Origin of the sequence: Bradyrhizobium sp. Leo170 (assembly GCF_004296405.1) — a bacterium.
In the GTDB taxonomy this organism is placed as follows: Bacteria; Pseudomonadota; Alphaproteobacteria; order Rhizobiales; family Xanthobacteraceae; genus Bradyrhizobium.
The window spans coordinates 1-45,627 of the sequence record NZ_PSRR01000023.1 but is presented as its reverse complement, the minus strand read 5'-3'; the positions used below and the strand labels follow the sequence as shown (position 1 = coordinate 45,627).

The 45,627-nt window shown below is 61.5% G+C and carries 43 protein-coding genes and 1 pseudogene; 10 read left to right on the top strand and 34 right to left on the bottom strand.

The genetic code is table 11. From position 1 onward, the window contains the following. Positions 1-173 precede the first annotated feature (173 nt). From CWO89_RS47655 to CWO89_RS06920, 3 genes are all read right to left on the bottom strand, one after another. Positions 174-503 (bottom strand): integrase core domain-containing protein, encoded by a 330-nt coding sequence (locus CWO89_RS47655; protein WP_283813515.1) that lies wholly within the window; start codon positions 501-503, stop codon positions 174-176. A 200-nt stretch (positions 504-703) separates the two neighbouring features. Then, positions 704-2,395: a methyl-accepting chemotaxis protein gene (locus tag CWO89_RS06925; RefSeq protein ID WP_130577890.1), complete on the bottom strand. Its 1,692-nt coding sequence runs from the start codon at positions 2,393-2,395 to the stop codon at positions 704-706. Between the two features lie 283 nt (positions 2,396-2,678). Further along, positions 2,679-3,653 carry a LysR family transcriptional regulator gene (locus CWO89_RS06920; RefSeq protein WP_130577887.1) on the bottom strand — a complete coding sequence of 325 codons (975 nt, stop codon included), beginning with the start codon at positions 3,651-3,653 and terminating at the stop codon, positions 2,679-2,681. A 38-nt stretch (positions 3,654-3,691) separates the two neighbouring features. On the opposite strand from CWO89_RS06920, the gene CWO89_RS06915 reads away from it, so the two are divergent. Further along, entirely contained in the window at positions 3,692-4,984 is a 1,293-nt protein-coding gene (locus CWO89_RS06915; RefSeq protein WP_245475789.1) for an NAD(P)-dependent oxidoreductase, read from the top strand. Positions 4,985-5,261: 277 nt separating this feature from the next. Here CWO89_RS06915 and CWO89_RS06910 read toward each other — a convergent pair whose 3' ends face one another. The 9 genes from CWO89_RS06910 to mdcA all read right to left on the bottom strand — a co-directional run bounded on the left by CWO89_RS06910 (position 5,262) and on the right by mdcA (position 14,123). After that, entirely contained in the window at positions 5,262-6,608 is a 1,347-nt protein-coding gene (locus tag CWO89_RS06910) for an MFS transporter (protein ID WP_130577886.1), read from the bottom strand. Between the two features lie 139 nt (positions 6,609-6,747). Beyond that, the gene (locus tag CWO89_RS06905) at positions 6,748-7,695 is read right to left on the bottom strand and encodes an AEC family transporter (protein WP_130577885.1); all 948 of its coding nucleotides are present in this window, start codon (positions 7,693-7,695) and stop codon (positions 6,748-6,750) included. 147 nt (positions 7,696-7,842) lie between these two features. Then, positions 7,843-8,778, bottom strand: coding sequence for a malonate decarboxylase subunit epsilon (gene mdcH / locus CWO89_RS06900; RefSeq protein WP_130577884.1), 936 nt, complete (start codon positions 8,776-8,778; stop codon positions 7,843-7,845). 11 nt (positions 8,779-8,789) lie between these two features. Next, positions 8,790-9,452 carry a malonate decarboxylase holo-ACP synthase gene (locus CWO89_RS06895; RefSeq protein ID WP_165421034.1) on the bottom strand — a complete coding sequence of 221 codons (663 nt, stop codon included), beginning with the start codon at positions 9,450-9,452 and terminating at the stop codon, positions 8,790-8,792. A 91-nt stretch (positions 9,453-9,543) separates the two neighbouring features. Then, positions 9,544-10,368, bottom strand: a complete 825-nt coding sequence (gene mdcE, locus CWO89_RS06890; protein WP_130577882.1) for a biotin-independent malonate decarboxylase subunit gamma — start codon at positions 10,366-10,368, stop codon at positions 9,544-9,546. After that, positions 10,365-11,237 (bottom strand): biotin-independent malonate decarboxylase subunit beta, encoded by an 873-nt coding sequence (gene mdcD / locus CWO89_RS06885; protein WP_130577881.1) that lies wholly within the window; start codon positions 11,235-11,237, stop codon positions 10,365-10,367. The genes mdcE and mdcD overlap by 4 nt, the downstream gene beginning before the upstream one ends. Next, positions 11,234-11,527 carry a malonate decarboxylase subunit delta gene (locus CWO89_RS06880; protein WP_130577880.1) on the bottom strand — a complete coding sequence of 98 codons (294 nt, stop codon included), beginning with the start codon at positions 11,525-11,527 and terminating at the stop codon, positions 11,234-11,236. The genes mdcD and CWO89_RS06880 overlap by 4 nt, the downstream gene beginning before the upstream one ends. Next, positions 11,515-12,462 carry a triphosphoribosyl-dephospho-CoA synthase gene (locus tag CWO89_RS06875; RefSeq protein WP_130577879.1) on the bottom strand — a complete coding sequence of 316 codons (948 nt, stop codon included), beginning with the start codon at positions 12,460-12,462 and terminating at the stop codon, positions 11,515-11,517. Before CWO89_RS06875 ends, CWO89_RS06880 begins: the two co-directional genes overlap by 13 nt. After that, on the bottom strand, positions 12,462-14,123 hold the full coding sequence (gene mdcA, locus CWO89_RS06870; protein ID WP_130577878.1) for a malonate decarboxylase subunit alpha: 1,662 nt from the start codon (positions 14,121-14,123) through the stop codon (positions 12,462-12,464). The genes CWO89_RS06875 and mdcA overlap by 1 nt, the downstream gene beginning before the upstream one ends. 332 nt (positions 14,124-14,455) lie before the next feature. Here mdcA and CWO89_RS06865 point away from each other — a divergent pair, with 332 nt between their 5' ends. After that, the gene (locus CWO89_RS06865; RefSeq protein ID WP_130577877.1) at positions 14,456-15,442 is read left to right on the top strand and encodes a LysR family transcriptional regulator; all 987 of its coding nucleotides are present in this window, start codon (positions 14,456-14,458) and stop codon (positions 15,440-15,442) included. 37 nt (positions 15,443-15,479) lie between these two features. On the opposite strand, the gene CWO89_RS47650 is transcribed toward CWO89_RS06865, so the two are convergent. Then, positions 15,480-15,656 carry a hypothetical protein gene (locus CWO89_RS47650; RefSeq protein ID WP_245475786.1) on the bottom strand — a complete coding sequence of 59 codons (177 nt, stop codon included), beginning with the start codon at positions 15,654-15,656 and terminating at the stop codon, positions 15,480-15,482. Here CWO89_RS47650 and CWO89_RS06860 point away from each other — a divergent pair. Continuing rightward, positions 15,573-16,391 (top strand): LysR family transcriptional regulator, encoded by an 819-nt coding sequence (locus tag CWO89_RS06860; protein ID WP_502702894.1) that lies wholly within the window; start codon positions 15,573-15,575, stop codon positions 16,389-16,391. The two genes, CWO89_RS47650 and CWO89_RS06860, sit on opposite strands and share 84 nt — an antisense overlap. Before the next feature lie 87 nt (positions 16,392-16,478). Here CWO89_RS06860 and CWO89_RS06855 read toward each other — a convergent pair whose 3' ends face one another. Continuing rightward, positions 16,479-17,177 (bottom strand): Crp/Fnr family transcriptional regulator, encoded by a 699-nt coding sequence (locus CWO89_RS06855; protein WP_130577875.1) that lies wholly within the window; start codon positions 17,175-17,177, stop codon positions 16,479-16,481. Here CWO89_RS06855 and CWO89_RS49425 point away from each other — a divergent pair. Together CWO89_RS49425 and CWO89_RS49420 are read left to right on the top strand one after the other, a co-directional pair. Further along, positions 17,176-17,289, top strand: a complete 114-nt coding sequence (locus CWO89_RS49425; protein ID WP_130577874.1) for a helix-turn-helix domain-containing protein — start codon at positions 17,176-17,178, stop codon at positions 17,287-17,289. The two genes, CWO89_RS06855 and CWO89_RS49425, sit on opposite strands and share 2 nt — an antisense overlap. Positions 17,290-17,410: 121 nt before the next feature. After that, positions 17,411-17,710, top strand: a complete 300-nt coding sequence (locus CWO89_RS49420; protein WP_130577873.1) for a hypothetical protein — start codon at positions 17,411-17,413, stop codon at positions 17,708-17,710. 661 nt (positions 17,711-18,371) lie between these two features. Here CWO89_RS49420 and CWO89_RS06840 read toward each other — a convergent pair. From CWO89_RS06840 to CWO89_RS06820, 5 genes are read right to left on the bottom strand one after another with little or no spacing between them, the layout of a single operon-like run. Further along, on the bottom strand, positions 18,372-19,397 hold the full coding sequence (locus CWO89_RS06840; RefSeq protein ID WP_130577872.1) for an aromatic ring-hydroxylating dioxygenase subunit alpha: 1,026 nt from the start codon (positions 19,395-19,397) through the stop codon (positions 18,372-18,374). Positions 19,398-19,411: 14 nt separating this feature from the next. Further along, on the bottom strand, positions 19,412-20,773 hold the full coding sequence (locus CWO89_RS06835) for an amidohydrolase family protein (RefSeq protein ID WP_130577871.1): 1,362 nt from the start codon (positions 20,771-20,773) through the stop codon (positions 19,412-19,414). Beyond that, complete coding sequence (locus tag CWO89_RS06830; RefSeq protein ID WP_130577870.1) at positions 20,770-21,570, bottom strand: ABC transporter permease; 801 nt, start codon at positions 21,568-21,570, stop codon at positions 20,770-20,772. Before CWO89_RS06830 ends, CWO89_RS06835 begins: the two co-directional genes overlap by 4 nt. After that, on the bottom strand, positions 21,567-22,421 hold the full coding sequence (locus CWO89_RS06825) for an ABC transporter ATP-binding protein (protein WP_130577869.1): 855 nt from the start codon (positions 22,419-22,421) through the stop codon (positions 21,567-21,569). The genes CWO89_RS06830 and CWO89_RS06825 overlap by 4 nt, the downstream gene beginning before the upstream one ends. 7 nt (positions 22,422-22,428) lie before the next feature. Then, positions 22,429-23,424 (bottom strand): ABC transporter substrate-binding protein, encoded by a 996-nt coding sequence (locus tag CWO89_RS06820; RefSeq protein WP_130577868.1) that lies wholly within the window; start codon positions 23,422-23,424, stop codon positions 22,429-22,431. A 257-nt stretch (positions 23,425-23,681) separates the two neighbouring features. Here CWO89_RS06820 and CWO89_RS06815 point away from each other — a divergent pair, with 257 nt between their 5' ends. Continuing rightward, positions 23,682-24,080 (top strand): RidA family protein, encoded by a 399-nt coding sequence (locus CWO89_RS06815; protein ID WP_130577888.1) that lies wholly within the window; start codon positions 23,682-23,684, stop codon positions 24,078-24,080. On the opposite strand, the gene CWO89_RS06810 is transcribed toward CWO89_RS06815, so the two are convergent. The 5 genes from CWO89_RS06810 to CWO89_RS06790 are packed head-to-tail and all read right to left on the bottom strand — an operon-like array spanning position 24,077 to position 28,115. After that, the gene (locus CWO89_RS06810) at positions 24,077-24,661 is read right to left on the bottom strand and encodes an NAD(P)H-dependent oxidoreductase (RefSeq protein ID WP_130577867.1); all 585 of its coding nucleotides are present in this window, start codon (positions 24,659-24,661) and stop codon (positions 24,077-24,079) included. The two genes, CWO89_RS06815 and CWO89_RS06810, sit on opposite strands and share 4 nt — an antisense overlap. Position 24,662: 1 nt before the next feature. Then, positions 24,663-26,018: an FAD-binding oxidoreductase gene (locus CWO89_RS06805; RefSeq protein ID WP_130577866.1), complete on the bottom strand. Its 1,356-nt coding sequence runs from the start codon at positions 26,016-26,018 to the stop codon at positions 24,663-24,665. Beyond that, the gene (locus CWO89_RS06800) at positions 26,015-26,845 is read right to left on the bottom strand and encodes a cysteine hydrolase family protein (RefSeq protein WP_130577865.1); all 831 of its coding nucleotides are present in this window, start codon (positions 26,843-26,845) and stop codon (positions 26,015-26,017) included. The genes CWO89_RS06805 and CWO89_RS06800 overlap by 4 nt, the downstream gene beginning before the upstream one ends. A gap of 3 nt (positions 26,846-26,848) precedes the next feature. Beyond that, positions 26,849-27,268 carry a cupin domain-containing protein gene (locus CWO89_RS06795; RefSeq protein ID WP_245475782.1) on the bottom strand — a complete coding sequence of 140 codons (420 nt, stop codon included), beginning with the start codon at positions 27,266-27,268 and terminating at the stop codon, positions 26,849-26,851. Positions 27,269-27,287: 19 nt separating this feature from the next. Next, complete coding sequence (locus tag CWO89_RS06790) at positions 27,288-28,115, bottom strand: creatininase family protein (protein WP_130577863.1); 828 nt, start codon at positions 28,113-28,115, stop codon at positions 27,288-27,290. Between the two features lie 190 nt (positions 28,116-28,305). Here CWO89_RS06790 and CWO89_RS06785 point away from each other — a divergent pair, with 190 nt between their 5' ends. Then, a complete protein-coding gene (locus CWO89_RS06785; RefSeq protein WP_130577862.1) occupies positions 28,306-29,208 on the top strand; it encodes a LysR family transcriptional regulator in 903 nt (300 codons plus the stop codon). A 130-nt stretch (positions 29,209-29,338) separates the two neighbouring features. Here the strand turns inward: CWO89_RS06785 and CWO89_RS06780 are convergent, their stop codons facing one another. The 4 genes from CWO89_RS06780 to CWO89_RS06765 all read right to left on the bottom strand — a co-directional run bounded on the left by CWO89_RS06780 (position 29,339) and on the right by CWO89_RS06765 (position 34,077). Then, positions 29,339-30,406: a BMP family ABC transporter substrate-binding protein gene (locus CWO89_RS06780; protein ID WP_207234420.1), complete on the bottom strand. Its 1,068-nt coding sequence runs from the start codon at positions 30,404-30,406 to the stop codon at positions 29,339-29,341. Positions 30,407-30,486: 80 nt separating this feature from the next. Beyond that, entirely contained in the window at positions 30,487-31,407 is a 921-nt protein-coding gene (locus CWO89_RS06775; RefSeq protein WP_028161877.1) for an ABC transporter permease, read from the bottom strand. Beyond that, positions 31,404-32,510: an ABC transporter permease gene (locus CWO89_RS06770; protein WP_130577860.1), complete on the bottom strand. Its 1,107-nt coding sequence runs from the start codon at positions 32,508-32,510 to the stop codon at positions 31,404-31,406. The genes CWO89_RS06775 and CWO89_RS06770 overlap by 4 nt, the downstream gene beginning before the upstream one ends. Continuing rightward, positions 32,497-34,077 (bottom strand): ABC transporter ATP-binding protein, encoded by a 1,581-nt coding sequence (locus tag CWO89_RS06765; RefSeq protein WP_130577859.1) that lies wholly within the window; start codon positions 34,075-34,077, stop codon positions 32,497-32,499. Before CWO89_RS06765 ends, CWO89_RS06770 begins: the two co-directional genes overlap by 14 nt. Before the next feature lie 379 nt (positions 34,078-34,456). On the opposite strand from CWO89_RS06765, the pseudogene CWO89_RS06760 reads away from it, so the two are divergent. After that, positions 34,457-35,795 (top strand): annotated as a pseudogene (locus CWO89_RS06760) (8-oxoguanine deaminase). A gap of 150 nt (positions 35,796-35,945) precedes the next feature. After that, a protein-coding gene (locus CWO89_RS06755) for an IS3 family transposase (protein ID WP_130577858.1) occupies positions 35,946-37,297 on the top strand; the annotation gives its coding sequence in 2 pieces (ribosomal slippage) (positions 35,946-36,282 and positions 36,282-37,297; 1,353 coding nt in all). Between the two features lie 441 nt (positions 37,298-37,738). Here the strand turns inward: CWO89_RS06755 and CWO89_RS06750 are convergent. Genes CWO89_RS06750 through CWO89_RS06740 form a run of 3 tightly spaced genes read right to left on the bottom strand, consistent with a single transcriptional unit; the run spans position 37,739 to position 40,994 of the window. Beyond that, positions 37,739-38,179 carry an SRPBCC family protein gene (locus CWO89_RS06750; RefSeq protein WP_130577857.1) on the bottom strand — a complete coding sequence of 147 codons (441 nt, stop codon included), beginning with the start codon at positions 38,177-38,179 and terminating at the stop codon, positions 37,739-37,741. Positions 38,180-38,189: 10 nt separating this feature from the next. After that, a complete protein-coding gene (locus CWO89_RS06745) occupies positions 38,190-39,761 on the bottom strand; it encodes a 4-hydroxyphenylacetate 3-hydroxylase family protein (RefSeq protein ID WP_130577856.1) in 1,572 nt (523 codons plus the stop codon). Positions 39,762-39,767: 6 nt separating this feature from the next. Beyond that, positions 39,768-40,994, bottom strand: a complete 1,227-nt coding sequence (locus CWO89_RS06740) for an ABC transporter substrate-binding protein (protein WP_130577855.1) — start codon at positions 40,992-40,994, stop codon at positions 39,768-39,770. A gap of 182 nt (positions 40,995-41,176) precedes the next feature. Here CWO89_RS06740 and CWO89_RS06735 point away from each other — a divergent pair, with 182 nt between their 5' ends. Then, positions 41,177-42,235: a winged helix-turn-helix transcriptional regulator gene (locus tag CWO89_RS06735; RefSeq protein WP_130577854.1), complete on the top strand. Its 1,059-nt coding sequence runs from the start codon at positions 41,177-41,179 to the stop codon at positions 42,233-42,235. An 8-nt stretch (positions 42,236-42,243) separates the two neighbouring features. Here CWO89_RS06735 and CWO89_RS06730 read toward each other — a convergent pair whose 3' ends face one another. The 3 genes from CWO89_RS06730 to CWO89_RS06720 form a co-directional block, all read right to left on the bottom strand. Beyond that, positions 42,244-43,785 carry a class I adenylate-forming enzyme family protein gene (locus CWO89_RS06730; RefSeq protein WP_130577853.1) on the bottom strand — a complete coding sequence of 514 codons (1,542 nt, stop codon included), beginning with the start codon at positions 43,783-43,785 and terminating at the stop codon, positions 42,244-42,246. Between the two features lie 10 nt (positions 43,786-43,795). After that, entirely contained in the window at positions 43,796-44,545 is a 750-nt protein-coding gene (locus tag CWO89_RS06725; protein ID WP_245475780.1) for an SDR family NAD(P)-dependent oxidoreductase, read from the bottom strand. Beyond that, the coding region (locus CWO89_RS06720; RefSeq protein ID WP_165421033.1) for a molybdopterin cofactor-binding domain-containing protein at positions 44,538-45,627 on the bottom strand (1,090 nt) is incomplete at its 5' end. The genes CWO89_RS06725 and CWO89_RS06720, both read right to left, overlap by 8 nt.

The window sequence follows — 45,627 nt, the reverse complement described above, 5'->3', positions numbered from 1 at the left end:
CTAGGTCGCGCGCGGCAAGACAGTCCAAACTCAGTCAAGAGCCCAATAGTATCGCAGGGCTGCAATCGGTCGATCAAGCGGAAGACGACAAACTAAAGCGCAAGCTTACGATCTGCCGCGGCTGCAAGTAGCAGGTCGCCGACAACCCCCGGCCAAGCTTCGCCTTCGGGTACTCACGCCGCGATTTTCGCAGGCCAACCCGCGCAGGTCATCTGCCGCCTTGGACCCCGCGGCAAGCTGCCAGCATCGACTCGTGGGCGCTTCGACGATCGTCGACGATGCCGGCGCGCTCGGGCGTAGTGGTGATGAAGTCCGCCCAAGATGGCGCGTGAACTGATCACACCAGTCTGCTGAACCGGGCGGAAAACCGGCGCATCCTTGTTAAGGGATCGATGAGTTCTGACGCGGTTGTAGTAGTCCGCATACGATCGCAGGATTCGGCGCAGATGCGCCTCGCCTAAGACTATGATGTGGTCCACACACTCACGCCGGATCGATCCGATCAGCCGTTCAGCCGTTCAGCCGTTCAGCCGTTCAGCCGTTCAGCCGCCAGCTTAGGCGATTCCATCACGTCAGCAACTCGGATAAGGTTTCGGTACACACAGCTACTTCGAATTCGCGGAGACGATTCTCGTTACGCCGGCCTGACGGGCCGGCAGTTTGGAGGATGGCTAACTAACGCACTCTGCATCCGCTCCCTGATTTACGCAGACCGCACGGTATTGAGGAACTTGCCTACTTCGACCTTCAGCCGGTCGCTGTCGCGCGCCAGCGATCGCGCCGCCGAAAGCACCTCCGACGAGGCCGATCCTGTTTCGCTGGCCCCTTGTTGCACGTCGATGATGCTGGAACTGACCTGATGGGTGCCCATCGCCGCCTGTTGCAGGTTTCGCGAGATTTCCTGTGTCGCCGCACTTTGCTCTTCGACTGCGGAGGCGATCGTCGATGAAATCTCTGACATCCGCTCGATTGTTGCACCGATTTCCTTAATCGCGTCCACCGACTCCCTCGTCGCGACTTGGATCCCGGCGATCTGCTGGCCGATCTCGCCGGTGGCTTTCGCCGTTTGCTCCGCCAAAGCCTTCACTTCGGACGCAACAACGGCAAAGCCACGGCCGGCATCACCGGCCCGCGCCGCCTCGATCGTTGCGTTCAACGCCAACAGGTTGGTCTGCCCAGCGATGCTGCTGATCAATTCGACGACGGCACCGATCCGACCGGCCGCTTTGGCCAGTTCGTCAACGTTGGCGTTGGTCATGCGGGCTTGATCGACGGCCGCGCTGGCGATGCGGGCGGACTCCTGGACCTGGCGACCGATCTCGTTCACTGACGAGTTCATTTCTTCAGTCGCAGAGGCCACAGACTGCACATTGGCGGAGGCCTGCTCCGATGCTGTCGCCACCACCGCAGTCAACTGCTGCGCCCGTTCCGCTGTCGAGGTCAGGCTACCCGCGGAGCTCTCCAATTCCGTCGACGCCGACGACACCGTCTCGACGATCTCGCCTACGATCGTCTCGAATTCCCGAGTGATGCTATCGACACGCTGGCTACGTTGAATCTTGGCTTCGGCATCGGCCGCGGCAGCAGTGTCGCTGGCCTTCTTTTCGATCAGCGCTTGTTTGAACATCTGCAAGGTGTTTGCCATCTTGCCCATTTCGGTTTTCGCGCCATGATACGGCACTTCAGCGCTGAGATCGCCATGGGCAAGCGCCTGCATAGGGCCCACGATCGAGGCGATGCCGCTTGATACGCTGCGTACCAGGTAGACCGCGACGCTGATTCCTGCCGCGGCCGACGCAGCAAGAATGGTCGCGAGCAGAAGGAAGGCGAAATTGTAGTTGTCCTCAGCAGCGATACCCGCATCGTCCGCGCCCTTGTTATTCAGATCGACGTCGCGATCGAGGATGACGTCTGCTGCCTTCCCGACCGGATAGGCCTTGGTCTCGTTGAATTCGAACGCATCATGGGGAATTCTGCCAATGCTGTCGCGCGACAGAACCACGACTTGCTGGACCATTGCTTCGTAGCGTTCCCATTGCTGGACCCAGTCATTGTAGATGGCACGTTCTTCCGATGAACTGATAAGTGGCTCATAGCGCTGACGGATTTTCAGCAGGCTCTGCGACGCCTCCACCAGCCGCTTCTCCGCGGCTGTCTTGGCGGCCAGCGTTTCGGCCAGGATATGCAGACGGACGATCCCACGATATCCCGTGGCAATGCTGCGCAACTCGCCGAGCGTGCGCACGCTCGGTAACCAGAGGCGCTGGATCTCCGTCGTGTTGGCATTGATGGAGCGCATGCTTGCGACGGCAAGCAAGCCCATGCCCGTCATGGCAATCAGAAGAAAGAACACCACGATCGTGATCTTGGTACGGATGGATATCTGGGCAAGCATGAGGGCGTCCTTCGGGAGCGTGGTCAGGGCGCGAACGACCTTGTCAAGGAACCGAATCACGGAGCCGAGATAGAAAGTCATCGCTTGCCGACAACCGTTAGAGTGCCGAACTTGCACAAGGGTTAAGTGACGAGTTCGTGCCGGCAAAGGTCTGTTGCGCGTGGCGCAACGGTGATCATTCGCCGGATCGGCACGCTCTCGCGTCGTTGCACTTTCCAGGGCCGGCATTCGGTCGGCGTGGCGCCGATCGGGCTGCGATCGAGGCGGTCAAATCGGCCGCCACTCACCCAGATACTTCCGCGCCCGTTGGTCGCGAGCTATCCTCCATCGAAGGGCGATCCCAATAGGCTGGACTCGCGTAGCGCAGTGCCAGAAACGCGAGGAGAGCCTGAACCTTGGGAGAGACGATTTTCTTCGGCGGGTAGACGCCCCAGATCGCCGGCTCCGGGCCGCGTGCTGCGAACCAGTCCCAATCGCCCAACAGCGGGACAAGGCGCCCTGCCCGCAGATTTTCACCCACCAACCATGACGGCAACAGCGCCACGCCGAGCCCCGCCACGGCTGCGTCGTGCAGGACATCGGAACTGTTCGCGCGAACGTTTCCACTCACGGCAATCTCGTATAGTTCTGTCGATGCGTCACTGTGCCGCCGGAAGTACCAGCAATCGCCGGTTGCCGTCTTGGAAGCCAAACAATTGTGCTTGGCCAGGTCACCCGGCTGGGCGACCGAACCTTGATTCCGAAGATAGGCAGGACTAGCAACGACGACACGTCGATGCGCGGCGAGGCGCCGCGCCACCATGGTCGAATCCCTGAGCGCGCCAATTCGCACTGCGACGTCATCCCCGGACTCGATCATGTCGACCATCACATCGGTCAGCGTGGCATCAATGCGAATATCGGGATATTCGGCGATGAAATCCTTCATGTGCGGCATGACGTGCAACCGCCCGAACGTGGTTGACATGTTGATCCGCAACAGTCCTCGCGGTTTCCCGTTCAGCGACGTCGTCACGGCGCGAGCGTCCCCCACGGCGTTCAGGATATGCGTAGCCCGCTCGTAGAACACGGCACCGGCCTCGGTCAGGTGCAGACGGCGCGTCGACCGATTGAGCAGGGTCGCGGCGAGATCGTATTCTAGAGCCGCAACATGACGGGAAATCGTCGATACCTTCACGCCGAGGTCCATCGCGGCCAGCGAGAAGCTGCCGAGTTCGACTGTACGGGTGAAGGCGCGCATGGCCATGAGGTAGTCCATCGACGACGTATCCCGTTTTCCAGTCACGCAACAATCATTTGCCGCACGGGGGGTTTTCCACCCAGAAATCCAGTGTCATGCTGCGCTTAGATTCAATTTCCAGAGCGATATCCGCCATGGCCCGCGTACGCACAGATCGCAGATCGTCAGCCGCCATCGTCGCTACAGCGTCCCCTTCCACGCCATCGCCGCAACCAGCAAAGCCGGCTCGTCCACGCCTCGTTGGCGTCGTCGGACTCGGTCGAATGGGACGTGCTTTTGCTGAAAACCTCGGCGCCGCGGGCTATCCGATCATCGTGTGGGATGCGTCTCAGGCTCAAATCGATGCCGTGGTGCGACCGGGGATCATCGCGGCCGCGAACCTCGCCGATCTCGCAGATTGCGACGTTGTGATCACTTCGTTGCCCGACGACGACGCGCTGGCAAGCGTTGCGACCGGTCCGCAGGGACTGCTCGATATGCTCGCGACCGGCGCCATCCACATCTCGATGAGCACGGTGAGCCCGCCCCTCTCCCGCCATCTGGCCGCGGCCCATGCGGCACGCAGCCAAAATTATGTTTCTGCTCCGATTCTCGGCAATCCGGACATGGCACATACGGGGGACGTGTTCATTCTCGCAGCGGGTCCCCATGCCGCTATCGATAGTGTTCGCCCACTGCTCGAAGTTCTCGGCCAACGTCTCTTCGTCATCGGCGAAGAGGCTGCCGCCGCCAACCTCATGAAGCTCGCGGCTAATGTCTTGACCGCACTGACCATGCAAGGCGTGGCCGAAGTCCTCGCGCTGCTCCGCAAGGGCGGAATTGATCATCGCATCGGCTTCGACATCCTCACCAATTCGCTGTTCGACTCGCGCGTTCATCGAACCTATGGCGGCAAGATCGCCAATGAGCGGTACTGTCCACCGGGCATGCCCGCACCACTGGCAGTCAAGGACCTCCGGCTGGCGCTTGCCGAAGCCGAAAGACATAGCGCGCCGATGCCAGCGGCCAGCCTGGTCCACGATCGCCTCGTCGCCATGGTCGCTCACGGCTGGACCAATCTCGATTGGTCCGCGCTTGGCCTGCTGGCGGCACAGGACGCCGGCTTGCCCGACATCATCCCGGCAGAAAGCGGCACTGCCGCTCCAACGACGGAGCAGGCGGCGATTCATACCGACAAAACGTCCGCCTTGTCCGTGACGCCGATTGATCATGTCTATCCTCCTTCTACGACCGGCAAACGATCCACAGACGCGGGTAAGGCATCAATGCTGGCCACGCCACTCGCTGAACTCACCCATAACGGAAGCGACCCCTCCCGGCTGATCTCTCCGACAAGTCGATCGCGGTGATCGACAACCGGGAGAGCCGAAACCAGCGGTGACGATGACAACATCGGCACCGGCCAGAGCGGACTGTCAGTGGTGGACCCGCAATGAAACATCGGCACCCACCACCGCAGCCGCGTGGGAACGGTGGAGCGCCTTGCCCACCGGAGATCCTGCGGTCACGTCGAGGAGCAGATGTCCCCAAGCCATTGCAGCATCGCCAGATGGCCGGGGGTTTCTCCAATTCGCCCTGCTCCCGCCAACACAATCTTCGTGCGCGATATATCAATCCATGGAGACGTCAGCCGACGTCGCCCTCTCCAACAATTCGCAGTGTCGCGGTTTTCACGGGTTCAGACGGTTCATCGATGAATTGCCGTTCCGGATGCATCGCCAGGCTTGTCACTGTTCCAGCCAGAAGCAGGCCGATCGAACACAGGAACGGCAGGTACCAACTGCCCGTGAGGTCGAGGATCAGGCCGAATGTCACCGACGACAAGATGCCGGCCAGCGCGAAGCCGATATTCATCATCGCGCTGGCTGTGCCGCCATATTGCGGCGCGATGTCCATGGGGACTGCCCAGGCTGGAGCAATCACAAGCTCGAGGAAGAAGAAGCCTGCGGCCAGCACCATCGTGATGATCATCACGTCATCGAGAAACATCATCGCTGTCAGGCACGCGGCGGAACCAAGCATGCCGACCCACACTACGGCCAGCCGCGCGAGCTTCACGTTTCCCGTGCGTCGCTTGATGGCATCGCTCATCAGGCCGCCCACGGTATCGCCGACCACACCTGCGAAGAACACGCCAGATGCAAACGCTGCAGATTTCTTCAGATCGAACCCATGGCCGTCTAGGAAGAACGACGGCAGCCAGTTGAGATAGACCCACGCGGACCAGCCGTAGCAAAAGTAGGTGAAGGTCACCGGCGCCATGCGCCATGCAAGGCGACGCCAAGGTACTCTGCGCGCCTTGGCGGGCGCCCGCTCCGGCAAATCTATGAGGTCTTCGGGGAGAACCTTGGGATGATCGCGAGGGTCATCGCGATAGTAGTACGCCCAGAAGAAGACCCAGAGCACAGTCAACACACCCATGGCGGCGAACGATCCGCGCCATCCCCAGAGAATGACCAGCGCAGCCACGATCGGTGGCGTCACCGCGTTACCCAACCGGGAGAACGAATGGGTAATGCCCTGAACGAAACCGTAGCGGTCCTGCGGAATCCAGGCCTGCATGCCGCGCGTAGCAGATGGAAACATCACGCTCTCGCCAAAGCCGAGCAGCAAGCGACAAGCGAACAGGCCTACCAGGCCGGTTACCATGCTGGTCGCGAAGGTCGCCACAGCGGCGACGGTCACGCAGGCGATCAGAACACGGCGGGCGCCAAAACGATCTGCGAGCCAGCCGCCGAACACCATGAAAAGCACGTAGGGATAACTGAAGGCGGAAAACACCAAGCCCATTTCGGCGTTCGAGATTCCGAACTCGTGCCGCATCAGGCTCGCCGTCGTACTGATGTTCACGCGATCGACATATGCCGAAAAGTACAGGACGCACAGCAGGAACAGTACAATACTCGGCGCAGAGAACAGCGACCTCGGCCATCGCTGCCGTTGAACAACCTCTTGTTCTTTTTTCACTTTCATTCCCCTGAGAGAGATTACTGAAGAGGCACTCGTCACCGCCGAACCCGGGATGCATTGCCGCACCCCAGGTTCGGAGGACTATTTCACTCTGCCATCGACGTCAGCCTCACCATTTTCATTCCAAACCTGAATCGAGCGATCAGATGATCTTGAATGTGAGAAGGATGAAGTACGTCGGGATGGTGAACAGTGCCAGGACAGTAGTCAGCGCGGTCATGACGGCAACGTAGTTGGCATCTGCCTTGTACGCCCGCGCTGCGATCGAGACCTGGGTCATCACGGGCATGGCCGATTCAATGATCAGGACGCTGCGCATGAAATCGGGGACATCGAAGATGTAGCAGACCCCGATCGTCACCGCAGGCGCTATCAGGAATCGTGCAGCAATCAAGATTCCCATGTCCGGGGTGATGCGAACGCTGCGTAGATTCGCCACATAGATCGCAATGCCGATGAACAACATCGCCAGTGGTGTTGTCATGCTGCCGAGGTAAGTCATCGTGCTGTTGGCAAATGTCGGCAGCTTCACGGAGAACAGTATGAGGAGGATGGCCACCACGGCGCCGATCAAGGGTGGCGACATAATGTTCTTGATCGTCTGCAAGCTGAACACGCGAGGCACAGCTACATCGGAATTCTCGGTGTTCTGGAGGCGAGCGAACTTCGGTCCATCGATGCTGAGGCCGTAGGCCCCGATCGTCCAGAACAGCAGCGACTGCACCAGATAATACATCACCGCGATCGGCAACGCCTTATCGCCGAACAGTGCAATGTTTACCGGAAATCCGATAAAGGCGCTGTTCGAGACGAAGAACATGGCTCGAAATACGCCGCGCCGATGCTCTGGAATGTTGATTATTCTCGAGACGATAATGCCGATGATCCAGAGAGCCAACATCGAGCACAGTGGCACGATGACGGCGACGCCGAGCTGTAGCAGGTCCTCCTTCTTGTAGGACTTCATCATACTGACGATCATGTAGAGTGGGATGGTGACCGTCATTGCGAACTTGGAAAATAGTTGCCCAATATCCTTATTGAACCACTTGATTTGGGTCAGATAGTAACCGAGCGTGATCATCAGCATGCAACTGATTACCCCACTTAGGGATTCAAAAATGGCCACATGAGTCTCCGTTGGGTGTGAGGATATTGAGAAACGGAAGGTCGGATATTTCGTTTTCCGCCGATCGATCTCGTCCAAGTCGATCGAATGGTCGGCGGCAGAAATGGGTCATTCGGCCGCCTCCATCGCTTCCCGGATTTGCCGAGCCGCGTTGTTGAAGGGGACCGCCGCCATCGCGATGGACGGAACTTGCGGGAACGCTTCTGTCGTCAAGCTCGACAGCACCTGACCAGGATTCATCTCGACGAACAGGGTCGTCCCCAGTTCGACAAGAACCTGCGTGGAATCGTGCCAGCGGACCGGATGCGCAATGTTGGTGGCGAAGTCGTCTCGAATACGATCCAGCACGCGCGTCGGACGAGCCCTGCGATTGGTCATGTACTTGGTTTGCACCGTTCCAGGCTCGAGCGTCGGAAGCTGCTCGACCAGTACATCCGCGACTCCCTGCAGAAGCGGACAGTGAGACGGCACCGCGACGGCAAGGCGCTCCGCCTTCTTGCAACCGGCCTGAAGGGCGAGTTCGACGACCCGGTCCACGCCCGGCAGCGCCCCGGCCACTACAATCTGGCGCGGCGCGTTGAGATTTCCGACATAGACAGGAAACGCTTCGGTCGTGGCCTTGGCCACCAGCGCAGACACCTGCTCCTCGTCGAGACCGACGACGGCGGCGAGGCCATAGCCTGTGGTGAACTGCGCCTCCATCAGACTCGCGCGTAGGTGAACGAGGCGAACACCGTCGGCGAAGGATAGCGCGCCGCACGTTGTCGCCGCCGCATAAGCGCCCACCGAAAGGCCGGCGACGGCATCGGGAAATGCGCCCTCGGCCGCCAGCGCACGGGCCACGGCGACGCCCGCAACATAGATCGCCACCTGGGTCGATACCGTCGACGCCAGGGTCTTTGCTTCGTCGAGCTCGCGCACGTCTCTGCCCAGTACGCTGCTCGCCGCATCGAGCGTGGACGTCACGCTTGGATGATCGGGCAGTTCGTGAAGCATACCTGCACGCTGGGATCCCTGGCCGGGAAACAGAAAGGCGATGGTCATGCGACTTCTCCCTATGCGTTTGACCACGGGTCGCGGACAAGCCGCGCGCCGCCGTCGCAAGTCTTCAATCGCCGCCGAAGCGACCGACCGTCGCAATATTCGCGCAGTGAAAAGCCGCCCTGCGGCGTCTCGACTTGAATGTCGGCAACGGCGTCGATGCCTGCGACCGCCTCCAGCAACAGATTGCCGTCTTGCTCCGACAGGTACGACGCAGCGTAGACGACAAGGTCGAGATCACTGGACGCGGTGGCGACCGGCACACCCGTTGCCAATTCAAAGCCAACGCTGCCGACCGGCCCCCAGGGCAGATTGAGATCTGCCCAAGCCGACATGACCGCGTAAAATCCCTCCAATGCCGGCATCGCGTCGCGGCGAGCCTGTGTTGGCTCCTGGCGCTGCGACAACAAATCTTCCGGCCTGACCCGTCTTGTGATAGAGCCGGAAGCCACTGCGCCGGCGAAGCGCTCGTCACGTGCGCTGCCACGAACGCCGACCGGGATCAGACCCGGTGACACGCGGCCACGTCGCACCACCATGACCAGCTCTGCAGCGAGAGTAGTGGCGACCCAAGCCGGCGTTGGCGTCGGCGTCGCCGCAATGAAGCTCCGCGGATCATCGATCCACACCAGATCATGCGGACGGAATTTGTGCGGGGTACCGATCTGTCGGGTCATGGTTCTCGCCGCGCATGGCGGCTTTCCTGTCATCGCTCGCTTGAAGGTAGGTTGCGCTCGCCTCGCCTCTCTGAGGCGAGCGCAGTTCTTGTCAGGAAGGAGCCCACTGCCGGGTCATGAGCTCGCGGACCTTGATAGAGCCCTTGCGGAACGCCTTGGCGCCGTCCGACTCGAGGCGGACATCAAGGGTGCGCGGGGAGTTGCGCGCGTCTGCGATCGCCTCGATCAAGGCGCTCTTGACCTGTTCGACCGTCGCCTTCGCCGGGGTGTCGGGGTTGGCAACTTTGAGCAGCGAGTGAAGTCCGCCGAGCTTGTTGAAAGACCCGATGTCGTAGGCCATCGGAACAATCGTCTCACCGAGCTTGTCGAGTTCGGCGACACTGCGGCGCGTGATGCGGGCCGCCGCGTCCTTGTACATGGCGTGAATCAGAACCTCCGGATCGTCGAACGCGATCATCCGGTTGGCCTGGCCCGCCAGCGCCAGGAACGCGCCCGACACGCAGCGTCCAACGATCAGAGCGATCACCGGATGACCGGCAGTGCGAGCATCGGCATAGGCTGCAATGATGGCGGCTGCAGCAAGGTGGATGCCGAACAACTCCTCACGGCGGCCATAGGCCTGACTCTTGGAGTCGCAAACCGTGATGATCGGACGTTTCGGACCGTTCTTGTCCGCCTCGATGACGGCACGCAGATTCTTCGTGCCGTACCAACCTTCTTCAAGACCGACCTCCGTGTGGCCGGTCCGCGGGAAGCGCGCGTTGGCATCAGGCGCAACGCCGACGAAGACCGCTTTCTCGCCGCCGAGATTGGCCTCGGCAACCATGAGAGAACCGGGGTTGCCGTCGACCTTGCCGGTACTGCCGGTAAGGGCCTCGAACCACTTGCGCCCGCGATTGTTGAGAGGATTGGTCATTTCGCACCTGCCTTCCATGCATTCCGAATGTCTTCGCCCGTCCACTGCTTGGATGGATCCATCGACTTCAGGCGTTTGATGAAGAGGTCGTATTTGTCGGTTCGCAGTTGCGCGGGCTGCCCCTTGCGGAACAGATCCTTGACGGCCTCGGTCACCGCGTTTGCATCGTCCTCAAGAAGGACGTCCGCAAAGTCGGTGGCGAAGCGCTGCGCGCCGCCATTGACGCTCCACACGAACGGCTTGTCGCTGGCCACGAACTCGTCCTTGCCGGCTTCCAGTTCGATCACTTCGGGGCCGTTCATGCTGAGCCGTGCCTGCCTCGTCATCACCACGTAGGAGGCGAGGCCGGCAGCGAGCGACATGCCGCCAAAGCAGCCGGTCGGTCCCGCGATCACGACGATCAGCGGCGTATGTTTGCGCAACGCCACCATCTCGCTGTAGATCTCGGCGATCACCAGTTCGCCCATGTTGGCTTCCTGAAGCCGCACGCCGCCGCTTTCGAGCGACAGCACCGCGCGGGTCGGGATGCCCTTCTCGTTGTCGAGGCGCGCCAGGCGGAAGGCCTCGGCCATTTTCATGCCGCAGACTTCACCGATCGAGCCGCCCTGGAACTTGCCTTCCATGGCGATGACGACGGCCGGCTGCCCATCGATCTTGCCCTTGGCTACGACGCAGCCGTCATCAGACTGCGTGACGATTCCCTGCATCGGGAGCCAGGGCGATTCCACCCGATCGAACGGACCCAGCAATTCGCGGTACGTACCCTGATCGAGCAATTGCTGAGCCCGTGCCCGCGCGTTGAGCTCGATGTAGCTGCGACGAGTGCTCAATGCGACAACCTCGTCGGATAGTATTGGCGTGAAGGTCATGACTGGCTCTCCTCGACAGCCTGCTGAAGACGCAACGCCACCGTGCCGGGAGTGGCGCCAAAATCGTTAATCTCGATACTTGCGGCTTCCGGGTGCTGGCCGAGAAATCGCTCGAGGACGGCTTTCCAGGTGTCACCGAAGCCGGTGACGCTGGTCTGGATGGTGACGTGGGTGGCGTCGTCGATGGAAGGCTCCATCAGGATCTCGAGATCACCCGATCCGACAACGCCGACATGGGCACGTCGCGCTTTCACCTTCGATGAAGGGAATTGAAAGTTCAGGATTTCCATTGCGAAAAAACTCCTTTGTGGTCGATGTTGACAGGCGAGCCCGCCGACGTGTCGTTGAGGGAGTCCAGGAACAGCGTGGCGGCAAGCAGATCTCCGCTACCTCCCGGAGAGGCGTTCAGCTCAAGCAGATCGATGTCTAGTTGACCCAGCGCATCGCTACCTGGCTGGGTCGATGTGCCGCCCAGTCGGAGGATTTCAGCCGCGCCGGTCTTGGCCGTTTCGAGGGCCTTGGGACCGCCGCGATGGAGCAGGCAGGTGTCGTCAAGCGTCGCCATGATCGACAGCAGAGCATCCAGTCTGGCGAAGGTCTCGGCGATACCGCGAGAGCGGGCCCACCGCAGGGCTGGAAGACCGATGCTCACGACGTGCGGGAAGCCGCTCTGAGCTTCGCCGCGGGCACCGGGCACGCCATGGCGCTCGACCACCCGACTGCCGTTGGTCGCGCCGGTCGGCATTCGGCTATCGCTGAAGCGCGCGATGCCGCCAGCGATGGCTGCAATGTCCTCGGCATCGCCGGGCCGGGTGGACATCACCGCTCCCGCCACCAGCAAACCGAGGGACCAGATGGCACCCTTGTGTGTATTGACGCCACCCGTCGCTGCGAACATCGCAACTTCGCCCTCACGGCCGATTGCTGCGAGCTGCTCACGAATCTGCCGGCCGACAACCGCCCCCCTTGCAGCCCGGGACATGTCCCGGAAGCAGGAATGGAGCGAGCGGGCCGACCGATGCATCAGGTCGATGTCGAGATCGGCATGAGCGCCGGGTCCTCGACTGTCGACCAGCCCTGGCTTGGGCGTCAGGCTGGCTTCCGCGATCAGGGAATCGACGGCCAAGGTGGCAAGTTGCGTCGGGAAGACGCTGATCGGGACGGAGAAGGTCGATGCGACCTGGGCGTCTGCCCTCTCCGCGCGTCGGGCGGAAAGCGACCTCATCACCAGCTCCTGAAGCGTGCGGGGGGCTCGTAGAGACTGCCGGACCAGGTCACGAGATCCTTCATGCTGCGCGCTGCCAGCAGCGATCGGTTGGCATCGGAACGCCGCACGCCGAGATCCTCGGGGTAAGCGACCACGCCTTTCTCCCGCAGCCGCTTGACCTGCTTGGCATTCGACTTGAGGCCGACCTTGGTGACACCGGCGACGGCCGCGACAGCCGCGCGACGCTCTTCGAGGCCATCCGCCTTGTAGAGGTAGGCAATGCCCTCTTCGGTCGCGACGTGCGAGACGTCGTTGCCGTAGAGCATCACCGGCGCGATCGGCAGCTTGGCGTCCTTACCAACCTGGACCGCATCGAGCGTCTCAACGAACAGCGGCACGCCGCCGGCCTTGAACGTCTCGACCACCTGCACGCATAGCTTGCGGCCGCGCACGGTGGCGTCATCCGATGTGATCAATGACAACCACGCCGGCGAGGGATGGCGACGGCCGCGCGCATCGCTACCGAGGTTGGGAGCGCCACCAAAGCCGGCGATGCGTCCCTTCGTGACCGTCGAGGAATTGCCCTCGGAGTCGATCTGCAGGGTCGAGCCCGCGAACAGGTCGACAGCGTAATGGCCAGCCAACTGGGCGAACACGCGATTCGACCGAAGGCTGCCATCCTGGCCAGTGAAGTAGATATCGGGGCGCGCCGCGACATACTTCTCCATACCGTCTTCATTGCCGAAGCTATGAACGCTCTCTACCCATCCGCTCTCGATCGCGGGAATCAGGGTCGGCTGCGGATTGAGAATCCAGTTGCGGCAGATTTTTCCCTTCAGGCCGAGCTTGCCACCATAGGTCGGCAGCAGCAGCTCGATCGACGCAGTGTCGAAACCGACGCCATGGTTGAGCGAGAGAACCTGATGGCGCTCATAGACGCCGCGAATCACCATCATCGCCGTGAGGATCTGCAGCTCCTTGATATCCTTGGGATCACGGGTCTGGATCGGCTCCTTGGCAAACGGGCGATCGGATTCGACGATCACGTCGATCCAGCCGCCGGGAATATCGATGCGTGGAAGCTTATCGACGATCTGGTTGACCTGGACGATGACGATGCCGTCGCGGAATGCAGCAGCTTCGACCATCGACGGCGTGTCTTCGGTATTGGCGCCGGTGTAGATATTGCCCTCATGATCGGCCATATCGGCGCAGACCAGCACCGCATTCGGAATCAAATCGACAAACAAGCGCGCTGAAAGCTCGACATAGGTGTTGATCGAATTCACCTTGATCTGCCCGTCTTCGAGCATCTGCGCGAGACGGAGGCTCTGCGGACCCGCAAAGCTGAAGTCGACCTCGCTGGCGATTCCCTGCTCGAATATCTCCATGTGATCGGGGCGTGCGATCGCCCAGATCACCGCCTTCAGATCGTGAACCTTTTTCGGGTTCACCTTGGCGAGCGAGCGCGAGAGGAAGTCGGCCTGCTTTTGCACGCTCTCGATGACAACACGGTCGCCCGGAACCAGCAGGGTCTCCAGCGCCTCGACGATCTTCTTTTGCGGAAGGAATTTCCCGTTCATCCAAGGGCTCACGAGCGCCATTCGACGCTGCTTTCCCTCTCGGCGCGTTGACCAGTTATGGGCGGTATAAGCCGCTTTATATGTTGTGACATCCATCTTCGATCTCTCCAGCGGACGATTTCAATTCGTGAGCCCGACTTCGGAAGATCATCGAGCTACGCAACTGATGACGACGAGAGATTGCTGGATGATCGATCGCAGGTGAAATCGTATGTTTTGAGATCCGTGATAAGTTCTGTCGATCGGAGCGGGTCGCATGGCGACGCCATGCAGCTCATCTACAATCAACAGATGAGACGAATTCGCGGGCTTTGGAACGCTTGTAATGCGCGCTTCCGTTGATCTAGCGCAATGTCGAACCGTCCGCTTATGACAAACGTTGCGCTCAAGTTAATTCGTCAGTTTGATGTTCGTGATAACCTCGACAAATGACGGCTTCGTTTGCGTCGGGTTTCTCGTCGCAGAGTGATCTGGGGCCGCAACTCATGAAAATTCGTCAACTCCAGATGTTTCTGGCAGTCGCGGAACATCTGAACTTCCGCAAGGCCGCGGAGGAGTTCGGCCTTACCCAGGCGGCACTGAGCCTCGCAATTCAGAATCTGGAGGATGAGATCGGCGTGAGCCTGCTGTTGCGCGGCCGCCAGGAGACGCGGCTCACCTACGCAGGAAATATCTTTCGCGCCGAGATCAGCGAGATGCTGGCAACGGCACAGCACGCGGCGGAGCACACCCGTCGCGCCTCTACCGGCATCCTGCAGCAACTCAAAGTTGGCTTTATTTCAACCGCGATCACCGGGCACTTCCTTCCCAAGCTCGTTGCCGAGTTTCGCCAATCTTTCCCACAGGTCGAGCTGAGGCTGCAAAATCACATCAATACCGAGCAGCTCACCCTGGTCGAAGCCGGCGCCCTCGACGTCGGCTTCATTCGTTTGCCACTGCTGTTTCCGCACGATGTCGAGATGCTCACGGTTCATAGCGAAGACCATGCCGTGGTTGTATCCAAGGACAATCCATTGGCACAGCAGACGATGATCCGGCCGCGCGATATCGAAGGAAATTCCTTCATCATGTATTCGCGACGCAACGCGCCGGGGTATCACGACATAATCATGCGAACGCTGAACAATAACGGAATCAATCCAGACGTCGTCCAGGAGGTCGGAGAAATGTATACCCTGGTATCATTGGTTTCGGTCGGCATCGGCATCGCCATCGCCCCGATCTCCGCGCGCAACTACAACTTGCCAGGCCTCGCTTTTCTGAGAGCGGACTGGTTACCGGCGGCCGAGATCGGCGTCATCTTGCGCAAGCACACGACACAGACTGAGACCCGTCTGTTCATCGATATGGCCCTTCGCGCCCGCGAAAGTCTGACGTGTGAGCCGGCTGACCTTCGTCATCGAACCAACGGCTAATGACCGCCGTCTTTCGCACGATTCAAGGTTACAGACCTCACCCCAAGGACGCGTGTAGATGGAAATCGTTCAACTGCGGTGCTTCCTCGCCGTCGCCGAGGCGCTCCATTTCAGCCGAGCGGCCGAGCATATGCATCTGAGCCAGCCGGCTCTCAGCACGCAGATCGACAAGCTCGAGCAGGAGCTCGGTGTTCTGCTCTTCGAGCGTTCGCACCAGAAGACGACATTGACCGATGCTGGAAGGATCTACCTCAAGGAGGCCCGGGATATCCTGGACATCGGAACGCGCGCTGTCGAGCGGGCAAGGCTGGCAGCCGAGGGCAAGATCGGTCGATTGCGGATCGGGTTCATCTCGACCGCCGCAGCCTATGTGATTCCACCCCTGATCGCCGCTTTTCGCAAGGATTACCCGCGCGTTGAACTCGATCTGCGCCATCATCTGACAGCCGAGCAGCTCGGCCTGATCAGGAGTGGGATGCTCGACGTCGGCTTTTTGCGTCTTCCGCTGCTCGAGCCACGAGGATTGCACACCATCCTCATTCACAAGGAGCCATTCAAGCTGTTCCTGCCAGCGTCGCACCGGCTGGCGACGCAACCGGATCTCGAGCTGTGTCATCTCGACGGCGCAGAGTTCGTCACTTATTCAAAGCGTAACGCACCCGGATACGCCGCAGCGCAATCGCTTGTTCTGAGCGATGCCGGCATTCGCCCTGCGGCCATCCACGAAGCCAGCGACATGTATACGCTGAGCCTGCTCGTGGCAGCGGGGGTCGGCATCGCGATTGCACCAGCGTCGCTGAAAAATTATCGCCTGCCTGGCGTGATCATTCGGGCTTTGCCAGGCCTGCAGCCATCCGAGGTGGCGATCGTGCATAGGGAGGGCATCGATCACCCAGCTGCGTTGGCCTTCATACGCTCGGCGCGTTCCATGATTGATTTTTTCAGCTGATGCGAGCGAAAAAGCGTCACGGCGACGCCAATCCTCGGGACCATATGCCGCGAGCCAGGTCAGAGTCGGCGTGAGCGCCCAGGCTTACTATTCTTCTTCGTCTGCGATGGCCGCGAGAGCATGCGGCTTGCACAGGACTACGCGGCGCCGCCCGGAGCTGACGATGCCCCGCTCCTCCCACACGCTGACGATTCTGCTGACGGTATACAGGGTGGTTCCGACCATTTCGGCGAGGTCACGGCGGGACAGTGGAAACGCGATCTCGATGCCGCGCGCCGTCCGGCCCCCCGACTGATGCGCCAGACGAAGAAGGGTATGACCAATCCGACGCTCGACCCGTTCGGTCGAGACTTCTCGCAGACGAATCTGCATCTCGTGGTATCGCCGGCACAGCAGCGCGACGGCATTGATGGCAATAACGGGATAACGCTCCATGATCTGTCTGAGGCTGGCACTCGTCCAGCCAATCAAATGACTGTCGTCCACAGCGGTCACGGTGCCGGGATGGGTATCGTTTTCCACAAACGCCGCGCAGCCCGCGACCTCTCCCGGACCAATATAACGGATGATAATCTGCTGACCGCCCTGGGCCATCTGCGAAGCCCGTAGCCGGCCCGCGATCACCAGAAAAAGAGACGTCGTGCGGTCGCCCTGTTGAAACAGGATGTCGCCAGCGGCAAGACGCCTTCGTCCCGCCCAAGCTTGAAGGACCCGGAGCGCGTCCGGAGGAGTCCCCTGGAGCAGTTCGGTCCGAGCGAAGAGATCGAGGTCCGGATAGTAGTCCATGCCGACGACTTTCAGGATCTACGCCGACGACGCCGAGGAAGAACTGTTTCTGCGGACAATCGGTTGCTGCCGGTGGGGTCTACAATCTCTGCCTGGATCAGAGGATCCTTGAGCACGAGCGCGGCGAGCCGAGGAAGCTCTCTCAATTCGATCCGATCAAGGAACTGATCGGCCTGACGGAGCACTCTGACTTCCTTTACGAAGTTCCGCACCACCCGCTGACGCAGGCGGCGATGGACCCGCACAAGGCGTCCTTCGACTTCTTCAAAGGCCGTGCTAGATTCCCGACCTTCCTCAAGAAGTGTCAGAACGATAGCTTCGGCTATCCGGATCCCAAGCAGATCAACTGCGTTTTGCCTTTTCGCCATTGCGCGCTTTCTGTTAGATTTCGGTCCCGCAGCACGAACGGTCCGAGCCACCAGACTCTCAATGCCCGGCCCGCTGCCCATGATGCCTGCGAAGGCGATCTCGCTGCGACCTCGCCGAGCAACCAGCCTTGGCGGATCCTTTGCACCGTGCAGGCCCTCGCCTGAGAACAGACCCACGTCTGGCACGCTTATCTTTCCCTCTTTCAGGAGCGGCCTGGCCATCACCGAGTGGCTCGAAATTTCGTGCTCCTACATATCTTCCTTCACATCAACGCGCAGATTTTGTTGACGCGCATTGATGCAACGCAAAACGACTGCCCGCGATGTGTGAGAAACGACAATGTTTACTTCACAGACGGAAGTAAGAACACGAAATTCATGCAGCGACATATATCGACTCTGACGATGAATGAACGCTCACCCGATAAGCAAGAGTAGTGTTCTTAGTGGCTACAACGGAGCTGTGTGTACCGAAAACCCTATCCGAGTTGCTGACGTGATAGAATCGCCTAAGCTGGCGGAATGTTCGGGCCCCTGTGTTTCGTCGTGGCGGTCTTGGCCTGTCCATTCAAGTCGAAAATCCGGCTTGTGGCTGAGAACGTAGCGCTTCGACATCAGTTGATTGTCTTGAGGCGCATCGGTCGTTGGATAAGGATGCGCCGGTCTCTCGTCCGGTTCAGCCGACCGGCAGCATCAAATCGACGGCGATCCTTGGCGGACTCCATCACCACTACGTCCGGGTTTAGGTTTTCGGTACACACAGGTCGAGCTATCGTTGAGATAGGCCATCTGCACCTAGCTGCACTCGTATTCTCTGAACCTTGCTTTAAGCCAGTTGGGGCTTAGGCTGCTCCTCCTCATCATGCGCTCGCAGGAGTTCAAGTAGTCGCTTGCGCATGATCATGCCCGGCCGGTCCGATGGCATGTGCATTTCGATCTTCCGGCTCATATCCACTATAGCGTCGGGGTCAGTCGATTCGAGCATGTCGCGGTCCTCAGCGATGATCGCGGCATCCCAGTCGATCAATTCCTGGGTCGAGCAGTCGGCCTCGGTGTCGTTACGGAAGAGGATCTGAACGACCTGTATTTGGCCGTCGGAGATCGGCGTCGCGCAATTGAAGATGATATGCCGGATGCCCGATGGATACTCCATGTCGAGCCGCCTGCAGAACGGCATGAACCATTTGTTACGCTGGTGTCGCTTCGTGACCGGATCAGTCGTGCCGCTGATCCGATGGGCGCTCGGCGGATTGCGAACGGTGATGACGGTCTCGGCGTCGAAGCCTTCGTCGGTCTCGACGATCTCGTATTTCTCTGGCTTGGGCTGATTGATGTTGCCGAAAGTACCCTTGTGCACGAAAGCGAAGTGGGCGTTGTCGAAGGAGTTCTCCATCAGCCGCAGCGCAGCGGTATTCCATTTTTCGTAGAACTGGTGGATGCGGCGATAATCCGGACGACCATCCTCCGGAACTTCGGGAATGTCGCGCAACGGTTCATCCAGCGCGATCCAAACATAGCCGTATCGCGCCCGCGCCCGAAATGACTGCGCTCGCGCCTCAGGAACGGGCTGCTCGAACGGGAACTGCGGGATCATCACGAGCTTGCCGTCACGATCATACTCCCAACCATGGTAGCCGCAGACGATGTTGCCGTTTTTGCACCAGCCCTTCGACAGTTTCGCGGTGCGATGACAGCAGCGGTCTTCGAGCGCCGCCGGCTGCCCCTCTGCATCGAGGAACAGCACGATCGGTTCACCGAGCAGGGTGAATGGCTTTGGACCATCCTTGAGATGCTCGAGCGGCACGGTCGCATACCAGAAGCGGCGAAGTACCGGCTGTTTGGTGCTGAGCATGATTTCCTCCGCTATCAGGCCGCCATCCGCTCGACCACGCGGAAGGCATCGGATCTGAGTTTTGCGATATCGAGGCCTGGAATGGCGCCGTCCTCGACCACGATGCGGCCACCGACCAAAAGGTAACGCACATGCGCGCTGCCGGCGCAGGTGACCGGCGCGATCATCGGATCGTGCATGCCGAAGTGCCGCGGCTGGTTCAGATCGAAGATCGCGATGTCGGCCTGCTGTCCCGGCGCAAGCGTGCCGATCTCCGGGAAACCGAGGACGCGGGCGCCGCCGGCGGTCGCCCAGTGCACGACGTCTTCGGCCGTCACGGCATGCGCGCCCTTTACGGCGCGATGGGTGTGCCAGCAGCTATGCATTTCGCTGATCATGTCAGCCGCCTCGTTGGAGGCCGCGCCGTCGACACCGAGCGACACCGCGCCGCCAAGCCGCGCCATGTGATCGGCCGGCGCGACACCGGAGCCGAGGCGGCAGTTGGATTGCGGGCAATGCGCCATGCCGGTACCGGTGCTTGCGAGCATCTCGACCTCCCCGGGATCGAGATGCACGAGATGCGCAAACCAGATATCGGGCCCCAGCCAGTCGTGGTCGGCGAGCCATTCCACCGGACGCTTGCCGTGGACCGAGAGGCAGAAGTCGACATAGTCAGCGGTCTCGGAGAGATGGCTGTGCAGCCGGAGCTTCATCCGCCGCGCTGCCGCGATCACCTCCTTCAGCTCGCCAGGATCGAGCGACCAGGTCGGCGTGGTCGGCGCCAGCGCAACACGCGTCAGGCTTCTCGACGATGGATCATGGAAGCGCTGCGCGCAGGCCTCGGCCGACTTCAGCATGGAGTCGAGCGTTTCCACAGGCATCGGCGGAAAGTCGTCGGCGTTCATGTGACGGTCCTTGGTGGCACCGCCGCGGCAGAACACCAAGCGGATGCCCAGGTTGCGCGCGACCTCGAAGATCACATGCGCGGGATCGAACCTGAAGGTGTCGCTGAAGAGATAGTGGTGATCGGCGGCCGTTGTCGTTCCCGACAACAGCAGTTCGGACAGCGCGATTCTTGCGGCGACCGCCAGCGCCTCCTCGTCAAGCTTCGACCATAGGCTATAGGGCGCTGCGCGCAGCCAGCCCGCGAGCGGAAGGTTGATGCCGGCTATGACGCCCTTCATCACGCTCTGGAACATGTGATGATGGGTGGAGATCAGGCCTGGATAGATGACGCAACCGCGCGCATCGAGCCGCTGCTCATCCGGCTGCGGCTCGAGCGCGCCGATCTCGGCAATGACGCCGTCGCGGATGCGGATGGCGCCCGTCGCGCGCATCGCGGCGCCCGGCAGGCCGGTGAAGATCCCGACGGCGTTCTCGATCAGCATCGCAGTCATGTCTCGGTCCTTATTTCGCTTTCGTGCCAGTTCGACAAAGCGAGTCTAGAGAGCACCACCATCGCGGCGAACAGCACGACGCCGGTCAGTGTGATTAGGAACAGCGCCGCGAACATGCGGGGAATATCGAGCGTGAAGCCTGCATCGAGGATTTCGTAGGCAAGCCCCGACGAGCGGCCGCCGGTGCCGGCGACGAATTCGGCGACCACAGCGCCGATCAAGGCGAGCCCGCTGGAGATTCGCAAACCGCCGAAGAAATAGGGCAAGGCCCCGGGGATTCGCAGCTTGACCAGGGTCTTGAACCGGCTGGCGCGGTTCATCCGGAAATAATTGGCGAGCCCTGGATCGACGCTGCGCAAGCCGAGCGTGGTGTTGGAGATGATCGGGAACAGCGCCACCAGCGTGGCGCAGATCGTGAGCGAGAGCTGCGTGTTCTTGACGAGAATGATGACGAGCGGCGCGATCGCGACGACCGGCGTCACCTGCAGCAGCACCGCATAGGGGAACAGGCTGATCTCGATCGCGCGGCTTTGCACGAACATGAACGCAACCAGCGTTCCGATGATGACCGCCGCGGCAAACGCCTGCAATGTCACGCGCAACGTGACCAGCAATGCACGGAACAATGACGGTCCATTGTTGACGAAGCTTGTGAAGATGTCGCTCGGCTTCGGAAACAGATAGACGGGAACGGATGCGAGCCGGAAGCCGACCTCCCACAGCACGAACAGCGCGATCCCTACCCCAAGCGGAGCGGCGATCCGCACAAAAGCCTCGGACTGCAGCAACGGCTTCATGAGACACCTGCCGATGCGGAAGGCAGCGACGCCTTGGCGAGCCAGGTCGAAAGCTCCCGGCAATAGGCGGCGAATTTCGGGCTATCGCGAAAGCCCTCGCCACGCGGCTGCGGCTCGCCGATGGTCATGGTGCGGAAGATGCGGCCGGGATTTGCCGCCATCACGATGATGCGGGTCGACAGGAACACAGCTTCATAGATCGAGTGGGTCACGAACACTGTCGTCAGCTTGCCTTCCCACCACAGGCGGATCAGGTCGGCGTCGAGCTTGTTACGCGTGAACTCGTCCAGCGCGCCGAACGGCTCATCCATCAGCAGCAGATTTGGCTTCGTCACCAGCGCACGCGCGATCGAGACCCGCATCTTCATGCCGCCGGAGAGCTGGCGCGGGAAATGCCTGGTGAAAGCCGAAAGGCCTACCTGTTCGAGCGCTTCGGCCACCAGCGGCGCTGCCTTGGTCTTGGTAACGTTGGACAGCTCCAGCGGAAGCCGAACATTGGCCTCGACCCGCGCCCAGGGCATCAAGGTCGGCTCCTGAAAGACGAAGGCGAACCGCCTGCCCTCCTGCCCGACCTGCGAGAAATTTCCGCGCCACCACAACAGCCGGCCGTCCGATGGCTCGATCAGGTTGGCGATCAGTTTCAGCAGCGTGCTCTTGCCGCAGCCGGATGGGCCGATCAGCGTCAGGAACTCGCCGTCAGCGATCGACAGATTGATCGGCGCCAGTCCGCGCGTGCCGTTCGAGAACACTTTCTCGGCCGACAGCACTTCGACCGCCGGCGGACGTTCGCCGCCCGTCACCATCCGCTGTCCGCCTTCATCAAGCGGCTTGCCCGGCAAGAGAGCGTTCATCGGCCCACTATTGCACTCCGATCTTCAGGTCCTTGACGAAGCGATCGTCATAGGCCTTGTGCCAGTCCACCTTGGGATCGAGCAGGCCGCCCGCGACCAGGAAATCGTAGATCTGCTTGTAGCGATCCTGAGTGATCACGCCGATGCCGAGCTTTGCGGCATCACCGCCGTCGATGGCCTTGTTCTCCTTCAGCTTCTCGAGCGCGAACGCGATCTGTCCGTCAGTCATCTTCGGGTTGTCGGCCTTGATCAGCGCATTGGCCGGCGCAGGATTCTTCAGATAGTCGCGCCAGCCCTCGAGCGAGGCCTTGACGAAGCGCGCCACGACATCGGGCTTCTCCGCGATCATCTTCTCGGTGGTGACGATTGTTGAACCATAAGGCGGATAGCCGCCGTCGGCGAGCAGGAAGAACTTCACCTTCTCGTGCTGCTGCTCGGCCTGATAGGGCTCGGACGACGGATAGGCCTGCTGGGCCATGTTCTTGTCGGCGAAGAAAGGCTGCAGGTTGAACGTGTAAGGGCGGATCTGATCGTCGGTGAATCCGTACTTGGCCTTGAGCCAGGGCCAGAACGTAACGCGGGAGGAGCCTGCGATCAGGATCGGCTTGCCCTTGAGCGCCGCGATGTTGGCGACATCGTCATGCGTCATCAGTCCCTGGAGGTCGAATTGAAAGGACGAGGCGACTGTGACCAGCGGCAGGTTCTGCTCCCGCCCCTTCAACACCTGGATGTCGTAGCCCATCAGGAAATCGGTCTCGCCGGCGAGCAGGAGCTGCGAGCCGTTGACCTGCGGACCACCCATCTTGATGGTCACGTCGAGGCTGGCCTTCTCGTACAGCCCGGTCGCCTTTGCTTCATAGAAGCCGCCATGTTCGGCCTGCGCGAACCAGCTCGTCAGGAACGTCACTTTGTCCGCGGCGAACGTCGACCCCATCGAGCCGAACAACGCGCCGGCGCCGACCAGGGTGATTGCGATCGTTCGCGGCAGGAACTTCATGGCCATTGCGGCTTCCCCGTTATGGCCGGCGTTGCGCCCGGCCCATGATCCCGGACCGGCATTGTCGACGTGACAATCCGTCCTCAATGGATGCCAAGGATGCACAGCCGCCTGTCGCCTGAAAGCATTTTTATTCGAGCGATCCGTTGCCTTTGAAGCAACAGCATCGATCGCGGAGTTCTAGAGGGCGCGTGGCGTATGTGGTGGAAGTAGCAGGCAATCGGCGTTACGCTTTGCGCCCTGCTAACAGTTGTCTCCCGGGGGTGACCTTGCGTTCGCTTTCTCCAGCTTCGATCAGGCCGCCCTTTGCGCGCTACAGCCACGGCGTTTCCGTTGCACCAAACCATCGCCTCGTCGTCACCTCGGGCCAGCTCGGCATTGCCGCCGACGAGACGATCCCGTCGCAATGCGAGCAGCAGGCTGATCTGTGCTTTGCCAGTATCGCGGCCATCCTCGCCGAGGACGGTATGACGCTCGCAAATGTCATCCGGCTCAATGCTTACGTGACCGCCCGCGAGCACATGCAGGGCTATATGCGCTCACGCGACCGGCATTTTCAGGGAACTCCGCCGGCTTCGACCCTGGTGATCGTGTCCGGCTTCACGCGTCCTGAGTTCTTCGTCGAAATCGAGGCGATCGCCGCCGCGCCCGCGGACGGTTAGAACCGCACCATCTCGCGCCTTATCTTGGCGAGGAACCGGCCGCGCTGCGCATCCGTCGCGACATTCATGTGATAGAGCGCGTAGTAACTGACCGACGCTTTCGAGCCGGTGAACCAGCGCAGGTAGCGCTTGATGATCCGGCGCGGCGGATCAGCCATGCCGATCGCCTGCCAGCGCGGGCGACCATAGGTCGAGATGCCGGTGATACGGCGGATATGCATCAGCATCGGCTTGGCATGCGACGGATCCGACAGATCCAGCGCAATGCCGGGACCGAACATCCGGTCGAACCAGCCCTTCAGCATCGCCGGCGGACCGAAGGACCAGGTAGGGAACTGCACGACCAGCGCGTCCGCGGCCATCAGGCGGTCGGCATGGGCCTGGTTGTTGGCGCGGTTGCGCGCGGGGTCGTGATAGTCGCGTCGGCGCTCCGCCGTCAGTACCGGATCAAAGCCCTCAGCATAGAGGTCGAGCAGGTCGACGGTGTGGCCCGCCTCAGCCAGCCCGGCCAGCGTCTCTTTCCGGATCGCGGCGTGAAAGCTTTCGCTCAGCGGATGGCAATAGACATAGAGCACCCGCATCTCACGGCCGCTCGAGCACGAAGCTGCGCATCTTGCCGGGGTTGAGCAGGCCGTACGGATCGACCTCGTGCTTGAAGCCGAGCTGATCGGCATCGGCGCGCTTATAGCGGCTGCCGTCCTCCACCGTGAAGACATGCGGATTGGCGATATGGACGCCGCGCGCCTCGTGCAGGCTGATGATCTCGTTCAGCCTGTCTGCATTGGTGTAGCGCACGACGGGCAGCCCACTGCAGGTGACGCGGCCGCCGAAGCGAATGAACTCCAGATGCTGCAACACCTCGTCCCGAAACAACTTGCGCATCTCGACCACCTTCTCCATCAGCCGGTCATGCGGATAAAGACATTGTAGATAGGTGACCGAACGGTCGGTCTTCAGGACCTGCAGCGTGGTGTGGTTCCAAGTGTATTCGTAGAGCGGCACCTGCCCCGGACTCTCGTCGGTCGGCGTCTCCAGCGTGATGGTGCCGCGGCTCGCCAATAGCGACTTGAAGCTCTCGAGCGAGGGTTCGGCGATCATCGCGATCAGGATGCTCTTGCCGTCGGGACAGTACGGCTTCAGCGCACCGAAATACGACGGCAGCGGTGCGGTGATCGGGGACAGCAGCTTCTTGACGATCCCATCCGCCAGCGCGGCCTCGTAGCCGAACGCGGCCGCGTCGACGAAATCGTCGAACGCCACCACGACATCGATCCATCGCCAGGCGGGCGCCAGCGGCATTTCGAGTTCGGTGATGATGCCGGTCGTGCCGTAGGCGCGGTTGATCTTCTGCGCCGCGTCGCCACGCAACTCGATGACGCGCGGCTCTTCCTCGACCGTGACTACGCGCGCGGCGAGGATATTGCCGGGCTCGCGCAAGCCACCGTGAATGACCGAGCCGACGCCGCCCGATCCGCCCGCCACGAAGCCGCCGATCGTCGCCGTGCGCTTGGTGGACGGATGCATCCTCAGCTCCCAGCCGTGGGGCTGCAGCTCGGCATCGATCGTGTTCAGCTTTGCGCCAGCGCCGACCCGGATCAGGCCCGGCTTGACCCATTTGGTACTGTCGAGCGCCAGAACGTCGAGCAGCACACCGCCGCGCAGCGGCACGGCTTGGCCGTAATTGCCGGTGCCACCCGCGCGCACCGTGATCGGAATGCGATGCCGAGCACAGGCGGCGGCAACGCGGACGACGTCGGCTTCGTCCCGCGGCGAGGCGACGAGATCGGCCGACATGCCGTTCGATCGCTCGTTCAGCACCGGGCTGTACCAGAAGAAATCGCGCGAGCGCCGGCGCACGACCTTGGGATCGGTAACGACAGGTACGTCACCGAGATCGTCGATGAGTCGCGCGAGGGTGTCGGACGAAAGCTCGTTCATGGCATGATCTTCGCTGCTTGCTGCCCGCCTTCGCCGAGCCCCGCGACGATCGTCTGCGAGCTCAGGACGAAGCCGAAGCATTGGCGCACATTGTAGAGGGTCGCCGCGAGGCAATAGTCCGGCGATGTGGTGGCCACGCAATCTTCCAACAGCAGGCAGTCATAGCCGCGGAAGTTGGCGTCCTGCAGCGTGCACAACACGCACTGGTCGGCATTGACGCCGGCGAACATCAGCGTGGTGACGCCGAGATTGCGCAGAATGCTGTCGAGCTCGGTGTCCTGGAAACCAGACATCCGATACTTCGCAACCTGGATATCGGACGGATCGGTCTCGAGCTCATCGACAATCGCGGCCGACCAGCTTCCGCGCTCGAGCACCTTTGCGCCGGAGCCAGGCAACGGATCGCCGAGACCGACGCCGCGGCCATCGGGGTTATAAACGTGCAGAAGCGCCGGGCTGAGATTGAGCCGGTCGGGCCGGTTGCCCCAGTTGACCCAGATCACCGGCACATCATGTTTGCGCAGCAGTGGGAGCAGCCGGCGCAGCGGGGCGATCGGCCGCCGCGCCGGGGCGACATCCACGCCGATATGCGCCAGCCAGCCGTTCGGGTGGCAGAAGTCGTTCTGCATATCGACCACGATCATCGCCGTGCGCGCGAGATCGATGGTGATCAGCTTGCCGTCGGCCTGCAGTGTCACCGGTTTCGGTGGAATCGGATCGCGCACCAGGTCGGCGCGAGCCGCTGACACGCACCAGCGATTGCGCTCGCTCGATCCGAGCGGCCGCAAAGCTCCGTCCTCGCTGGCACGATGTGAGGCCGAACTCATCGGCTATTGCCCCTGCAGGATGCGGATGTCGTCGGCTTCGAGCTCGACGCGCTCGCCGCCGCGGATCAGCTCGGCGAAATCTTCATTCGGCGTCATCACCGTGAGCGTATAGAGCTTGCCGGTGCCGGTGTTCTCGATCACATGCTCGGAACCCGGATGCAGCAGCAGCGAGTCGCCCTTCTTGATCGCCACGGTCTTGCCGTCGCAATGCGCAACGCCCTCCCCGTGCAGGACGTGGAAGAATTCATGCGCCCCGCTATGCTCGTTCGGCGGCGTGGCGCCGCCGACCTTGAATATCTCGATGACGAAGACGTTGTCGATCCGGTCGGTCTCCTGATCGAACAGCATCACGAAGTAATTGGTGTCCTTCGGTGAAATCCGGAAAGCTGTCGCCTGCGCAAGGTCTACGGCACTGAATGCCACGTGTTCAATCTCCTTCTGGTCATCCGCGCCGCGATCCATCGAACGCCGTATGGGCCGTGATGCGCGACAATGGATAACGGCTGATCTCCTCGATCAGCTTGATAAGCCGAGCAGCAGAGCGCTCGACGACCAGCCGGCCAAGCTCGGTAGTCGCCTTGGTGGCGTCGCCGCAGGCGCCCTTTGGATGCAGGTCCTGCGCCTGCCAGCCGAACTTGGCGCCGGCTTCTGGACCGAGCATTTGCGACTCGCGTTCGATCTCGACCGACAGCGGGACGAAGTGTTCAGCATGATTCATCTCTACGAGCTCGGGATACAGATGCAGCATCACGCTGGTCTCGCTCTGACCGCCATGAATGCCATGCCGATTTTCCTCGGGCGGAAACAGGGCATCCAGGTCGATCAGCCGCGGCCACATCACGCTGACGGCGAACATACCGAGCTTGACGCGCAAATCGCGGCAGACGATCTCGAGTAACTGCGGCTGACCGCCATGCGAATTCAGGAACAGAATCTTGCGGACGCCAGCCCGATGGACGCACTCGCCCAGTTCGTACCAGACGCGCCCGAGTGTTTCGTGCGACAATGTCAGCGTGCCGGGAAATGCCAGATGCTCGTCGGATTTGCCGACCGGCATCATCGGCAAGACCAGCGCCATCAAATCCGGCGGCATCAGCTCAACTGCTCGGGCCATGATGCCCGCATTGATGGCGGCATCGACCCTAACGGGCAGATGCGGCCCATGCTGCTCGACGGCGCCCACGGGCAGGATCGCGACCACGCTCTCCGCGTCGAGTTCGGCGAAATCCTTCGTGCTCAGATCCCACCACCAATGCGACTTCAGCACCATTCTTTCATTCGGCTCCCACGGCTGGCTGCGCCGGAGGCCTGCAAAAGAGTCCGGCGCGGATTGCCTGCTATTCAGGCTTGCGATTGTGCACGCGCCGCCATCACTTGAAAGCGCTTTAATTCGGCAAGTCCGTTGCCTTTTGGGCAACGCGAGGTCATCTGCTCCGAAGGCACAACCGGGTAGAAGGGAAATGCTTCACGGTCGGCTGTTGAACTATATCGACGAGGTTGCGCGGACGGGCTCGATCCGCAAGGCTGCCAATCATTTGAACGTCGCGGCTTCCGCCATCAGCCGCCAGATCCTGGCTCTGGAAAGCCAATTGGGCACGCCAATTTTTCAACGGCTGCCAAAGAAACTGGTCCTGACCGCTGCAGGAGAAGTTCTGATCGGCCACGTCAGGCAGACCCTGAAAGAACTGACGCGCGCGCAAACCAAGATCGAGGAGCTCAAGGGGCTGCGGCGCGGCGAGATCACCATGGCGATGATGAGCGGGCTCGCGTCGAACCTGGTCCCTGGAACGGTAAAGGCGTTCCGGATCGCCAATCCAAGGGTCAAGCTCAATCTGACGCTGTTCAACACGGGCGAGGAGATTCAGTTCGCTGTCGCCAACGGCGAAGCCGATCTCGGTATCGGATTCGACTTTACCAAGGACGGCAATCTGAAGGTCCTGGCGCGCGCCGGCGCCAAGCTCGGTGCCGTCATGGCGCCGAACCATCCGCTTGCGAAGCGAACCGGTATCCGGCTGAGCGACTGCATCGACTATCCACTTGTCGTTGCCGACGACACGAGCGCGATCAGGCCTTACTTGAACACCGCGTTTACGCGCGTCTCACTGGATCTGCAGCCGATCATCGAGACCAATGCCATCGAGATCATGAGGCACTCCGCGATGGTCGACAACGGGATCACCTTTCTCACGCCGTTCGATATCGAGTTTGAGCGGCGGGCGGGACGCCTCGTCTACCTGCCGGTCCGCGAACTGTCGCACGAATCCCAGACCTTGATGCTGATCGGTCACGAACGGGGAACCAGCGCGATCGCAAGCGTGCTGGCGGAATTGCTCAAGACGATGATGCGCGAGGCGAGCGGATAAAGGCTGTCTGCGCCGGCCCATCAAGGAGGAATTGGCCTATCGGCCGCCTTACAGCGCAAGGTGCGAGTGGTCTCGCCGCGAGCCACCCGCACTTCGTTCGCTGACTTGTCGCCCGCCCGACGGTTAAGCCTTATTTTGGAACGGTACCCTCGACCCCTTCAACGTACCAATTGAGCGAGCTGAAAGTGGCCTCGGACATCTTGCCGCCGGCGGGAACCATTTCCTTGCCGGTGTTGTCCTTGATCGGTCCGGCAAATGGATTAAGCGTGCCCGCGATGATCGCCGCCTTCTTTTCCTCAAACACCTTCACAACTTCTGGCGGGATATCGGGATTGAGCGGAGCCATCACCACCAATCCTTCCTTGAGACCCCAACGGATGCGCCGATTACCGGTCCAGGTGCCATCGAGCACTTTCTTGGTTTCGTCGATGTAATAACCGCTCCAGTCTTCCGTCGAACCAGAGAGCTGGGCTTTCTTGCCGAAGCTCGACATATCGGCATCGATGCTGAACGCATAGGTGCCCTTCTCCTGCGCTGCCTGGATCGAGGCCGGCGAGTCCGTGTTCTGGGCAACGTTGTCCGCACCCTGCGCAATCAACGTGTCTGCCGCCTGGCGCTCCTTGCCGGGATCATACCAGGTGTTGACCCAGATCGGCTTTACCTTGATCTTCGGATTCACGGCTTGAGCACCAAGGGCCATCGCGTTGATATTGCGCATGACGCTCGGGATCGGGAACGAACCGATGAAGCCAAGCGTGTTCGTCTTCGTCATAAGCCCGGCGATCGTGCCGATCAGGTAGAAGCCTTCCTCGAAGCGCGGCTCGTAGACCGTGATATTGGCCGCCGTCTTGAAGCCGTTGACGTGCTCGAACTTGACGTCCGGAAACAGCTTGGCGACCTTCTGAAGCGGCTCCATGTAGCCGAACGAAGTTGCAAAGATCAGCTTGTTGCCGTCGGCTGCGAGCTGACGGAAGACGCGTTCGGAATCCGCGGTTTCCGGGACGTTTTCCACGAAGGTGGTCTTGATCGCAGAGCCCATCGCCTTCTCAAGCGCCAGCCGGGCCAGATCGTGCTGCTGCGTCCAGCCTCCGTCGCTACGCGGTCCCAAATAGACGAAAGCGACCTTCAGCGGCTCGGCAGCCGGAGCCGCGACCGGCGCGGCCATCGCCAAACCCACCGCGGTGGCCATGGACCACATTTTCAAGAACGTTCTTCGTTGCATAACGCCTACCTTTGTCTGGAGCTTGAATTGCTGAAGCCGCACCGCGAGGCCCCTGATCACGCGGCCGAATGGAAACTCCGGCCAAGGGAAGCCGGTTGGTTCAACAAGATGGTCTTGGGATCGCGGCAGATGATCACCAGCACGATGATCGTCGCCGCGTAAGGCAGCATCGACAGGAACTCGGTCGGGATCGGCAGACCGAAGCCCTGCGCGAACAGTTGGAATTGCGTGACACCACCAAAGAGATACGCACCGACAACGATGCGTGTCGGCTTCCACGTGCCGAAAACCACGAGCGCAAGCGCGATCCAGCCCTTGCCGGCAGACATGCCCTCGACCCACATCGGGGTCTGGACCAGCGATAGATACGCACCCGCGATGCCAGCCATCGCCCCGCCGAACATCACAGCCAGGTAGCGGGTCTTCAGGACGGACTTGCCGATCGAATGCGCGACGCTCGGCGACTCGCCGATCGCCCGCAGCGTCAGGCCGGTGCGCGACTTCGTCAGAAACCACTGCACACCGACGAACAGTGCAATGGAGAGATAGACCATGATGTCGTAGTGAAACAGGAGATCGCCCACCACGGGAATGGCGGTCAGCCCGGGAATGGTGATCGGCGTCAGCCGGTTCACCGGCAGGCCGGCGTAGTTGTAGCCAACGAAGGCCGACAGGCCGATGCCGAACAAGGTGAGCGCGAGGCCGGTGGCGACCTGATTGGTCTGCAGGTTGAGCGTGAGAAAGCCGAAAAGCAGGGACAACGCGACAGCGGCGCAGGCCGCAGCGAGGAAACCAAGCGCAGCGCTGCCGGTCGCATATGTCGTGGCGAAGCCGGTCACCGCACCGATCAGCATCATGCCCTCGATGCCGAGATTGAGGACGCCGGACCGTTCGACGACGGTTTCGCCAAGAGCCGCGTAGATCAGCGGCGTGGCCGCGACCACGGTGCTGGCGATCATCGGGACAATGGGATTCATGCGGCGGTCTCCGCCTGTACCGGTGGTTTCAAGGTATTGGCCTCGACCGGCGCAACGCGTTTCAGCCGGAACGTGATGAACAAATCGGCGGCCAGGAGGTAGAACAGCAACAAGCCTTGGAAGAGCCCGGTGATCGCGGACGGCAAGCCCATGCCCATCTGCGCCGCCTCGCCGCCGAGATAAAGCAGCGACATGAGCAGCGCGCCGAACACGACGCCGATCGGATGCAGCCGGCCGATCCAGGCCACGATGATGGCGGCGAAGCCGTAGCCGGGCGATATCTGCTGTTGCAGCCGGCCGATGGGACCGGCGACTTCGCACACGCCGGCGAGCCCGGCGGTGGCGCCACAGATCATCAGCGCAATCCAGATGTTGCGCTTTTCCGAGAAGCCGGCATAGGCCGCCGCGGCAGGAGCCAGCCCCGCGACCTGCATCCGGAAGCCGGCAAAGGTCTTCTGCGAGAATATCCAGGCCACCAGTGCCAGCCCGAGCGCATAGACAATGCCCCAGGTCACCCGTGTTCCGCTGATGAGGATCGACATCGTCTCGGCATCGCCGAAGCCTTGCGACTGCGGATAGTTCAGCCCCTGCGGATCGCGCCATGGCCCGTGCACGAGCCACGACAGCACCAACTGGGAAATGTAGACCAGCATCAACGTGACGAGAATTTCGTTGGTGTTGAACCGGGTTCGAAGAAAGGCGGGAATCGCGGCCCAGGCCATCCCGCCGAGCACTCCGGCCAGTAGCATCAATGGCATCGCAAACGCAGATTCGCTGTCGCCGAACCAGAGTGCGACGCCGCCGCCGGCGATCGCTCCCATGGTGAGCTGTCCTTCGGCGCCGATGTTCCAAACATTGGCTCTGAAGCCCAAGGCGAGACCCAATCCGCAGAGCAGCAAGGGCGTCGTTTTCAGGAGCAATTCCCCGATGCCGTAGGTGGTCGACACCGGCTTGACGAAGAACAGATAGAACGCCTCCACCGGATCCTTGCCTAAGACCTTGAACAGCACGAATCCGGTTACGAGCATACCGACCGCCGCCAGCAGCGGCGAAGCGACGCTCATGATGGACGACGGCGTCGCGCGCCGCTCAAGCTTGAGCATTGGCCGTCTCCAGATGTGCGTTTGCGGAAGCCGCGCGGTCGTCCGCCCGATCGCCGAACTTGCCGCTCATCCATGTCCCAATCTGCTCGATCGATGTCTCCGCAGGCTTGACCGACGGCGAAACACGTCCGTCGGCGATCACCGCAAGGCGATCGCTGATGGCGAAGAGCTCATCCAGTTCCTCTGAAATCACCAGAATCGCGACGCCCTGATCGCGCAGATCGATCAGGGCCTGCCTGATCAATTGCGCCGCGCCGACATCCACGCCCCAGGTCGGTTGCGCCACGATCATCATCTTGGGCTGCAGCATCGTCTCCCTGCCGACGATGAATTTCTGAAGATTGCCGCCGGACAGGCTAGAGGCGACCGATTGGTCGCCGCCGCATTTGACCTTGAATCGCTCGATCACGTTCTTTGAAAAGGCCTTCATGACCGACGGATGGATGATGCCCCTCTGCACCATGCCCTTTCGCGCTCCGGTCAGAAGCGCGTTCTGGGTCAGGCTCATCGGCGGCACCGCGCCGCGTCCAAGCCGCTCCTCCGGAACGAAGGTCAGGCCAAGCGCGCGCCGCTGCGCCGGATTGAAATTGCCGGCCGGCTGCCCCAACAGCTTGATCATGGAAGCCGGGCTCAAGCGCTCGCCCGAGAGCGCCGTCATCAATTCCTTCTGGCCGTTGCCGGAGACGCCGGCGATACCGAGGATCTCACCGCTGCGCACCGTCAGGTCGATCTCCTTGAGCGACGTCCCGAAAGGATCAGGCGAAGCCAGCGACAGACGCTCGACCTTCAGTCTTTCTTCTTTGGCTTCGCGCGGCGTGAGGCGGCATTCCGCCAGTTCGCCGCCAATCATCATCCGCGCCAGGCCTTCATTGGTCTCATTGCGCGGAATAGCCGTGCCGCTGACCCGTCCGCCGCGCAGCACAGTTGCGGTATCACAGAGCGCGCGGATTTCATCGAGCTTGTGGCTGATGTAGAGGATGCTGCATCCTTCCGCCGCCAGCCGGCGTAGCGTCTTGAACAGGGTAAGGACGGCCTGCGGTGTCAGCACTGACGTCGGCTCGTCCATAATCAGGAGCTTCGGCTCCTGAAGCAGGCAGCGAACGATCTCAACCCGTTGTCTTTCGCCCACCGACATGCTGTGAACCAGCCGATAGGGGTCGACGGGCAGTCCGTACTTCTCCGATACTTCTGTTATCCGTGGCGCCAGCTTCGCGGTCGGAACAGGCTCATCCAGCGCGAGTGCGATGTTCTCCCAGACCGTCAGCGTCTCGAACAGCGAGAAATGCTGGAACACCATGCCGATGCCCATCCGCCGCGCCTGTGCCGGCGCGGCGATGGTTTCATACTGATCGTTCCACATGATGGTGCCGGCGTCCGGCTTGGTGACGCCGTAGATCATCTTCATGAGCGTGCTTTTGCCGGCACCGTTCTCGCCCAGCACGGCGTGGATCTCGCCGGGACGGATGCTCAGCGAGACATCGTCGTTGGCGACGACACTGGGATAGCGCTTGGTGATACCAGTCAGCACCAGACGCGGCTTCAGATTGGCAAATCCAGACTGGTCCATGTCTCCGATGAGCCTCGATCCCGTAAAAGCACGGATCTCGCCGCGCTCATGGTGAACACAAGCAAGCTGCGCGCCAAGTCGCTGCAAGGGGAGGTCCGGGGCACGGCGGAATCGACAACCGACAGGCGCCTCGCTCACCCACCGCCGCCGCGAGGTTGACGGCTGGCACCGCATTTCGCTGAGCGATGTCGCGGCGGTGCCTTACCGCGGAATGAGCTTGATAGTGTCTGGCATCCGTCTTGCTCTCCGACCGATCGGATTTGCGGAGGTCGAGAATGCCCTATGTCAAAACGCGTGATGGTGCCCGCCGAGCTGTTTCTTGCAGCGGAATCAAACCGCTCACTCGCGCACAAGAAGCCGGTTTAGCGGCGCTCATCCGATGAAGACCTGGATTCGCGATCCGATTGCCATGCTGGCGGATGGCGGCAAGCGCGGGCTTGTCATTGAGGACGGAAAGATCATCGAACTGGTCGGATCGGACGGCCCGACAACGCCATGCGATGAGATATTCGATGCACGCCGGCACGTGATCATTCCCGGCCTCGTCAATGCGCACCACCACTTCTTCCAGACACTGACGCGCGCCCACCCTCAGGCGATCAACAAGCCGCTGTTCCCCTGGCTCAAGCAGCTCTACCCGATCTGGGGCTCCCATCTCGACCGCGACCGCTTCCGGCTCGCGGTCCGTGTGGCGCTGACCGAACTGTTGATGTCCGGCTGCACCACGGCCTCCGACCATCTGTTCGTTTTTCCGCAAGACATGGCTGACGCCGTCGATATCGAAGCGGAGGAAGCCTCTCGGCTTGGAATGCGGATGACGCTGACGCGCGGCGCCATCAATCTCGGCTTTGCGAACGGAGGCATCGCCGACGAACGATTGATGCAGGATCACGATACGGCGATCGCCGATTGCGAACGGGTGCTGGCGAAGTATCACGATCCTCGCGAAGGCTCGCTGCTGCGCGTTGCATTGGCGCCGTGCGCGCCGTTCAACGTCACGCGCCAGATGATGATCGACACGGCAACACTTGCTTCGAAGCATCACTGCCTGCTCCATACTCATCTCGGCGAAACGCATGATGAGGATGATTACTGCCTTCACCATTATGGCTGCCGTCCGCTCGACTATCTCGAACAGGTCGGCTGGATGAACGAACGCGTCTGGCTCGCACACGGCATCCACTTCAATGACGCCGAAATCTCGCGGCTGGGCGCGCACGCCATGGGCATCTGTCACTGCCCGACCTCGAACATGGTGCTATCGTCGGGCATCTGCCGGACCAGGGATCTGGAAGCTGCGGGCGCGACCATCGGCCTCGGTGTGGACGGCTCTGCCTCGAACGACAGTTCGAACCTGATGGAGTCGGTGCGCCACGCATTCCTGCTTGGACGGCTCGTACGACGCATCCGCAGTCACCCACCTCGATGCGTTCAGGTGGGCGACGGAAGGCTCCGCCCGATGCCTTGGACGCAGTGATATCGGCAAGATCGAAGTTGGCCGTCAGGCCGACCTTGCCTGCTTCACGCTGGAAGAATTGCGATTTTCAGGAGCCGGAGACCCGATCGCGGCTCTGGTTCTCTGCGGCGCGCATCGAGCGGACCGCGTCATGATCAAGGGCAAATGGCGCGTCACGGATGGCGCACCGGTCGGGATCGATGTCGCTCAGCTCAGATACGAACATGGCAGGGCTGCGGCGGCGTTTCTCGCCAGCATCTAGCTGCCGAGTAGCGACGCATGAAGGAGCTGGCCGCATGCAACTGCACACAATTTTCGCGTCTCCATGTGTTCGCCGTCAGCACCCTTGAGACAAATTGAAGGATTTTGCGGAGGGAGGATTTCTGGTTCATCGTAGCCACCAGGAGCGCAGATGAAACAGAAATCCGGACCGGGCAAAGCGCCGGCAGAACAAGTTCTAAAGGACATCCGTCGTCAGACGCGGCGGCAGTATTCGGCCGAAGAGAAGATCCGTATCGTGCTGGAGGGGCTGCGCGGCGAGGAGAACATTTCCGAGCTATGCCGCCGCGAAGGCATCGCCGCCTCGATGTATTATGGCTGGTCCAAGGAGTTCCTCGAAGCCGGTAAGCGCCGGCTGGCGGGCGATACCGCGCGTGCCGCGACCTCCGGCGAGGTGAAGGAGCTGCGTCGCGAGACGGCAGCGTTGAAGGAAGTTGTGGCCGACCTCACCCTGGAGAACCGCCTGCTCAAAAAAAGCATGAACGGGGATGGGGAGAACGAGGCATGAGATATCCCGCATCCGAGAAGGCCGAGATCATCCAGCTGGTCGAGCAGTCACAGCTGCCGGCCAAACGTACGCTGGACAAGCTCGGTATCCCGCGGGCCACGTTTTATCGCTGGTACGACCGCTACCGTGAAGGTGGGATCGAGGCGTTGGCTGACCATCGGCCGCGGCCGGACCGGGTCTGGAATCGCATCCCCGACGATGTGCGCGGCCAGATCATTGACCTGGCGCTGGAGTTTCCGGAGCTGTCGCCGCGCGAGCTGGCCGTGCGCTTCACCGACGAGCGACAGTATTTTGTCTCGGAGGCCTCAGTCTATCGGCTGCTGAAGGCCCACGACCTCGTCACCAGCCCGGCCTATGTGGTGATCAAGGCGGCGAACGAGTTCAAGGACAAGACCACCGCCATCAACCAGCTCTGGCAGACCGACTTCACGTACCTCAAGATCACCAGCTGGGGCTGGTACTATCTGTCGACCGTGCTCGATGACTTCTCGCGCTATATCGTGGCCTGGAGGCTTGGTCCGACGATGTGCGCTTCCGAGGTCACAGCCACGCTCGACCAGGCGCTCGCAGCGTCCGGCCTCGACCACATCACCGTTGCGCACCGGCCGCGGCTTCTCAGCGACAACGGCTCGAGTTACGTGGCAGACGATCTAGCCATGTGGCTCGAAGCCAAGGGCATGCAGCATGTGCGCGGGGCGCCGTATCATCCCCAGACCCAAGGCAAGATCGAACGCTGGCATCAGACCCTGAAGAACCGCATCCTGCTCGACAACTACTACCTGCCTGGCGATCTCGAACGGCAGATCGGCGCCTTTGTCGAACACTACAATCACGTCCGCTATCACGAGAGCATCGACAATCTGACGCCGGCCGACGTCTACTTCGGCAGGGCGGAGATGATTCTCGCAGAACGCAACCGTATCAAGCTTGCCACCATCGCCAACCGCCGCTTGCAGCATCGACTGCAGGCCGCTTAAACTCTAACCCCTGATGAGCCAGAGCCTCCTTCTCGAACTGCCTGATCAGTCTCAAATTATCTGACGACGGACACCATTTAGCTGGCATCTCGCTCCGAATCAGGAATTGTACAGGGCGCTGTACAGACCTTTGTGCAGGACGAAATAAGCCCGCTCCGAAGACAGCGGAACTGTCTGTTGCAATGGGGGATTTTGGCGGTGACGGAGAGAGTGTCAGTCAATCCCCATTGAAAGATAGAGTATTTTCGACTCTGCTGGGCCAAAACCTACCATTGAGCCACGCCGGAAACTGAGAGTTTCGCCTCCGACAATAGTTACATCGCGCTAACCACTATCGCTGGATCCCAGTTCGCGTACCGGAGGGCGGCCTAACTTGCGACATGGCGACTTGATAGCCAACCAAAAGCCGCCGTTCGTGCGCGATCCATTGCTGAACCCCAGTTAGAGCGCTCGTGCAAAATTTGCGAAGAATTCATCCGCGAGTTTTTTGGCTGTGCCGTTGACAAGTCGCTGGCCCAGCTGCGCTAGCTTCCCGCCGATCTGTGCATCGACGTGATAGCTCAACAGGGTACCGCCGTCGCGTTCGAGCAGATCGACTTTGGCGCTGCCCTTCGCAAAGCCGGCCACACCACCCTCACCTTCTCCCGAAATCTTGTAGCCTTTCGGCGGGTCGAGATCGCTCAAGGCGACCTTCCCTCTGAATCGCGCGGACACGGGGCCGACCTTCATCCTGGCAACCGCACGAAAGCCCTGATCATCGGTCTTCTCCAATTCCTCGCAGCCGGGAATACAGGCTTTCAGAACCTCAGGATCGTTCAGCTTGGCCCACACCACGACCCTCGGGGCGGCAAGCTGGATCTCTCCGCTCATGGTCATTGCCATTGGAGTTCTCTCAGTGCGTGCGCGCTCGGGCGGGAACGGGTGCGAACACCCTCGCCATGTAGGTCACCAGATCGTCGGTGATCTCGGCGCGGGATGCGGAGGCGATGCCGGCCAGTGTCCTGGCCAGTTCCTTCTTGAACTCGATCTGCATCGCGCGGGCGATCTGGATGCGCTGGGCTTGCGGCGAACCCGCCCCATGCATGGATTCGGTCAGATAGCCCACGGCATTCCTGCCGAGCGTCATGTTCTCCACCAAGCGCAGAATGCGGATCCTGTCTTCAGTTGCGATCTCGGACCGCCCCTTCAGGTACTTTTCGATCATCGGACCGACCGTTTCATGCCTGAGCTCTCGCTCCGACGGCAAGGTCACCATCAGTCCGCCAGCGAGGTCCTGCGCCAGCCGGCCGATCTCGTAAGGCAGCCGCGTGACGTGGTGCTTGCAGACGTTCGCGAGCATCTCGTCCGGCAGATAGGCGCCGGATTTCATCTCCGTACCCTGATGGCTCGCCGCGACGCCTGTGCCGTAGATCGTCTCGTTGAGATGGGTCATCTCGACGAGCTTGTCGCGGATATGGGACGCGCGTTCGACACCGTTATAGTCGGCAATCGTCGCCGCCGCGCCGATCAGGACATCGCCGACGCCGGTTTTGCAGACATAGCTGCGGCGGTGATAGCAGGTGAAGCGCTCGACCAGCGAGGCCGCGAACTCCGCCTCGCTGTCCATGAAGATGTGCTCGAAGGGAATGAACACATCCTCGAACACGATCATTGCTTCCTGGCCGGCAAACCGCGCATTGCCGGCGTCGATGTCGCCGTCCTCGGCGCTACGGGTGTCGCAGGATTGCCGGCCGTAGATATAGGTGATGCCTTTCGCATCCACCGGCACGGCGCCGACGATCGCATAGTCCTTGTCGTCCACCTCCAGCCTCATCGTCGGCATGATGATAAGCCAGTGCGAGTTTATGCAGCCGGTCTGATGCGCCTTGGCGCCGCTGATATAGACGCCCTGCGGTGTGCGCCGTGTGACGTGGACGAAGAGATCGGGATCGGCCTGCTCCGAAGGCGACTTGCCACGATCACCCTTCACGTCGGTCATCGCGCCGCCGATCACGAGGTTCGACCTCTGGATCCGGGCCAGGAAATCTTTGAACCGGCCGTGGTAACCAGTGCCGTGCTTCTGATCCAGATCATAGGTCACCGAATGCAGCGCGTTCAGCGCGTCCATGCCGACGCAGCGCTGGAAGCAGGTGCCCGTCAACTGTCCGAGCCGGCGCTGCATCTTGTTCTGCATCACGAGATCACCGGGGCTGGTCGCGATATGCAGGAAGCGGTTGATGCGCTCGCCGGTCAATGGCGAGAGCGCCGCTGCAAGTTCCGGATTGTCGTTGGCGAGGTCGTAGGTTTCGGCCACCGCGTTGATCGAGGGCCGGATGATCGGATGGTCGACCGGCTCCGTGACCGCCTCGCCCATCAGATAAACCCTGAGCTTCCGGCCCCTCAAGCTCGCGATATAGTCGGCGCCGGTACGGATCGGCTCCCGGGTTAGAGTGGCGAGACCATTGGCGGCGACGTCCTGATCCATCCAGACTTACCCCTTCTTGACCAGCGAGCAGACGCTGTCCTTGACCGGGCGGAACGCCTGGTCGCCGGGGATCACCTCGCGGAGCTTGTAGTAATCCCAATCGCCCTTGGACTCCGACGGCTTCTTCACCTCGTACACATACATGTCGTGCACCATGCGCCCGTCCTCGCGGATGCGGCCGTTCTTGGCGAAGAAGTCGTTGACCGGCATTTCCCGCATTTTGCTCATCACGGCCTGGGCCTCGTCGGTGCCGGCCGCCTCGATCGCCTTGAGATAGTGCATGGTCGAGGAGTAGTCGCCGGCGTCGCCCATGTGCGGCATCCGCTTCATGCGCTCGAAGAAGCGCCTGGACCATGCGCGCGTCTCGTCATCGCGATCCCAATAGAAGGCGTTCGTCAGCACGAGCCCCTGCGCTGAGCTCAGTCCGAGGCTCTTGATATCGGTGATCCAGACGAGCAATCCTGCAAGCGTCTGCCCTCCCTTAGTGATCCCGAACTCCTGCGCGGATTTGATCGCATTCACCAGGACGGTGCCCGAGCCCGCAAGGCCGATGACCTGAGCCTTCGACGCCTGTGCTTGCAGCAGGAATGAGGATTGATCGAATGTCTCGATCGGGTACCGTGTCAACCCGACGATCTCTCCACCCAGGCCCTTCACGACCGCGGAGGTATCGGCCTCCAGCGCATGTCCAAAGGCGTAGTCCGCGGTGAGGAAGTACCAGCTCTTCTGACCGGCCTTCAGCAGCGCGCTGCCCGTGCCGCGCGCGAGCGCGTAGGTGTCGTAGGCATAGTGAACGCTGTTGGGCGTGCAGGCATCATTGGTGAGGCGCGACGATCCCGAGCCGTTGATGATGGCGATCCTGTTCTTCTCTTTCGCTAGCTGGGAGACGGTGAGCGCGATCGAGGAATTGATCAGGTTGGCGACCATGTCGACGTGATCGACATCGAACCATTTGCGCGCCAGTCCGGAAGCCGTGTCCGGCTTGTTCTGATGATCGGCGACCAGCACCTCGATCGGTTTCCCCAGCACCTTGCCGCCAAAGTCCTCGACAGCCATCTTCACTGCCGTCACGGCTCCCTCGCCGGACTCGTGGGAGAACTGGCCCGACATATCCGTGAGCACGCCGATCTTCACGGCACCGTCGGACATCGCGAGGCTCTGGGCGCCGGCAGGGTTTGCGAAAACGACTATCGCCGCGGCTGCGACCAGGAATTTCTGCACTCCGGCCTTCATGAGGTTCCTCCCAGGGAAAATGGACGCGGTGCGATCCGCTTATTACATGCATAACTAGACTTTTGTTACATGCGTAACTAGACTGATTTTTCGAGGGAGTCAATCGCGCCGATGTGTTAAACGAGCCCCGACTTTAGAAGGCGGCCCGCGAATGGCGGCTGCGCAGACGGATTGTCCAGGGAATGCCTGCCACCGCGAAGCTCCAGACGACGAAGCCATCGGCCCGGCCGGCTGCGAAGGCGAGCAAAGCCCAGGCCGGTAAAGCTCAGGTCGGCACCGCCCGGCGCGAGCGGAATTGTTCGGTCGCGCGCACGCTCGACATCGTCTCCGACGCCTGGGCGTTCCTGATCATCCGCGAGGCGTTCTTCGGCGCGCAGACGTTCGAGGCCTTTCGCACGGCACTCGGGATTCCCCGCGCGACACTGACCGATCGCCTGCGCAAGCTGACGCAGCTTGCGATCTTTCGGCAGGTCGCGCCAGGATCGTCGCTGCGCAAGGAATATCGTCTGACCAAGATGGGCTTTGATCTCTATCCGAGCTTCATCGCCCTGATGCAGTTCGGCGACCGCTGGCTTGCCGGCGGCAGGCCCGCGCCGCTGACGCTGGTCCACATGAGCTGCGGTTGCGACAGTCATCCGATCGTTGCGTGCTCGCATTGCGGCGAACGCGTCACCGCACGAGATGCGAAGTATCGCGATGGGCCGGGCGCCGGGCGCCATCCGGCCAAGGCCGGCCGCAACACCAGGCGCGCCTCCGACGGCAGCCGCTTCTCGCTCGGCCGTCCGAGCTCGGTGTCGCGCGCGCTGGAGATCATCGGCGACAAATGGAGTTTTATGGTCGTGCGCGAGGGCTTCTTCGGCAATCGCCGCTACGACAAGATCCTGACCGAGCTCGAGATCGCACCGAATATTCTGACCGACCGGCTGAACCGGCTTGTCGCAAGCGGCGTGTTCTACCGCAGGCAATATCAAAGCTCGCCCGATCGCTATGAATATCTCCTCACCGACATGGGGCGTGACCTCTACGGCCCCTTCATCACCATGCTGCAATGGGGCGACCGTTGGCTGTCGAAAGGCAAGCCGCCGCTGCTGCTCACCCACCTCACCTGCGGCCACGTTTTTCATGCATCGGTGAATTGCGACCGCTGCAAGCAGCCGATCGTCGCCGCCGACATGCGCTACAAGCTGACCTACGATCCCAAGGCCTTTGGCGCCCTGGGACCGCGCTCCGTCGACTCCTGATTGGCGGATTACGCCCGGCCCAACGCCTCGACCAGCTTGAAGCGCATGATCTTCCCCGAGCTTGTGCGCGGGATCTCCGACACGAGATGGGTGGCTTCGGGGATCTTGTAGGATGAGAGGTGGGCCTTGCAGTGGGCCATCAGCGAAGCAACATCCAGCTCATTGGTCTTGGCCACGACGAACAGACACGGCACTTCGCCGAGCGTCGCGTGCTTGATGCCGACGACCGCGCAATCGGTCACCTGCGGGTGCCGCACCACGACTTCCTCGATCTCCGCTGGCGCGATGTTCTGGCCGCCGCGGATGATCAGCTCCTTGATGCGGCCCGTGATCGTGAGGTAACCGCTGGCGTCCGATTTCGCGAGATCGCCCGTATGGTACCAGCCCTTGCGCAACGCGGACGCCGTCTCCGCGGGCTTGTTGTGATAACCGCGCATCAGGTTCGGTCCGCGCACGATCAGCTCGCCCTCCTCCCCGATAGCGACATCCTCGAGCGAAGATGGATCGACGATACGCACGGCGAGGCCGAGCACAGGCAGCCCGCATGAGCCCATCGGCCTCGCGCCGTGCAGCCAGTTCATGGTGACCATAGTGGAGGTTTCGGTGATGCCGTAGCCATCGAGCAGCCGCGTGTTGAAGTGCTCCTCGAGCGCCTTGTTCAGCGTCGCCGGCATGATGGCGCCGGCGGAGATGCAGAGGCGGATGGACCCGAGGCGTTCGACGCCGGTCTCCTGCGCACGATGCAGGAGATAGTGGAACATCGTCGGCACGCCGGGCAGAACGGAATATTTCCCGGTCTGCAGGAGATCGAGCGCCTGCTGCGGCGAGAACCTCTCCATGATGTGCTCGCTCGCGCCGACCGCGAGCACGGTGAGCACCGAGAGATTGAGACCATAGGAGTGGAACAGCGGTAGCGGCGACAGAACGACGTCTTTCTCGGTCAGCTCGCAGATCGGCGCCCAGCATGAGGCGGCGATCCACAGCATACTGCGCAGCGATAGCAACACGCCCTTGGCCCGGCCCGTCGTGCCGGAGGTGTAGATGATAAAGGAAGAACGGTCGATATCGTCGGGATCGAGTGGCCTGGCGGCGCTGCCTGTTGCGAGGTCAGCCAGCGCCATCCCCGCTTTCGCCGCGTCGGTGCCGGCAAACATGATTGTCGGCGAGATTCCGGCATCACGGCAGATCTTGCCAATTAGCTCCTTCCTTGCGGCCGCGGTGATGACAAGACTGCAGCCGGCATCGGTCAGGCGATAGCTGATCTCGCCTTCCGCCGCATCGAAGCTGATGGGCACCACGACCGCGCCGGCGCGCAAGGCCGCGAAGCAGGCTTCGATCCAGTCGACGCCGTTCGGCAGATAGATCGCAACCTTGCCGCCTTCCTTCAGCCCGGCCTTCGCCAGATTGGCCGCGATCGCAGCGGTGTGTTCGGCGAGGTTCGCATACGTCACCTCCCGCGACGAATCCGAATACGCCACGTTCCCGGGCCGCTGTTTGGCGTGACGATCGAGGAGAGTTGCGATCGGCGCGATCAAATCAACCTGCAGCATCGTCGTTCTCCTAGACCATGCTGTATCCACCGTTGACGCTGATCACCTGTCCGGTGATCCAGCTTCCGGCATCGGATGCGAGCAGCGTCACCAGCGGCGCAACGTCGGACGGCAATCCCAGCCGGCGGATGGCGTAGGCCTTGACCAGCTTGTCGCGGTTGGCGTCCACCCATGTCTTGTCGTGTGCGGTCTCGATAAGGCCGAGCGAGATCGAATTGGCGGTGACGCCCGAACGTCCCCATTCGCGGGCGAGCGATTTCATCAGCGCGATCGTGCCGGCGCGCGCGGCGGCCGCGAGCGCAAGACCGGACTCGCCGACCCGCGAGGAGTCTCCCATGATGGAGATGATGCGGCCGCGACCTGATGCCTCCAGCAGCGGTCCGGCGCTGTGGGAACAGTTCAGCGCGCCGTAGAGGCAGGTGTCGATCTGCTTCTTCCAGTCCTCGGGCGTGCTTTCGCTGAAGCGCTTGCGGAACACCAATCCGGCGTTGTTGACGAGGATGTCGAGTCCGCCGAAATCGCTCCTGATGCTCTCGACCATTTTCCTGACGACGTCGGCGTCCGAAATATCCGCTTGATAGGCCTTGGCCTTGCCGCCGCTCTTTGCAATCTCGGCGACAACAGCCTCAGCCTCGGCCTTCGAGCTGTGATAGTTGACCGCGACGCTCGCGCCCTTTTCCGCCAGCATCTTCGAGATGGCGGCGCCGACGTCCCGTCCGCCTCCCGTCACGAGGGCGACACGTCCCTTGAGATCACTCATCAGCTTGTCCTCTTGATTTGAGCCTGGCCTGCTCCAGGAGCCGAAAGATGCGTTCTGGAGTCATCGGAAGAATGGAAACATCGATATCGAGCGGCGACAGCGCGTCGGCGATCGCGTTCGCGACGGCAGCCGGTGCGCCGATCGTGCCGCCCTCGCCCATGCCGCGGAATCCGCCGGCCACCGCCGACTCGCTTTCGATATGGACGACGTCCATGACCGGCACTTCGGGTGCGGAGGGGATCACGTAGTCGACCAGGCTCGCGCTCAGGAGCTGAGCGTCATCGTCGTAGATCAATTCCTCGAACAGCGCCGCGCCGATGCCCTGCGCCACGCCGCCATGCACCTGGCCGTCAACGATCATCGGATTGATGATCTTCCCGCAATCCTCTGCGACCACGTATTTCAGAATTCGTACGAAGCACGTCGCCGGGTCGATCTCCACCGCGGCGATGTGGGTGGCTGCCGCGGTCGTTCCATTGATGGGATCGTAGGTGTAGGCCGCGCTCAATTCCTCGCGCGCTTCGACCGGCAAGGTCTTCATGTCGGAATAGACGGCCTTCGCGACTTGCTTGAACGTCACCGCGCGATCAGTGCCGATGACGACGGCCTTGCCGTCGCTGACGTCGATATCGTCCTGATTGGCTTCCAGGAGATACGAGGCGACGCGCCTGATCTTGTCCCGCAGCAGAAACGACGCATGCTTGGCCGCGCCGCCGCCTAGCACGGCGCTCCGGCTCGCATAAGTGCCGGTCGACATCGGCACCTCATCGCTGTCGCCCTGGATCACGCGGACATCCTCGAACCTTGCGCCGAGATCGTCGGCGACGATCTGGGCCAGCGTGGTTTCGAGCCCCTGCCCGTGAGAGGCGACCCCGAAAGCCGCGGTGATGGCGCCGGTCGAGTCAATGGTGATCTTCGCCGTCTCCGAGCCGGTATTGATCGGCATTCCCGGCGCCACCGCGATCCGCGAACCAATTCCGGTCAACTCGGCATAGCTGGCGATGCCGATGCCGAACAGGCGTCCCTGCTTGCGCGCATCTGTTTGTTGGGCGCGGAGCTGTTCGTAACCGGCAGCCTCGGCA

What these genes read in the sequence shown, in the direction of transcription:
- CWO89_RS06925 (WP_130577890.1), bottom strand. Translation starts at nt 2,395, where the DNA reads ATGCTTGCCCAGATATCCATCCGTACCAAGATCACGATCGTGGTGTTC.
- CWO89_RS06920 (WP_130577887.1), bottom strand. Translation starts at nt 3,653, where the DNA reads ATGGACTACCTCATGGCCATGCGCGCCTTCACCCGTACAGTCGAACTC.
- CWO89_RS06910 (WP_130577886.1), bottom strand. Translation starts at nt 6,608, where the DNA reads ATGAAAGTGAAAAAAGAACAAGAGGTTGTTCAACGGCAGCGATGGCCG.
- CWO89_RS06905 (WP_130577885.1), bottom strand. Translation starts at nt 7,695, where the DNA reads ATGCTGATGATCACGCTCGGTTACTATCTGACCCAAATCAAGTGGTTC.
- mdcH (WP_130577884.1), bottom strand. Translation starts at nt 8,778, where the DNA reads ATGACCATCGCCTTTCTGTTTCCCGGCCAGGGATCCCAGCGTGCAGGT.
- CWO89_RS06895 (WP_165421034.1), bottom strand. Translation starts at nt 9,452, where the DNA reads ATGACCCGACAGATCGGTACCCCGCACAAATTCCGTCCGCATGATCTG.
- mdcE (WP_130577882.1), bottom strand. Translation starts at nt 10,368, where the DNA reads ATGACCAATCCTCTCAACAATCGCGGGCGCAAGTGGTTCGAGGCCCTT.
- mdcD (WP_130577881.1), bottom strand. Translation starts at nt 11,237, where the DNA reads ATGACCTTCACGCCAATACTATCCGACGAGGTTGTCGCATTGAGCACT.
- CWO89_RS06880 (WP_130577880.1), bottom strand. Translation starts at nt 11,527, where the DNA reads ATGGAAATCCTGAACTTTCAATTCCCTTCATCGAAGGTGAAAGCGCGA.
- CWO89_RS06875 (WP_130577879.1), bottom strand. Translation starts at nt 12,462, where the DNA reads ATGAGGTCGCTTTCCGCCCGACGCGCGGAGAGGGCAGACGCCCAGGTC.
- mdcA (WP_130577878.1), bottom strand. Translation starts at nt 14,123, where the DNA reads ATGGATGTCACAACATATAAAGCGGCTTATACCGCCCATAACTGGTCA.
- CWO89_RS06865 (WP_130577877.1), top strand. Translation starts at nt 14,456, where the DNA reads ATGACGGCTTCGTTTGCGTCGGGTTTCTCGTCGCAGAGTGATCTGGGG.
- CWO89_RS06860 (WP_502702894.1), top strand. Translation starts at nt 15,573, where the DNA reads ATGCATCTGAGCCAGCCGGCTCTCAGCACGCAGATCGACAAGCTCGAG.
- CWO89_RS49425 (WP_130577874.1), top strand. Translation starts at nt 17,176, where the DNA reads ATGCCGACGACTTTCAGGATCTACGCCGACGACGCCGAGGAAGAACTG.
- CWO89_RS06855 (WP_130577875.1), bottom strand. Translation starts at nt 17,177, where the DNA reads ATGGACTACTATCCGGACCTCGATCTCTTCGCTCGGACCGAACTGCTC.
- CWO89_RS49420 (WP_130577873.1), top strand. Translation starts at nt 17,411, where the DNA reads ATGGACCCGCACAAGGCGTCCTTCGACTTCTTCAAAGGCCGTGCTAGA.
- CWO89_RS06840 (WP_130577872.1), bottom strand. Translation starts at nt 19,397, where the DNA reads ATGCTCAGCACCAAACAGCCGGTACTTCGCCGCTTCTGGTATGCGACC.
- CWO89_RS06835 (WP_130577871.1), bottom strand. Translation starts at nt 20,773, where the DNA reads ATGACTGCGATGCTGATCGAGAACGCCGTCGGGATCTTCACCGGCCTG.
- CWO89_RS06830 (WP_130577870.1), bottom strand. Translation starts at nt 21,570, where the DNA reads ATGAAGCCGTTGCTGCAGTCCGAGGCTTTTGTGCGGATCGCCGCTCCG.
- CWO89_RS06825 (WP_130577869.1), bottom strand. Translation starts at nt 22,421, where the DNA reads ATGAACGCTCTCTTGCCGGGCAAGCCGCTTGATGAAGGCGGACAGCGG.
- CWO89_RS06820 (WP_130577868.1), bottom strand. Translation starts at nt 23,424, where the DNA reads ATGGCCATGAAGTTCCTGCCGCGAACGATCGCAATCACCCTGGTCGGC.
- CWO89_RS06810 (WP_130577867.1), bottom strand. Translation starts at nt 24,661, where the DNA reads ATGCGGGTGCTCTATGTCTATTGCCATCCGCTGAGCGAAAGCTTTCAC.
- CWO89_RS06805 (WP_130577866.1), bottom strand. Translation starts at nt 26,018, where the DNA reads ATGAACGAGCTTTCGTCCGACACCCTCGCGCGACTCATCGACGATCTC.
- CWO89_RS06800 (WP_130577865.1), bottom strand. Translation starts at nt 26,845, where the DNA reads ATGAGTTCGGCCTCACATCGTGCCAGCGAGGACGGAGCTTTGCGGCCG.
- CWO89_RS06790 (WP_130577863.1), bottom strand. Translation starts at nt 28,115, where the DNA reads ATGGTGCTGAAGTCGCATTGGTGGTGGGATCTGAGCACGAAGGATTTC.
- CWO89_RS06785 (WP_130577862.1), top strand. Translation starts at nt 28,306, where the DNA reads ATGCTTCACGGTCGGCTGTTGAACTATATCGACGAGGTTGCGCGGACG.
- CWO89_RS06780 (WP_207234420.1), bottom strand. Translation starts at nt 30,406, where the DNA reads ATGTGGTCCATGGCCACCGCGGTGGGTTTGGCGATGGCCGCGCCGGTC.
- CWO89_RS06775 (WP_028161877.1), bottom strand. Translation starts at nt 31,407, where the DNA reads ATGAATCCCATTGTCCCGATGATCGCCAGCACCGTGGTCGCGGCCACG.
- CWO89_RS06770 (WP_130577860.1), bottom strand. Translation starts at nt 32,510, where the DNA reads ATGCTCAAGCTTGAGCGGCGCGCGACGCCGTCGTCCATCATGAGCGTC.
- CWO89_RS06765 (WP_130577859.1), bottom strand. Translation starts at nt 34,077, where the DNA reads ATGGACCAGTCTGGATTTGCCAATCTGAAGCCGCGTCTGGTGCTGACT.
- CWO89_RS06750 (WP_130577857.1), bottom strand. Translation starts at nt 38,179, where the DNA reads ATGGCAATGACCATGAGCGGAGAGATCCAGCTTGCCGCCCCGAGGGTC.
- CWO89_RS06745 (WP_130577856.1), bottom strand. Translation starts at nt 39,761, where the DNA reads ATGGATCAGGACGTCGCCGCCAATGGTCTCGCCACTCTAACCCGGGAG.
- CWO89_RS06740 (WP_130577855.1), bottom strand. Translation starts at nt 40,994, where the DNA reads ATGAAGGCCGGAGTGCAGAAATTCCTGGTCGCAGCCGCGGCGATAGTC.
- CWO89_RS06735 (WP_130577854.1), top strand. Translation starts at nt 41,177, where the DNA reads ATGCCTGCCACCGCGAAGCTCCAGACGACGAAGCCATCGGCCCGGCCG.
- CWO89_RS06730 (WP_130577853.1), bottom strand. Translation starts at nt 43,785, where the DNA reads ATGCTGCAGGTTGATTTGATCGCGCCGATCGCAACTCTCCTCGATCGT.
- CWO89_RS06725 (WP_245475780.1), bottom strand. Translation starts at nt 44,545, where the DNA reads ATGAGTGATCTCAAGGGACGTGTCGCCCTCGTGACGGGAGGCGGACGG.